The 57671-nt window shown below is 41.5% G+C and carries 56 protein-coding genes, 4 tRNA genes and 2 riboswitches (1 of these 62 running past the window's edge); of the genes, 10 read left to right on the forward strand and 50 right to left on the reverse strand.

All coding sequences use genetic code 11. The annotated features are described in order from the left end of the window. From Ga0466249_RS17050 to Ga0466249_RS17060, 3 genes are all read right to left on the reverse strand, one after another. Window positions 1–74 (reverse strand) — tRNA-Asp (locus tag Ga0466249_RS17050). Window positions 75–232: 158 nt separating this feature from the next. After that, window positions 233–592 (reverse strand): response regulator, encoded by a 360-nt coding sequence (locus Ga0466249_RS17055; protein WP_215830690.1) that lies wholly within the window; start codon window positions 590–592, stop codon window positions 233–235. A 30-nt stretch (window positions 593–622) separates the two neighbouring features. Next, window positions 623–1288 (reverse strand): hypothetical protein, encoded by a 666-nt coding sequence (locus Ga0466249_RS17060; protein WP_215830691.1) that lies wholly within the window; start codon window positions 1286–1288, stop codon window positions 623–625. 179 nt (window positions 1289–1467) lie between these two features. Between Ga0466249_RS17060 and Ga0466249_RS17065 the strand changes: the two genes are divergently transcribed. From Ga0466249_RS17065 to Ga0466249_RS17080, 4 genes are all read left to right on the forward strand, one after another. Further along, window positions 1468–2541 (forward strand): ABC transporter substrate-binding protein, encoded by a 1074-nt coding sequence (locus Ga0466249_RS17065; RefSeq protein ID WP_215830692.1) that lies wholly within the window; start codon window positions 1468–1470, stop codon window positions 2539–2541. Between the two features lie 17 nt (window positions 2542–2558). Next, window positions 2559–3332: an ABC transporter permease gene (locus Ga0466249_RS17070; protein ID WP_215830693.1), complete on the forward strand. Its 774-nt coding sequence runs from the start codon at window positions 2559–2561 to the stop codon at window positions 3330–3332. Window positions 3333–3350: 18 nt separating this feature from the next. Further along, window positions 3351–4136 (forward strand): ABC transporter ATP-binding protein, encoded by a 786-nt coding sequence (locus Ga0466249_RS17075; protein WP_215830694.1) that lies wholly within the window; start codon window positions 3351–3353, stop codon window positions 4134–4136. Window positions 4137–4435: 299 nt separating this feature from the next. Beyond that, window positions 4436–4753 carry a hypothetical protein gene (locus Ga0466249_RS17080; protein ID WP_215830695.1) on the forward strand — a complete coding sequence of 106 codons (318 nt, stop codon included), beginning with the start codon at window positions 4436–4438 and terminating at the stop codon, window positions 4751–4753. A 165-nt stretch (window positions 4754–4918) separates the two neighbouring features. On the opposite strand, the gene Ga0466249_RS17085 is transcribed toward Ga0466249_RS17080, so the two are convergent. The 10 genes from Ga0466249_RS17085 to Ga0466249_RS17130 all read right to left on the reverse strand — a co-directional run bounded on the left by Ga0466249_RS17085 (window position 4919) and on the right by Ga0466249_RS17130 (window position 19333). Further along, complete coding sequence (locus tag Ga0466249_RS17085) at window positions 4919–6976, reverse strand: methyl-accepting chemotaxis protein (protein WP_215830696.1); 2058 nt, start codon at window positions 6974–6976, stop codon at window positions 4919–4921. Window positions 6977–7020: 44 nt separating this feature from the next. Next, window positions 7021–8205, reverse strand: coding sequence for a CaiB/BaiF CoA transferase family protein (locus tag Ga0466249_RS17090; protein ID WP_215830697.1), 1185 nt, complete (start codon window positions 8203–8205; stop codon window positions 7021–7023). A 233-nt stretch (window positions 8206–8438) separates the two neighbouring features. Continuing rightward, a complete protein-coding gene (locus Ga0466249_RS17095) occupies window positions 8439–8816 on the reverse strand; it encodes a RidA family protein (protein ID WP_215830698.1) in 378 nt (125 codons plus the stop codon). 111 nt (window positions 8817–8927) lie between these two features. After that, on the reverse strand, window positions 8928–12437 hold the full coding sequence (gene nifJ, locus Ga0466249_RS17100; protein WP_215830782.1) for a pyruvate:ferredoxin (flavodoxin) oxidoreductase: 3510 nt from the start codon (window positions 12435–12437) through the stop codon (window positions 8928–8930). 176 nt (window positions 12438–12613) lie between these two features. Then, complete coding sequence (locus Ga0466249_RS17105; protein WP_215830699.1) at window positions 12614–13117, reverse strand: nucleoside recognition domain-containing protein; 504 nt, start codon at window positions 13115–13117, stop codon at window positions 12614–12616. Then, complete coding sequence (locus Ga0466249_RS17110) at window positions 13110–13769, reverse strand: nucleoside recognition domain-containing protein (protein ID WP_215830700.1); 660 nt, start codon at window positions 13767–13769, stop codon at window positions 13110–13112. Before Ga0466249_RS17110 ends, Ga0466249_RS17105 begins: the two co-directional genes overlap by 8 nt. 41 nt (window positions 13770–13810) lie before the next feature. Next, the gene (locus Ga0466249_RS17115) at window positions 13811–14971 is read right to left on the reverse strand and encodes a M20 family metallopeptidase (RefSeq protein ID WP_215830701.1); all 1161 of its coding nucleotides are present in this window, start codon (window positions 14969–14971) and stop codon (window positions 13811–13813) included. A 247-nt stretch (window positions 14972–15218) separates the two neighbouring features. Continuing rightward, a complete protein-coding gene (locus Ga0466249_RS17120) occupies window positions 15219–16124 on the reverse strand; it encodes a glycyl-radical enzyme activating protein (protein WP_215830702.1) in 906 nt (301 codons plus the stop codon). Continuing rightward, window positions 16111–18480 (reverse strand): glycyl radical protein, encoded by a 2370-nt coding sequence (locus tag Ga0466249_RS17125; protein ID WP_215830703.1) that lies wholly within the window; start codon window positions 18478–18480, stop codon window positions 16111–16113. The genes Ga0466249_RS17120 and Ga0466249_RS17125 overlap by 14 nt, the downstream gene beginning before the upstream one ends. A 124-nt stretch (window positions 18481–18604) precedes the next feature. Beyond that, window positions 18605–19333 (reverse strand): GntR family transcriptional regulator, encoded by a 729-nt coding sequence (locus Ga0466249_RS17130; protein ID WP_246588823.1) that lies wholly within the window; start codon window positions 19331–19333, stop codon window positions 18605–18607. A gap of 203 nt (window positions 19334–19536) precedes the next feature. Here Ga0466249_RS17130 and Ga0466249_RS17135 point away from each other — a divergent pair, with 203 nt between their 5' ends. The 3 genes from Ga0466249_RS17135 to Ga0466249_RS17145 are packed head-to-tail and all read left to right on the forward strand — an operon-like array spanning window position 19537 to window position 23461. Further along, on the forward strand, window positions 19537–21171 hold the full coding sequence (locus Ga0466249_RS17135; RefSeq protein WP_215830704.1) for a spore germination protein: 1635 nt from the start codon (window positions 19537–19539) through the stop codon (window positions 21169–21171). Then, entirely contained in the window at window positions 21165–22340 is a 1176-nt protein-coding gene (locus Ga0466249_RS17140; protein ID WP_215830705.1) for a Ger(x)C family spore germination protein, read from the forward strand. Before Ga0466249_RS17135 ends, Ga0466249_RS17140 begins: the two co-directional genes overlap by 7 nt. Before the next feature lie 20 nt (window positions 22341–22360). Further along, the gene (locus Ga0466249_RS17145) at window positions 22361–23461 is read left to right on the forward strand and encodes a GerAB/ArcD/ProY family transporter (RefSeq protein ID WP_215830706.1); all 1101 of its coding nucleotides are present in this window, start codon (window positions 22361–22363) and stop codon (window positions 23459–23461) included. Window positions 23462–23546: 85 nt separating this feature from the next. On the opposite strand, the gene Ga0466249_RS17150 is transcribed toward Ga0466249_RS17145, so the two are convergent. From Ga0466249_RS17150 to Ga0466249_RS17245, 19 genes are all read right to left on the reverse strand, one after another. Next, window positions 23547–24245 carry a TerC family protein gene (locus Ga0466249_RS17150; RefSeq protein ID WP_215830707.1) on the reverse strand — a complete coding sequence of 233 codons (699 nt, stop codon included), beginning with the start codon at window positions 24243–24245 and terminating at the stop codon, window positions 23547–23549. A 6-nt stretch (window positions 24246–24251) separates the two neighbouring features. Further along, window positions 24252–24408: riboswitch (yybP-ykoY riboswitch) on the reverse strand. 55 nt (window positions 24409–24463) lie between these two features. Then, window positions 24464–25540 (reverse strand): ABC transporter ATP-binding protein, encoded by a 1077-nt coding sequence (locus Ga0466249_RS17155; protein ID WP_215830708.1) that lies wholly within the window; start codon window positions 25538–25540, stop codon window positions 24464–24466. Next, window positions 25537–26241 (reverse strand): ABC transporter permease, encoded by a 705-nt coding sequence (locus Ga0466249_RS17160; protein WP_215830709.1) that lies wholly within the window; start codon window positions 26239–26241, stop codon window positions 25537–25539. The genes Ga0466249_RS17155 and Ga0466249_RS17160 overlap by 4 nt, the downstream gene beginning before the upstream one ends. Window positions 26242–26253: 12 nt before the next feature. Continuing rightward, window positions 26254–27135 carry an ABC transporter substrate-binding protein gene (locus tag Ga0466249_RS17165; protein ID WP_312889792.1) on the reverse strand — a complete coding sequence of 294 codons (882 nt, stop codon included), beginning with the start codon at window positions 27133–27135 and terminating at the stop codon, window positions 26254–26256. A gap of 47 nt (window positions 27136–27182) precedes the next feature. Then, window positions 27183–29114 (reverse strand): molybdopterin biosynthesis protein, encoded by a 1932-nt coding sequence (locus Ga0466249_RS17170; RefSeq protein WP_312889793.1) that lies wholly within the window; start codon window positions 29112–29114, stop codon window positions 27183–27185. 27 nt (window positions 29115–29141) lie between these two features. Then, a complete protein-coding gene (locus tag Ga0466249_RS17175; RefSeq protein ID WP_215830711.1) occupies window positions 29142–30377 on the reverse strand; it encodes a molybdopterin molybdotransferase MoeA in 1236 nt (411 codons plus the stop codon). Continuing rightward, a complete protein-coding gene (mobB, locus tag Ga0466249_RS26700) occupies window positions 30367–31125 on the reverse strand; it encodes a molybdopterin-guanine dinucleotide biosynthesis protein B (protein WP_246588824.1) in 759 nt (252 codons plus the stop codon). The genes Ga0466249_RS17175 and mobB overlap by 11 nt, the downstream gene beginning before the upstream one ends. A gap of 185 nt (window positions 31126–31310) precedes the next feature. Beyond that, window positions 31311–33050 carry an aldehyde ferredoxin oxidoreductase C-terminal domain-containing protein gene (locus tag Ga0466249_RS17190; protein ID WP_215830712.1) on the reverse strand — a complete coding sequence of 580 codons (1740 nt, stop codon included), beginning with the start codon at window positions 33048–33050 and terminating at the stop codon, window positions 31311–31313. A gap of 44 nt (window positions 33051–33094) precedes the next feature. Then, a riboswitch (molybdenum cofactor riboswitch) is annotated at window positions 33095–33202 on the reverse strand. A gap of 123 nt (window positions 33203–33325) precedes the next feature. Continuing rightward, the gene (locus Ga0466249_RS17195) at window positions 33326–34057 is read right to left on the reverse strand and encodes a HesA/MoeB/ThiF family protein (RefSeq protein ID WP_215830713.1); all 732 of its coding nucleotides are present in this window, start codon (window positions 34055–34057) and stop codon (window positions 33326–33328) included. After that, a complete protein-coding gene (locus Ga0466249_RS17200; RefSeq protein ID WP_215830714.1) occupies window positions 34058–34294 on the reverse strand; it encodes a MoaD/ThiS family protein in 237 nt (78 codons plus the stop codon). It lies immediately after the preceding gene. Window positions 34295–34481: 187 nt separating this feature from the next. After that, window positions 34482–34832, reverse strand: coding sequence for a hypothetical protein (locus tag Ga0466249_RS17205; protein ID WP_215830715.1), 351 nt, complete (start codon window positions 34830–34832; stop codon window positions 34482–34484). A 4-nt stretch (window positions 34833–34836) separates the two neighbouring features. Further along, window positions 34837–35832 carry a DMT family transporter gene (locus Ga0466249_RS17210; protein ID WP_281422665.1) on the reverse strand — a complete coding sequence of 332 codons (996 nt, stop codon included), beginning with the start codon at window positions 35830–35832 and terminating at the stop codon, window positions 34837–34839. A gap of 67 nt (window positions 35833–35899) precedes the next feature. Continuing rightward, entirely contained in the window at window positions 35900–36478 is a 579-nt protein-coding gene (locus Ga0466249_RS17215; RefSeq protein ID WP_215830717.1) for a sugar O-acetyltransferase, read from the reverse strand. Beyond that, on the reverse strand, window positions 36471–37085 hold the full coding sequence (locus Ga0466249_RS17220) for a recombinase family protein (RefSeq protein ID WP_215830718.1): 615 nt from the start codon (window positions 37083–37085) through the stop codon (window positions 36471–36473). The genes Ga0466249_RS17215 and Ga0466249_RS17220 overlap by 8 nt, the downstream gene beginning before the upstream one ends. 270 nt (window positions 37086–37355) lie before the next feature. After that, complete coding sequence (locus Ga0466249_RS17225) at window positions 37356–37769, reverse strand: HIT family protein (protein ID WP_246588826.1); 414 nt, start codon at window positions 37767–37769, stop codon at window positions 37356–37358. 84 nt (window positions 37770–37853) lie between these two features. Next, window positions 37854–38261, reverse strand: coding sequence for a prenylated flavin chaperone LpdD (gene lpdD / locus Ga0466249_RS17230; protein ID WP_215830720.1), 408 nt, complete (start codon window positions 38259–38261; stop codon window positions 37854–37856). Beyond that, a complete protein-coding gene (locus Ga0466249_RS17235; protein WP_215830721.1) occupies window positions 38243–38836 on the reverse strand; it encodes a UbiX family flavin prenyltransferase in 594 nt (197 codons plus the stop codon). The genes lpdD and Ga0466249_RS17235 overlap by 19 nt, the downstream gene beginning before the upstream one ends. 71 nt (window positions 38837–38907) lie before the next feature. Next, window positions 38908–40392, reverse strand: a complete 1485-nt coding sequence (locus Ga0466249_RS17240; RefSeq protein WP_215830722.1) for a UbiD family decarboxylase — start codon at window positions 40390–40392, stop codon at window positions 38908–38910. 141 nt (window positions 40393–40533) lie between these two features. Then, window positions 40534–41361 carry a MerR family transcriptional regulator gene (locus Ga0466249_RS17245; protein WP_215830723.1) on the reverse strand — a complete coding sequence of 276 codons (828 nt, stop codon included), beginning with the start codon at window positions 41359–41361 and terminating at the stop codon, window positions 40534–40536. A 181-nt stretch (window positions 41362–41542) separates the two neighbouring features. Between Ga0466249_RS17245 and Ga0466249_RS17250 the strand changes: the two genes are divergently transcribed. Continuing rightward, window positions 41543–42439, forward strand: a complete 897-nt coding sequence (locus Ga0466249_RS17250) for an alpha/beta hydrolase family protein (protein WP_215830724.1) — start codon at window positions 41543–41545, stop codon at window positions 42437–42439. A gap of 106 nt (window positions 42440–42545) precedes the next feature. Here the strand turns inward: Ga0466249_RS17250 and Ga0466249_RS17255 are convergent, their stop codons facing one another. The 7 genes from Ga0466249_RS17255 to Ga0466249_RS17285 all read right to left on the reverse strand — a co-directional run bounded on the left by Ga0466249_RS17255 (window position 42546) and on the right by Ga0466249_RS17285 (window position 47822). Then, window positions 42546–43340: an ABC transporter ATP-binding protein gene (locus tag Ga0466249_RS17255; RefSeq protein WP_215830725.1), complete on the reverse strand. Its 795-nt coding sequence runs from the start codon at window positions 43338–43340 to the stop codon at window positions 42546–42548. After that, complete coding sequence (locus Ga0466249_RS17260; RefSeq protein ID WP_215830726.1) at window positions 43340–44359, reverse strand: FecCD family ABC transporter permease; 1020 nt, start codon at window positions 44357–44359, stop codon at window positions 43340–43342. Before Ga0466249_RS17260 ends, Ga0466249_RS17255 begins: the two co-directional genes overlap by 1 nt. A gap of 30 nt (window positions 44360–44389) precedes the next feature. Beyond that, window positions 44390–45493 (reverse strand): ABC transporter substrate-binding protein, encoded by a 1104-nt coding sequence (locus tag Ga0466249_RS17265; RefSeq protein ID WP_215830727.1) that lies wholly within the window; start codon window positions 45491–45493, stop codon window positions 44390–44392. A 52-nt stretch (window positions 45494–45545) separates the two neighbouring features. After that, window positions 45546–46418, reverse strand: coding sequence for a substrate-binding domain-containing protein (locus Ga0466249_RS17270; RefSeq protein WP_215830728.1), 873 nt, complete (start codon window positions 46416–46418; stop codon window positions 45546–45548). A 222-nt stretch (window positions 46419–46640) separates the two neighbouring features. Further along, window positions 46641–46994 carry a HepT-like ribonuclease domain-containing protein gene (locus Ga0466249_RS17275; protein ID WP_215830729.1) on the reverse strand — a complete coding sequence of 118 codons (354 nt, stop codon included), beginning with the start codon at window positions 46992–46994 and terminating at the stop codon, window positions 46641–46643. Further along, entirely contained in the window at window positions 46991–47299 is a 309-nt protein-coding gene (locus tag Ga0466249_RS17280) for a nucleotidyltransferase family protein (RefSeq protein WP_215830730.1), read from the reverse strand. The genes Ga0466249_RS17275 and Ga0466249_RS17280 overlap by 4 nt, the downstream gene beginning before the upstream one ends. Window positions 47300–47516: 217 nt before the next feature. Next, on the reverse strand, window positions 47517–47822 hold the full coding sequence (locus Ga0466249_RS17285; protein WP_215830731.1) for a hypothetical protein: 306 nt from the start codon (window positions 47820–47822) through the stop codon (window positions 47517–47519). A 671-nt stretch (window positions 47823–48493) separates the two neighbouring features. Here Ga0466249_RS17285 and Ga0466249_RS17290 point away from each other — a divergent pair. Next, window positions 48494–48862, forward strand: a complete 369-nt coding sequence (locus tag Ga0466249_RS17290) for an AbrB/MazE/SpoVT family DNA-binding domain-containing protein (RefSeq protein WP_215830732.1) — start codon at window positions 48494–48496, stop codon at window positions 48860–48862. A 3-nt stretch (window positions 48863–48865) separates the two neighbouring features. After that, on the forward strand, window positions 48866–49162 hold the full coding sequence (locus Ga0466249_RS17295) for a type II toxin-antitoxin system RelE/ParE family toxin (RefSeq protein WP_215830733.1): 297 nt from the start codon (window positions 48866–48868) through the stop codon (window positions 49160–49162). Window positions 49163–49606: 444 nt separating this feature from the next. On the opposite strand, the gene Ga0466249_RS17300 is transcribed toward Ga0466249_RS17295, so the two are convergent. The 11 genes from Ga0466249_RS17300 to carA all read right to left on the reverse strand — a co-directional run. After that, entirely contained in the window at window positions 49607–49969 is a 363-nt protein-coding gene (locus Ga0466249_RS17300) for a toxin-antitoxin system HicB family antitoxin (RefSeq protein WP_215830734.1), read from the reverse strand. Between the two features lie 29 nt (window positions 49970–49998). Next, window positions 49999–50244 carry a toxin HicA gene (locus Ga0466249_RS17305; RefSeq protein ID WP_215830735.1) on the reverse strand — a complete coding sequence of 82 codons (246 nt, stop codon included), beginning with the start codon at window positions 50242–50244 and terminating at the stop codon, window positions 49999–50001. 162 nt (window positions 50245–50406) lie between these two features. Further along, a tRNA-Trp gene (locus tag Ga0466249_RS17310) sits at window positions 50407–50482 on the reverse strand. 1 nt (window position 50483) lies between these two features. Then, window positions 50484–50558 (reverse strand) — tRNA-Gly (locus Ga0466249_RS17315). A 3-nt stretch (window positions 50559–50561) separates the two neighbouring features. Beyond that, window positions 50562–50638: transfer RNA gene (locus Ga0466249_RS17320), tRNA-Asp, on the reverse strand. Between the two features lie 56 nt (window positions 50639–50694). Then, window positions 50695–51267 carry an orotate phosphoribosyltransferase gene (gene pyrE / locus Ga0466249_RS17325; protein ID WP_215830736.1) on the reverse strand — a complete coding sequence of 191 codons (573 nt, stop codon included), beginning with the start codon at window positions 51265–51267 and terminating at the stop codon, window positions 50695–50697. After that, complete coding sequence (gene pyrF / locus Ga0466249_RS17330; RefSeq protein WP_215830737.1) at window positions 51264–51983, reverse strand: orotidine-5'-phosphate decarboxylase; 720 nt, start codon at window positions 51981–51983, stop codon at window positions 51264–51266. The genes pyrE and pyrF overlap by 4 nt, the downstream gene beginning before the upstream one ends. Before the next feature lie 38 nt (window positions 51984–52021). Next, a complete protein-coding gene (locus tag Ga0466249_RS17335; protein ID WP_215830738.1) occupies window positions 52022–52933 on the reverse strand; it encodes a dihydroorotate dehydrogenase in 912 nt (303 codons plus the stop codon). Then, a complete protein-coding gene (locus tag Ga0466249_RS17340; RefSeq protein ID WP_246588827.1) occupies window positions 52933–53697 on the reverse strand; it encodes a dihydroorotate dehydrogenase electron transfer subunit in 765 nt (254 codons plus the stop codon). Before Ga0466249_RS17340 ends, Ga0466249_RS17335 begins: the two co-directional genes overlap by 1 nt. Beyond that, entirely contained in the window at window positions 53690–56911 is a 3222-nt protein-coding gene (carB, locus tag Ga0466249_RS17345; protein WP_215830739.1) for a carbamoyl-phosphate synthase large subunit, read from the reverse strand. The genes Ga0466249_RS17340 and carB overlap by 8 nt, the downstream gene beginning before the upstream one ends. A gap of 2 nt (window positions 56912–56913) precedes the next feature. Beyond that, on the reverse strand, window positions 56914–57671 hold the 3' portion of the coding sequence (carA, locus tag Ga0466249_RS17350; protein ID WP_215830740.1) for a glutamine-hydrolyzing carbamoyl-phosphate synthase small subunit. It continues 307 nt past the right edge of the window; the window shows 758 of its 1065 coding nt (coding positions 308–1065); its start codon lies beyond the right edge, outside the window — the gene reads right to left on this strand; the stop codon is at window positions 56914–56916.

Consider the following 57671-nt stretch of genomic DNA (forward strand, 5'->3'; position numbering starts at 1 on the left):
CGACCCGGATCGGACTTGAACCGACGACCTCCGCCGTGACAGGGCGGCATTCTAACCAACTAAACTACCGGGCCACTCAATAAGTTACTTTAATAGTATATTACTTTTAGCTTACTATGTCAACAGTTTTCTTCTTTGTACCTAAAAGCCTATCAAGAAATCTGTTAAATAATGACTTAGAACAGCAAATATTATTATAACAAATTTTCATAATAAGTCAAGTAAAATCGTATTATTTTATTAGCTTTTCAATTGTACTTAAGACAGCGGTATTCTCAAAAGGTTTCAACAAAAAATCTGATGCACCTGCTTCCAAGGCATCATTTATGATGGCCTGCTGCCCAATGGCAGTTACCATAACAATCCGCGCAATAGAATCTTCCTTATGAATCAATTTAACAGCTTCTACGCCATTTAATTTAGGCATGGTAATATCCATTGTTGTAATATCCGGTTTCAATTGGCGGAATAATTGTACAGCCTGCATACCGTCTCCGGCTTCGCCAACAATTTCATGACCGCCATCTACCAATACCTTTTTTAACATCATGCGCATAAAAGCCGAATCATCACAGACAAGAATTTTAGCCAATCCCGGCACCTGCCTTCTCAAAAAACTATTTTAATGTTCAAGCAATCGTGATTCCAATTGTATAATTGTAGATTCTAAGTAATTTTTCAGATTTTCTTCAAGCTCTTTTAGTGTCTTAGCATCGAAATCAAAAGTCATTTCCGGAGTACGCCGAAGCCTAATTTCGCCAAAATATTCATCACGATAAATATTATAATAAATAAGCAAATTACTTTCTTCTTCAAAACAGCTATAATCTAATACAATATAAGAACCATTAATCATTTTGATTGGTTCACTAGGACGAATAAAAAGTTCAAACTGCCTAATTTTTTGTGGCAAGTCCAAACCATACTGCCAAGTAGTAATACCTGTATTCAATAAAATACTTTCCATATGATGTGATTCATAAACAGATAGCTTATGAAGTGTTTCTGTCATTCGTTCCTTGATCAACTTCTCAAACACTTCTACGTCAGTCACAATGTAGCCGACATCATTATACTCAGTCAATCCAATAATAATACGCACCATAAAATCTCTTGTTGCTTCATCATAAAAAGCAATGAACTGACAACGTTTTTCCTGCAAAGTATAGGTAAACAATACTGTCTTAGTACCTTCTTCTTTAACAGATAAATCTAATTCAAATCCCAGCACATTCTTTGACAACTGCTTCAAAAATGGCCAAGCAATCAATTCTTCTTTACTAGGCATATTAATTTCCTCTTTTATTTCGCATGGTAAGCAATTATTTTTAGGTATTAAGTCTTTAGGTATTAAGTCGCAATTTTATAAGTTCGCCACTGATTATGAAAAACCTCCTAAGTCGGGAACCAATTCAATTCTTTCCGAATACTTATAAAGTAGCTAAAAAACAGCCAGGAGGAATAGTTATGAGTCAAAAAAAAGCTTATAGTTTAATTAGTGTCATTCTCATGCTTATATTTATTTTAGCAGCCTGTACATCTACACCAGCTGTTCGTAATCAAATATCTGAGGGACCTGCATGGGCACCGACCTTAAGTCCTCTTGCGAGTCCAGTCGTTGTAAAAGTTGGCATGAAACAAGTCATTTCCGATGCAGGTATCCTAATTGGTATGGCTAAGGGATATTATCAGGATTTGGGTATACAAATCGAACCTGTCCAGTTTAATTCAGGTCAAGAAATGATTAATCAGTTAGCAGCCAGTCAGCTTGACGTAGGAGCAACAGTCACTGCATCGGGACTGTTTAATGCCATGTCACGCAACATCCCGATTAAAATCGTCGCGGACAAGGGTATCAATATCCCTGGTAGCGGTTATTACCGCTTGGTCATTCGGCAGGATCTTGTGAATACCATTAAGGATTATACTGATTTAAAAGGAAAGAAAATCGCCATTGTCGGCACAGCTTCACTTGATGAAATTTCCGCAGACCGTGTACTAGCCAAAGCTGGACTGTCCACAAATGATGTGGATATACAAGTGATTCGCTCGTTTAGTGATATGCTTGTGTCTTTGTCAAACAAAAGCATTGATGCCGCCATGGTTATTGAACCATTTATTGCACAAGGAATAGCGAAGAATATACTCGCCCCCTGGAAAGATCCAGCTGATTATGATCCCGACGCCCAAACAGCCTTACTTGTCTTTGGTACTAGTCTCGTTCAGCAAAATGACGTCGCCAACCGTTTTATGACTGCCTACGTTAAATCATTGCGGGACTACAACGATGCCTTTTTTAAAGATATTCACAAACAAGAAACAATCGACATACTCTGCAAATATTCCGTTATTAAAGATCCGAATTTATATGAAAAGATGTTTCCAACAGGTCTAAACCCCAATGGCTATGTACGGATGAAAGGCATTCAAATGGATTTAGACTGGTACGAACAACACAATCTCGTTAAAAATATTTCCATCAACGATGCTGTAGATAATCGATATGTTGATTTTGCCTTGCAAATTTTAGGTAACTATTAAGCAAGGGAGGACCAAAAATGACTGCAAAATCTCCCTACCATCGTTTACTTACGTTGTTATCCATTCTGTCTCCACTGAGCCTATTAATCATCTGGGAGGCTTTAGCCCGCCTGCACTTCATTGACATTCGCTTATTCTCCAGCCCCACGCTCATTCTCAAGGCTTTCATTCCACTGTTATTATCAGGTGACTTGCTTTACAATACCTATATCAGCGTACAGCGCGTCCTCATCGGCTTCATTGCCGGTACAGTTCCTGGCATTCTGTTAGGCATTAGTATGGGACTGTCACCTTTTGTGCGTTCTGCCATTGAGCCCATGATTGCGGCAACTTACCCCATTCCCAAACTCGCCATTATGCCGCTTATCTTACTTGTTTTCGGTATTGGTGAAACCTCAAAAATATTTACTATTGCTATCGGTGTGTTCTATCTCGTCGTCATTAACACAATGGCCGGTGTACTCAATATTGATAAAATTTATCTTGATGTAGCCAAAAACTTTGGTGCCAGCCGCAAAAATTTTTACTTAACCGTGGCCTTACCTGGTGCCCTTCCCATGATTTTTGCCGGTCTAAAACTCGGGATGGGAATGGCGCTCATCTTGATTGTAGCAGCAGAAATGTCAGCATCCAAAGCCGGAGTAGGCTGGATGATCTGGCGCTCCTATGACATGTTCGACATTGAACCTATGTTTGTGGCACTTATCATGTTATCTGTACTCGGCTATATTTTTACTCTGTTACTAGACCGAATCGAAGCATGGGTCTTACCTTGGAAACAACAGCCGTAACAAAAGGAGGTGCTGTTCTTGGAACAAACAAAACAAAGTATTGTGTTAACAAACCTTGAAAAAACATTTACTGTTGCAGACGGCGCAATTACGGCCTTAGATAAAATCAGTCTTACAATTGACTGCGGCGAGTTTTGTGTCATTGTCGGACCAAGTGGCTGTGGAAAAACAACACTCCTACGCATTTTAGCAGGTCTTGATACGGCTACAGGCGGTAGAATGGAGATCGTCCCTTCCTCCTCTTGTCGGCCAATCAATTCTATGGTTTTCCAGGAACAATCTATTTTTCCCTGGCTGACTGTAACGGAGAATGTGGAATATGGCCTAAAAATGCGCAATATCCCCAAACAACAGCGAAAAGAGCTTGCGAACTATTATATTCAGAAGATTGGACTTGAACAGTTTGCCAACGCCTATCCCCATCAATTATCAGGCGGTATGAAACAACGGGTCAGTGTAGCCCGGGCTTTTGCTAACGACCCGGAAATTTTACTTATGGATGAACCTTTTGGTTCTCTTGATGAACAAAATCGCATGATTCTTCAACAGGAAGTGCTGAAAATTTGGGAGCAAACTAAAAAAACGACGGTTTTTATCACCCATAGTATTGATGAGGCCCTCTGCCTCGGTGACCGTATTGTCATCATGACTGCACATCCTGGAAAAATCAAAGCGACGATTGCCGTAGACTTACCTCGGCCCCGCGAAATTGCCAATATCCGTACGACTATCCATTATAATGAACTATATCAACAAATTTGGTATAACTTAAAAGATGAAGTCACGAAAAAGTCACGCCACTAACTTCTGTTTTTCCTGTACGTTTTCTTATCAAATATATATCCTTTGGCATTTAGTAAATTGCCAAGTTACCATTGAAATGGAAATAATGTCAGCGGATTTTGAACCGTTGACATTATTTTTTGTTATAAATTTGACACAATTAACGTCGCCAATGACACGTCAACTAAAGCAGCATCCTTCACTACAAAAATACTCTCCCTCGCTGCTTTCTGAAACGCTTCGTCACCTCACCTCCTCTTCACATAACTTGTTTATAGTACATATAATAGTATACCAACACTAACGAAAGAAGGGTGGCTATGAAAGAAGCGCAAAAAATTACGTGCGTTAATAATAGTGGTTTTGCTGTGAAATTTCAAATTTGTTACTTGGATAATAGCAGTCAAACGAGGGTTTCCAAATGGAACTCCGGCAATTTTCCTACTGGGCAAAATAGAACCTGCGACTTAAAGAAAGATATTCCAGAAATTCAGGAAGGTACGATTGTTTGGCCGCATATTCTTGCCATAATTGGTAAATCAACCAATGGAGATAAAGTTAAATTTAAATATAACTTACAGGCGGCGGTTTATATAATTGAAGACACAGATAATAATTTCCATATTGATTTAAGCTAAAAAAAAAAATAAACCTCAACTCTTTATGCTGAAAAGGGTTGAGGTATCTTTTTAGCCCCTATCTAAACCTGGACAGCCCTCACTTAATCCTTACTGTTACATTTATTTAAAAACTATTGCCCAAACTCATAAACTGACCTCATCGGTGTCATTTGCGCTGTGTTATTATACTTTAAAGTTCGTCACGGCTGACTGAAGAGCGGCTGCTGTATCTGCCAATACTTTACTTGAAGCAGCAATTTCCTGCATAGAAGCAGACTGCTCTTCAGTCGCCGCCGAAACGCTTTGTGTCTCGGTGGCATTTTCTTTGGCAACCTTATCAACGTTTTGTACAGAAGAAACTAGCCCTTGGCTTCCTGCCGCAATCAGATCAATCGCTTCCATGATGCCATGAATTTGCGTTGATAGGCTTTCTACGGCATCAGCAATAGATTTAAAAGTATTCCCAGCTGATTCAACCACTTCAATCCCTGTCTTAACACCGTTAGTGCTATCTTGGGTAACAACAATAGCTTGATCCATGTCCACCTCATTTTTCTGAATCAATCCCGCGATTTTTTGGGCTGCTTGATTGGACTCTTCCGCCAATTTTCGCACTTCCTCAGCTACTACGGCAAACCCCCGACCTGCTTCTCCTGCTCTGGCAGCCTCAATTGCAGCGTTAAGAGCCAACAGATTGGTCTGTCCAGCAATAGCGGAAATCAAAGTGACAATTTCCCTAATTTCACGCGACCCTTGCGCCAGATTGCCAATCGTATTTTGAACCGTTTCGGAACCCGCGCCAATAGCCCCCATCTGTTCTCTGGCTTGTTCAATAGTCTGGCGTCCCTCTGCCGTAGACTTAGCCGTATTCTCAGCGATAACCGCTATCTCCCTGCCTGTGATGACAATGCGCTCGATACCTGCCGACATTTGCTGCACAATACCTGCCATACTATCCACTGCGTTTGCCTGCAAATCCGAGCCTTCGGCAATACGGCAAACAGCTCCGGCAACTTGATTGGTTACGTCAGCACACTGTTGTGCACTTGCAGTCATCTCTTCGCTAGAGGCTGCAACGGTTTCCGCTTTAGCTTGAACTTGCATAACTAATTTGCGCAGTCTATCCGCCATTTGACCAAAGGATTCAGCCAATTGTCCGACTTCATCCTGGGAATGAACATTAATTTTTCTCAGCCTTAAATCGCCTTCAGCTAAGAGAATTGATTCATCCCGAATTTTAGTTATCGGCTGAGTAAATTTAGCGCTGAATATCACAACCGCAATTGCTCCTAATAATATACACACTATCGAAGCTGCAAACAGGATAAGACTCAAGATCCCCGTTTCACGAGTAGCTTCCGTTACGGGAGCTGTAATCATCATAATCCAACGCTGATTGCCAGGAAGGTCAATCGGTGTAAATACGCTAACCATAGGAATATCTTTGTTTATAAACGTATGTATGCCCTTTACCTGTTTTCCGCTTTCAACAGCCGCTTTAAAAAGTGATATTAAATTGTCGTCAAATTCATTAACACCAAGTTTTAGTTCTGGTTCAATCTTCTTTTCCGTCAGGTTCAGTTTCCCATTTAATTCAGGATACTGGGTATTAGCAATAATCATACCTGATTTAGCAGCGATGACTCCATAGCCACTGTCTTTGAATTTGATATCCTTTACCATATCATTTAAACTATCAAGCGGTACAGTAGCCTGCAGTACACCCGTCAAGTTCCCATTTACTACTACGGGCACCGCAATTGCCAACGATATTTTTCCCGTGCCTTTTGCAACAAGCGGATCTGATATGGCGATTTTCCTTGTCTGAACGGCTTTTTTGTAGTACTCGCGATCACCGATATATACAGTATCACCTTGCGACCGTAGCACGTTCCCGCTTAAATCTCCATAATTAAGGCCTGTAAATTTGTTATTGCGCTTAATTCCGTCTGCCAAAGTATTGACAATCTGCTGCCGATCATTGCCGTTTCGAATATAAGGATTATTGGCCAATTCTTGTACAAATATTATAATTTCATCAGTAGAAGCTTGCACGCGATTAGCATAGTCTGTACCTATTGCCGCGGCAACCTCATCAACGCTTTTAGAAAGCGCCTGTTTTGAAAAATAATAGCTTACCCCAGTCAATACGCTCAATGAAATCAACATAATAGACAGCATAACAAGCAATAAACGCATGCGGATACTTGCTATGTTGAAGCCAAAACTATTTTTGGACATGAATTCACCTCCGATAATTTAAACACAACGGTTTAATAATTTATTTAAATTACTTTTTTAGCTCGAAGGTCAGCTAATTGTTGAGTGCTCATTCCCAGGAATTCTTGTAAGATCTCTTCTGTATGCTGCCCTAATAACGGTGCTGGAGTTTCAACTGCACCAGGAGTAGCGGAAAGTTTAATCGGCAATCCAGGCATTTTTAAGCGTCCAGCTACAGGATGATCTATTTCTACGATCATATTCCTTGCTTGAACCTGCGGATCTGCTATCACCTGATCAACTGTGTTGATGGGACCGCAAGGAATACCTGCGCCATCCAAGACCTCAATCCATTCGGCTACAGTTTTGGCTGGAAATTCTCCGTCAAGTATCGATTTCAGTTGTTTTTGATTTTTAGTTCTATCGGCATTGGCTACAAAATGCTCATCAGTAACAAGGTCTTCGCGCTTAATTAACTGGCAAAATTTCGCCCAGAGTCTATCATTGCCAATGGCAATGATGATATACCCGTCTTGGGCGCGAAAAGCTTCGAAGGGGGTAATTGATGGATGACGATTACCAATAGGGCTAGGCACTGTTCCTGAGACTAAGTACCTTGATATAGCATTTTCTAATATCGCTACTTGGCAATCTAGCATGGCTACATCCACTTTTTGCCCTTTACCTGTTATTGCTCGACTGTATAATGCCGTTAATATGCCAGTGGCAGTAAACAATCCCGCGGTGATATCGCCGACTGAAGCACCGACCCGCGTTGGCTCACCACCCTCTTGACCAGTAATACTCATGATTCCGCCCAAACCTTGCACGATGACGTCATAAGCCGGTTTTTTCATATAAGGCCCGCTATGTCCAAAACCGGAACAAGCGGCATATATGATCCTCGGATTGATCTCTTGTAGCACTTCATAACCGAGACCGAATTTTTCCATTACTCCTGGCCGATAGTTTTCAAGTACAACATCAGCCTTTTTTACCATTTCTTTAAAAATTTCCTGTCCTTCAGATAATTTTAGATTTAAAGTCATAGACCGCTTTCCTCGGTTTAAGCTCATAAAATAAGCACTTTCTTTATTCACAAAGGGACCAAAAGCCCTGGAATCATCCCCTACTTCCGGCGTTTCAATTTTGATAACATCTGCTCCAAAGTCGGCAAGCATCATGGAAGTGTATGGCCCAGCTAAAACCCGACTTAAATCTAATACGCAAATTCCTTCAAGTGGTTTCAATACAAAATCCCCTTCGATTCAATTTTATTATAGAATATATTATCATATCGTATTGCCATTTAGCCTTTACCAAGGATAGAAATTTTTTTGCCAACCTGATTTAAGGTTATTCCATCTTGGTAATAGATTGAGTTGCAATACCCCCTGTACTTTTCGACTTACACGCGAGTATACCCAACCTGTAAAGATAAGAATGATTGCTCATATATGCATATGAGCAATCATTCTCAGAATTATAGATAAGCAATAGCTTCAATTTCAACAGAAACGTCTTTAGGCAACCTAGCTATCTGGACACAGCACCTAGCCGGAGCATCTTGTGAAAAATATTCTCCATAAACTTGGTTAACTGTTTGGAAATCATTCAGGTCTATAAGAAATACTGTTGTTTTTACAACATTCTCCAACCCTAGATTTTCGCTTCTCAGAATAGCTGTAAGATTATCTAAAGCCTGTTTTGTCTGTTCCGCAACACCGCCGGACACTACGGTTCCGGTGGTGGGATCAACGGGTATTTGACCGGAAATAAACATGAAGCTACCCGCTTTTATTGCTTGAGAATAAGGACCTATCGCCGCAGGCGCTTTATCCGTATTAACAACGCTTTTCATAAATAATTTCCTCCTATAAATATCCTTTTATTTTCCAACTAATCTTACCACAAGCTTCTGGCACATCTGTAAACCACTATTCTTTTGCTGACACCACTTGTTTACTGTACTTTATTGCTCAGCCAAGAGCTTGTATTTTTCTAACCGTTCCTTGGCATCCTGTTCGGTTTTTTCAAATAAAGCATCAGCCATGGTGGGAAATTGCTTCTTCAACGACGAGTAACGTACTTCACCCATAAGGAATTCCTTAAAATCCATAGTGGGTTCTTTCGAATCCATCGTAAAAGGATTCTGGCCCACATCTTTGCTTTGAGGATTGTACCGATAAAGTCCCCAATATCCACTATCCACAGCGTGTTTGGCCTCCAATTGACTGCAACCCATCCCCGTTTTCAGACCATGATTAATACAAGGCGCGTATGCAATAATCAAGGAGGGTCCTGGATAGGCCTCGGCTTCTGCAATGGCTTTGAGCGTTTGATTCTTGTCAGCCCCCATGGCAATTTGTGCTACGTAGATATAGCCATAGCTCATGGCTATCATTCCAAGGTCCTTTTTCTTGGTGCGTTTTCCGCTAGCTGCAAATTTGGCAATCGCTGCTGCCGGAGTAGCCTTCGAAGACTGCCCGCCTGTATTGGAGTATACTTCCGTATCAAGCACTAAAACATTTACGTTCTCTCCGGAAGCCAGTACATGGTCTAATCCGCCGAATCCGATGTCGTAAGCCCATCCGTCGCCACCGAATATCCATTGTGATCTCTTCACCAAAAAGTCTTTATTTTTATAGATTTCATTCAAAAGCGGCTCATTACCTTTAACCTCTTCCAGAACCTCTATCAGCTTGTCCGCCCTATCCCGTGTACCCTCACCTAAATCTTTATTAACTAACCATTCTTCACTGGCTATTTTAAATTTTTCCCCAAAATTCAATTGAGTCGCTTTCTCAATATCCATGGCCACTTTGTTTCTTACTTGCTTTACACCTAAGAACATGCCTAGACCAAATTCAGCGTTATCTTCAAATAAAGAATTTCCCCAAGCCGGACCATGACCCCGATGATTTTTGGTATAAGGTACAGACGGCGCACTGCCTGCCCAAACGGAAGAACAACCCGTAGCGTTGGCCACCATCATTCGATCGCCAAACAATTGCGTCACCAGTTTAGCATACGGAGTTTCTCCGCAACCTGCACAAGCGCCTGAGAACTCTAGCAACGGTTGCTCAAACTGGCTGCCTTTTACTGTTTTTTTGTTCATTGGATTTTCTTTGTGAGATAAGTTCATCGCATAATCCCAAAGCTCAACTTGGTTGATTTGCGTAGCAAGTGGTTTCATCACTAAGGCTTTCTCCTTAGCTGGACAAACTTGGGCGCAATTTCCACAACCCGTACAATCAAGCGGAGAAAGTGCCATTCTGAAGTTTACATTTTTAGCACCAACAGCCGCTTTAGCAGTAAATCCTTCAGGAGCATTTCTCAGTTCTTCTTCATTGACAAGCACAGGTCTGATGGTAGCATGCGGGCAAACATAGGCGCATTGGTTACACTGAATGCATTTAGCACTTTGCCATTCAGGCACGTTGATGGCAATACCGCGTTTTTCATAAGCTGCAGTACCCACGGGGAAAGTGCCATCTTCCACACAAGTGAAGGCGCTTACAGGCAGCTTATCCCCTTCTTGACGGTTCACTGGATTGAGAATATTTTTAATGAATTCCGGAACTTTCTTAGCCGGTTCTTCTTGCTGTTGGGCATTTTTCCATGAATCAGGAATAAGGATTTTCACGCTGGAATTTACGCCTGTGTCAATGGCGGCGTTGTTCATGGCAACAACTTTTTCACCTTTTTTGCCGTATGATTTGACGACGGCTTCTTTTAGATAGTTAGTGGCTTCTTCCACGGGAATAATCTGGGCAATTTTAAAGAAAGCGGATTGCATAATCATATTGATCCTGCCGCCAAGACCTATTTTCTGAGCAATACCTACGGCGTCTATTGTGTAAAAGTTGATATGATTTTCGAAGATGTAACGTTTCATAGTTGCAGGCAAGTTATCCTCTAGTTCCTGCTCACTCCATGTACAATTGAGCAGAAAACTACCGCCCGGCTTTAAGCCTTCTAATACATTGTATTTATCTACATAAGACTGGTTGTGACAGGCGATAAAATCGGCCTTATTGATAAGATAGGGCGATCGAATGGGCTGTTTACCAAACCGCAGGTGGGAGATCGTCACGCCACCGGATTTTTTGGAATCATAGGAAAAATATGCCTGAGCATACATGTCGGTATGATCGCCGATAATTTTGATGGCGCTCTTATTGGCTCCCACTGTTCCATCTGAACCGAGGCCCCAGAATTTGCAGGCTTTCGTTTCGACTGGCGTTGTATCAATATCTTGGCCAAAAGGCAGCGAGGTATTATTTACATCATCGATGATTCCTACGGTAAAATGATCTTTGGGCTGCTGCTGTTTAAGGTTTTCATACACGGCTTGAATATGTCCGGGAACAATATCTTTCCCACCGACACCGCAGCGGCCACCCACAATGACGGGATGCCACTCGCTATTATTATAAAAGGCTGTTTTTACATCCAAATATAAAGGCTCAGCTAAGGATCCCATCTCTTTGGTTCTATCTAACACGGCAATCTTTTTTACTGTTTTAGGAATATATTTAAAGAAGTGTTCAATGGAGAAGGGTCTGTACAGATGAACATTGAGCAGTCCGACTTTTTCCCCTTTAGCATTTAAGTGATCGACCATTTCTTCAATGGCCTCACACATGGAACCCATGGCAATGATCATTCTATCGGCATCTTTCGCCCCGTAATAATTGAAGAGATGATATTCCCGGCCGGTAAGCTTGGTAATTTCACGCATATAGTTTTCTACGATGTCGGGAAGAGCTTGATAATACCGATTGGTTACTTCTCTTTGCTGGAAGTGAATATCGGAATTTTGGACGGTTCCCCGTAATACGGGATGATCCGGGTTTAAACCTCTCCTGCGGAATTCGTCGAGTGCATCTTGGTCAACTAATTGCGCTAATTCATCGTACTCGAGTGTCTCAATTTTTTGTATCTCATGGGAAGTCCGGAAGCCGTCAAAGAAGTTAAGAAACGGAACTCTTCCTTTGATTGCGGACAAATGAGCCACAGCGGATAAATCCATGACTTGCTGAACACTGCTTTCAGCCAACAGGGCAAATCCTGTTTGCCTTGTGGCCATAACATCTGAATGATCGCCAAAAATGCTGATGGCATTGGCACCCACGACTCTGGCACTGACATGAAATACGCCTGGCAAAAGTTCTCCGGCAATTTTATACATATTGGGAATCATTAATAGCAGCCCTTGTGAGGCTGTATAGGTCGTTGTCAAGGCTCCGGCCTGCAGTGAACCGTGTACCGCACCGGCTGCACCGCCTTCTGACTGCATTTCTACAACCTGCACGGTTTGCCCAAAGATATTTTTTCTGCCTTGAGCTGCCCATTCATCCGTGCTTTCTGCCATATTGGATGACGGCGTAATCGGGAAAATAGCGGCTACATCTGTAAAAGCATAAGCGATATGAGCTGCTGCTGTGTTTCCGTCCATCGTCTTCATTTTTCTTTTCATCATTTTTTAAAAGCCTCCTGGTTAAATCGAATCTAATGTTGATTAATTACCCGAAATATCACATACATCTTTCGTCAGCCGATATACAATAGACTTAACACCAAAAGCCACTGACCATGGCAGTCATATTTTTCTCGCATATATCTGCAGACACTTATTGTAATTTACTTTCTAAATTAACTGACTCCCATGATAAATAAGGCAAATCGAGTCAGCCACATAACAACTGCCGCATCAACAAGAGCACTGCATAATAGCAGCGGCTGCCACTTTATATTGGTTTGCGACACCATGACCACACGCACGAAATTGCCAACAAGCGTTCCCATCGTGATACAGGCTGGAAATAAAATAGTTGCCTGAGTGGCAGTAATTACGCCTTGTGAATAAAGTGTTGCCGCTGTCGCACACCCTGCCGCTTTAGCAAAAAAAGCAGCAGTCAAAACGACCATGGCTTCGCCAGGCAAACCAAACACAGCCATGATTGGTCCTAGCAATTTAGCCAAAATAGGCATAACGCCAATAATATTTAAAAACAAGATCAGAGCATAAGCTAATACCATAGCCGGAGTAATATTTTCTACAGCAACATAAAACCCCTTTTTTGCTCCCTTAACAAACTCATCGATCATACTCGGTTTTACCTGCAAGGTTAACGTTCCGTTACTTTGCTCAGCCATTCTTGCTACCTCCAACTACCGCATTTTTAGCCAAATACCATTTTAAATACAGTCGAACCATATTTGCGCCAATAATTTTAGCAATAACAATCAACAAAATAATAATACCCACAGGCAAGACAGTAATGGGAAGTAATGGCCCCCCTGTCCCGAAAGTGTTGACGATAACGGCCGATCCGGCAAACTGGTAAGCTGCAAAAATCGTCCGCTCATTGTCGGTCATCAATTTCTCGTCAACCAATTCCTTCGTCATAACCGCCCCAACATCCGTACTCGTAAAAGAACTGACAAAGGCTAATCCACTTACGCCAGGAATACCCAACAAGGGCCGTAACAAAGGATGAAATATTTTTTCAGCTGCTCGCAATGCGCCCAGTGATTCAGCAACTTGAATACACCCCAATGCAAACATGACTGTCGGAAACAATGTTAGGGCAAACATAAATCCATCCTTCGCTCCTATACCTCCTTTACCCGTAAAAATAATTCCTTTTGCCACTTCACCAAAATTACCTGTGAGAACCATAAAATCCAGGGCTTTCCACGGAGCATTGGCATTGGTAAAAATTCCAGATAAAGAGATTACCAGAATAGTTAGCGATAACCAGCCTTTCCAAGTTACTTTATATTCCTTTTGATTTGTCTCTGCCATTGATTTTCCCCCCATTAACTCATAGTTTTTTTCTCACCAAGCTAGTCCAACTTTAGCACAGAGGCGACCAATAATTTAGCTCTTTCAAATAGACTTTCTACAACCGCATATTCTTCCGGACTATGATTTCTCCCCCCTTTTACTCCCATCGCACATACCGTTGGCACGCCTGCTAATACGGTATAAGCTGAATCAGAGCCACCGCCCACCAACTTTTCATAAGGCGTTCCAAAACCGTTTTCTTCAGAAGCTTTTTTTACTATCTCAAACAATTGTTTGACGCCGTCCGTTGTTTTCATTGGCTTTATACCATCCATAAAAGCAACATGAGTGGTCGTGCCTTCAATATAGATTTTGTCTGCAACTTTTTCGACTTGCTTAATAATTTCCGGTAAGTCATCTGGATTTTTATAGCGCACATCAATAAAAATTTTTGCATAATCAGGAACAGACGTTGATGTCGTACCCCCTTGCATTACCCCTACATTAAAAGTAATGCCTTTTTCCAAATCAGTTAAGTTTTGAACGGCGATAATCTTGTGTGCAATTTCCAGAATTGCACTCCTGCCGTTTTCCGGATCGTTACCTGCATGCGCGGAAATTCCTTTTACTTCCAGCATGATCCGTGCTACTCCCTTACGCCCGACAACAATTCCATCGTCTACAAAGCCTGTCTCCATATTAAATGCCGCCGCATAGCCTCTTGCCTCGTCAATAAATATTTCAGGTGCATTAGAATTGGCGTGTAAGACCTCCTCATCCCCAGCCAAAAGAACTTTAATAGAACGCGAGTCATAGCCAACAAAATTCAATGCTTTCATCGCATAAAGAGCAGCCACAATACCACCCTTCATGTCGAGAACGCCTGGCCCGTAAGCGATGCCATCCTTAATAGTAAAAGGATGCTCGGCGATTGCACCCGCAGGACGAGCAGTATCCATGTGCCCCATAAAAATTACGCCGGGCTTAGGACGATTTTTACCGATCTCTGCAATCAACATACTGCCAGCTTTTTCGAACTCAACTAGATGGGAATTGGCACCTTCATCATCAAGTATCTTTTTAAAGCGAGCGGCAACTACATCAATTCCTTGCTTTTCGTGCGGGCCACCCTCCATCGAAACAACCTCCTTCCACAGTGATACCATTTCCTCACAATGGTCGTCTACAAACTGAAACGCTTGCTGTTTTTTGTTATTCATCGTTATCCTCCTCTTATTTATTGAATACATAATTGGAACTCTAAGTTATTTTTGAGCACCAATATGGGAATCCATAGATTATTGGCAGTATTAAAAAGGTTGTATTTATTCTGTTAATTTTGCAGAGTAATAAAAGGCGCTTCAAACGAAGATGTTTCCCTATATTCTTCATTTAAAGCGCCTTTTCTTTATCAACTAAATAACCAGAAATCCTACTTTTCGAAAACTAGTAATCGATATCATCAAGCTACTTAAAATCTACATTACGTAAACCATAGGCTAATATTATTTTTTTTATATCTTCAATTTTTTCAGTTTGAGGAGTTGTGAAAGTCTGACTACAAGCCCCAATAGCACTGTATTTTGACTCACCAAAATCATGATAAGGAAGCAATTCGACATCTTTCACTTGTGTACTGCCTTTAAGAAACTCACACATCTTTTGAATATTTTCTTTATTGGCATTCACTTCGTCAATCAGTGGAACGCGGACGATCACCTTCGGATGCATACGGGATATCAGTGTAATATTCTCTAAAATTCTGAGGTTACTAACTCCCGTCATTTTTTTATGCACAGCATCGTCCATATGCTTGATATCAATAAAAACGCAATCTAAAAGCTCAAAAATGTCTTTTACTTGCATCCAGTCAAAATAACCACTCGTTTCAACGGCAGTATTTAAGCCCAGTTGGCTACAGGCAAACACCAGTTGTCGTAAAAACTCTGGCTGAGCAAATGGTTCACCACCGGAAAATGTCACCCCGCCACCAGACTCCCGATAAAAAACAGCGTCTCTTTTGATTACTTTTAGAACCTCTTCAACAGTCACTGTGGAACCTATCAGCTTTCGAGCACCTGTTGGGCATACTTGACAGCACTTAGCACATCCAGAACATTTTTCACGATCAAAACGATTGATAGTTTTATCCATAATAATTGCGTTGTTACTACAAACTGAACAGCAACGATGACAATCCGTACACTTTTCATGAAAAAACAATACTTCAGGCCTTTTATTCCAAGACTCCGGATTGGCACACCATTTGCATCGTAGTGGACAACCTTTTAGAAAAACAGTACTTCTAACTCCTTCGCCGTCATTAATCGACCAGCGCTGTATTTGAAATATATTTCCTTTACATTGTTTCATAGGTAGTTCTTTCAATGATCGCATTCTGAGCTTCACGGGACAGATTGACAAATTGTGTGCTATAACCGGCTACTCTGACAAGCAAATCTTTGTAGTCCTCCGGGTGTTCCTGGGCTTTTCTCAATAATTCAGTGGAAATCACGTTAAATTGAACATGAAAGGCACCCAGTGCAAAATAGGCTCTAATAAGAGCTGCCAAGTTTTTCAGATTCCTATCGGATTTCAATAAATCAGGAGCAAACTTCATATTCATCAATGTACCGCCAGAATGCACATCATGATTGATCTTAGCAACAGAACGCATAGCGGCAGTCGGACTTGTCAAATCAGTACCTGCATGTGGTGAAACGCCTTCAGTCAACGGAGTCTTGGCTTTTCTACCATCCGGAGTTGCACCAATCACACTTCCGCACGGAATATAATTGGAAATTCCCATAAATGCCGAAGTAAAAGGTGTTCCGAAATAATCTTTATAGGAATGTACTTCTTTGTAGTAAAAGTCAGTTATTTCTACAGCAATAGAGTCAACGTAATCATCATCATTGCCATACTTCGGACAAGCAAGCACTGCCTGTCTCATTTCCTCGTAACCGTTCCAGTCAGCAGCTAACGCTTTGTCAATTTCTCCCAAAGTATACTTTTTGTCCTCAAATACTAGTTTCTTAATTGCTGCCAAAGAGTTGGCCGAATCAGCTACCCCAATTCCGGTAAAGACTGGTGAAAGATTGTATTTAGCACCGCCTTTACTAAGATCTTTTCCCTTCTCCATGCATCCATCTACAAGCATAGAAATATAAGGTCGAGGCACCATTTCGGCATGAACTTGCTGAAGAGTAACTGAGCCAATAGCAGAGTGTTTTATCAGGTAAGCAAGTTGTTTATAAAAAGCCGTTTTTACTTCATCATAGCTCTTAAACTCAGAACCAGGAACTTCAGGAAGCCCCATATTTTTTCCCGTAATGCGGCTTTTACCACCATTCAATGCATATTCGATCGCGGCGGCCAAATTAATATTAACAGCTGATGTCCACTGGCCTATTTTTCTAAAATGCGGCACTACACAGCCACAATTGCTCCAGTCACGTGCGTCTTCGGGAGACAGTCCTTCCGCCAGCAGCATTGCCGAACCAACCTTGTCATTGTGCACTGCAGGAAAACCGGTTCCGACCCGAATCAATTTACATACTGCTAATAGAAATTCATCTGAACTGTCGGGATGAATCCGCACACTCAAACCTGGCTGATGAGTTTTTACATTTTCCGTTGCTTTCAGACACATGTAAGAAAGATCATTTGTTGCATCCCGACCCTCTCTTGTTCTGCCACCTACGGTCAGATTTTGGAATGCATTATAACCAGCAAAAAATTTAGCCGTGTTACTAGAAATCGCCCATACCCATTCAGAAAGCTTGATCCAAAGTGCCTCAATCAACTCTTGGGCATCGTCTTTAGTAATCGTACCTGACTTTATATCATTAGCGTAGCATGGATACATATATTGATCGAACCTGCCCAGATTTAATGCCAGGGAATTTTCGGACAGTATTGAACCAATTTGGGTAAACCATACCGTCTGAATAGCCTCGTAAAAAGTCTCCGGCGGATGTTCTGGCACTTTCCGGCAAATTCTTGAAATTTCAAGTAATTCTTCTTTTCGACGAGCATCCGTTTCCGTTTGTGCCATTTTCATTGCTTTATCCGAATAACGCTGGGCCAGAGTGACAATTGCATCACAAACTAAAATGGAAGCGTTGTAAAAATCAATTTTTTCCAGTGCTTCAGCAGTAATCGGTTCCAAACCTTGTAAATGCTTGAGTGCCTCTGCTTTGAGTCCCCCAAAACCTTTTTTGAAAACAATATCTTGATAATCGGCAGTAATTTCGCCAACTGCGTTTCTCCACTTGGAATCATTATCAATAATTCCGGTATCAACCAGAATTTTCGCTGTTTCTTTATTAAGGCGAGATAGAAAAGTTTCTTCCAGCGACTTGCCTTTCCAGTAAGGGAAAATTTCTTCACGCAAGGTATCTTTTGCCTCCGCATCAATGCGATAGGGGTCCTGATCCCGACTTTCAAACGAGTCCATTTCCTCTTCAACCCATTTCCAGGAATATTCAGGACAAACAACACCCGACTTCAGAAATTCACCGACGGCTCCAACAATAATTTCATCATCAAAAATCGTTACTGGAATACGCTTACATACGGCCTGAAATGCTTTTGCTCGCCGTATAATGATTGATTCACCTTCAGTTTCCTTGTAAGATGCCGTAAAAGCCACCGCACGATGAACACTGATAGATGGCTTGGCATCAATGTACGACTTCTTAAAACCTTCAATTCGTTTACTAGACATATTTGTACCTCCTCGCATTTTGATATATACTCTAGAAAAGATATAGTGGACTTAGTAATCATATTTTCGATTTTCGAAAATATGCAATAAATAAACACTGTTGCAATACCAACACTAATCAAAGTTAACGACTTAAGTACCCTGTCACCTTACTACTCGCATCAGCCATATGTTTACGTAATAATTTCTGAGCAACCTTAATATTTCCTTGCGCGCAAGCCTTTAATAACGCCCGATGCTCTTCTTGCGATTTTGTCTGAAAATGCAGAGTGGACAAATACAAACGCATATAACGTTCAACATTATTGTGCATGTTTTGAATTAATGTAAGTAACTTGGGCCTATTTGCAGATTGATACAGAGTTTCATGAAACTGCCAATTCAATTCGCCACAGCGTCCAATATGGCTTTCTTCATCTGCCTCTTTTAAAATCTCATCTGCCTCTGCCAAATCCAGGTCAGTTAAATTAGGAATAGCCAGTTCCAGCGCCCCTAATTCCAAAAATAGTCGTATATCAAATATCTCCTGTGCTTCATCCGCAGATAACTCACTAACCATCGCCCCGCGGTTAGGATAGAATCTTACCAATCCCTCCGCTTCCAGACTTTTTAACGCTTCGCGCAAAGCACTCATACTTACGCTAAACTTCGATGCTAATTCCTCTTGCTTGAGTTGAGTTCCCCCACTAAGTTCTCCAGAAAGAATTGCCTCGCGAAGAATATCTGTAATCATACCAGGTAGCGTACGATAGGAAGCTTTTATCTGACTTTTTAAATTATAATTTTCCATGCCTTTATTATATAATTTTCTGCCGCGCCCGTAAATACTTTTTCGAATGTATACATTATACATTCGAAAAAGTATTTAACCTGCCTGTCATTAAAATGAACGATATAGACTACGCTGAAAGAATTGATACATGGCGGGATGAACAATATCACTTTTAGCCGCAACGTATCTACTGACTTCCAACAAAATATTAGCCACTAAACAGGGGTAAAAACCAAAGTATAGTGTAATACTTACTGTAGGTAGTTTATAGGTGGTGCAGATTGATGAAAAGACGAAAGTGCCTAAATATAAATAAGATATCGACTGCTATATCGGGTGCTTCGCTTTTCAAGGTCAAAAAGAACCTTTATGCTCTTAAACAACTCATTATGGAGAGTGAAGAAATCGCAGCCAAAATATCGCAGCTAATAGCAATACTTAGACATGAGAAAGCTAAAAGCGTTTTTACTACCGTAACAGCCAATAAAACTTTTTTTGAGGAGACATTCAAACAAAGTAGCGACCTTATCTTTTATGAATTTGCTACTTTTTCCGGCGTAAAAGTCTTGATAGTATATATTGACGGATTAGTTAACAAGGAAATTTTGGGTCGGGACGTTATAAATTCATTTATTATTAAATCGAAAGAACTACAAACAAATACACTTTTGGATTCGAAAGTTTTGAAAGATTTAATTGCAGTAGCAAACGTAACAGAAACCAAGACAATGTCTACAGTTATTGATAATGTATTAAATGGTAATACGGTTATGTTTGTCGATAAAGTAGCTACTGCCCTGCTCATTGATTCCAAAGGATGGGAAAGACGAGCAGTAGCTGAGCCTGATACTGAGACTGTAATTAGGGGACCCCGTGAAGGTTTTATTGAGAATATCAGAACAAATACTAGTTTATTGCGGCGGAAGATAAAGAGCCCCAACTTAGTATTTGAAAATATCACCCTTGGCAAACAGACAAAAACCAATGTTGCTATTGCCTATATTGATGGCATTGTAAACCAGTCAGTATTAGGTGAAGTGAGAAGACGATTAAATAAGATTGATACAGATTCGATCCTAGAAACAGGCTATATTGAGCAATTTATTGAAGATAGCCCATTTTCAGTTCTGGCAACTGTTGGCAATACCCAAAAACCCGATATTGCTGCGGCCAAAATCCTTGAAGGTCGGGTAGCTATATTTTGCGATGGCACCCCGCATGTACTTACTATACCCCATTTATTTATTGAAACGCTGCAAACCAGTGAGGATTACTACATGCGACCATTACTCGCAACGGCATGGAGAATCCTCCGAATTTCAGCTTTTCTTATTAGTATATTTGTACCTAGCTTTTATGTTGCTCTGCAGACTTTTCATCAAGAAATGATTCCAACGATACTTCTATTACGTATGGCTGGCACAAACTCGGATATACCCTTTCCGGCTGGAGCGGAAATGTTTATAATGCTAGGCTTTTATGAGTTACTCCGCGAATCAGGCATCAGACTCCCGCGGGCTGTAGGATCAGCAATTAGTATCGTGGGCGCGCTCATTGTTGGCGAAAGCGCGGTAAACGCCGGCCTCGTAAGTGCTCCCGTGGTTATCATTACGGCCATTGCTGGAGTTACTGGTTTTATTGTACCAGCCTTATCGGAAGCTGTCATGATTTATCGGATTCTTTTCTTAATTGCAGGCAGCGTAATGGGACTATACGGCATCGTATGTGGGATCTTCGTCGCTGTGATGCACGCTGTTTCACTGCGTTCCTGTGGCGTTCCCTACACTTCCACGCTGGCACCTTCTGATGAAAGCGTATTTAAGGATTTTATTTTTCGCTTCCCCCTATGGACGATGAAGAGAAGGCCAGAAGCTATTGAAAAAAACAATCAGCAAAGGCAAGGGAAAAACCAATGGTGATACTTAAAAGAATAGTAGCAATCACTTTAATGCTAGTATTAGCTTTACCTCTTACAGGGTGCTGGAATCGTCGTGAATTAAATACCCTGGGAATTGTCGGCTTAGTAGGCGTAGACACTGGTAATAATGGCATTAAAACTACGTTTGAGGTCATTAAGCCTGAAAAGTCCGGAAAGAGTGGTGGTGAAAAAAATGAAATACCCGTCAAGTACGTACAATCCGACGGTCAGACTCTTATAGAAACCTTTCGCAGCTCTATGTTACGGTTTGACCGCAAGCTGTTCGTAGCGCACACCAAAGCATTTTTGTTCAGTGAAGCTGTTGCCAGAAATGGGTTGGCAGAGCATCTTGATGCGATTCTACGCGGCCCGGAGATGAGATTGTCCATGCATTTAGTCATTATAAAAGACGATTCCGCTGCCGATATTATGACCATTGCCAGTGGAATCAATACTATTCCTTCAAGCTATATCGAAGACTTACTGAAGCAACATACATCCTTGTCGAAAAGCGTGGATTCCAAAGTTTTAGATTTTTTAAAGACCTATACTGGCAAAGGGATAAACCCCGTTGTTACGGTCCTAAGAAAAGTAAAAAAGGCCAAAATCGGAGCAGGACAGAATGATGAATACGAATTAAGTCCTGAAGGAGCAGCCGTGTTTCTCAAGGATAGATTAGTCGGATTTCTTGACGGCGATGAAACGAGAGGTTACAACTGGGTAACCGGCAAAGTAACCAGTGGCATCGTTGTATCCCCTACTCCTAATAGTAAGGGGACTGCCTCTGTAGAGATATTAAAAGCTGGGAAAAAAACTGAGGTAGAGATTAATGGTAATGATATAAAGATCAAAGTAAAAATTAATATGATCGGCATGCTGGATGAAGAAACTGCTAACTTCCAACTAACAGATCCGGCTACAATAGAAATGTTGGAACAGGAAAATTCTCAGGTCATTAAACAGGAAGCAGAACAAACCCTGCTAAAAGTGCAAACCGAATATAAGTCTGATATTTTTGGCTTTGGCCAGCTTGTCCACCGCAAATACCCTCAGGAATGGAAGAATCTGCAGAATAATTGGGATGAATTGTTTTCACAAGCAACCATTGAAGTGGAAGTTCAAACAAAGATAGTAAAGACAGGAAAATCATCGCTTCCTGTGAAAGAATAAAAAGGGGTCAACAACAATTGATGACAAATTCAGAAAAAATATCACCACTGCAAGTCATATTTTTACTAAGCATGAGTCGCATATCTATAGTACTCTTATGGTTTCATTTCTCCAACCAGGATGTATGGATTACAGAAATTCTTTCGCTGTTTTATATTGCAATATTCATTGCTCCTTTATTATTTTTGAGTAAGCAGTTTGCTAATCTGACGCTCATAGAGTATTTACCAATAATAACGGGTAAACGGATCGGTAAAATACTAGGGGCTTTATATGTCGTTTTCTTTCTATTTATTGCTACCCTTGATTTATCATTGTTTGATAACATTCTTAAGCCAATAAATTTTACCGAAACTCCGGATTTTGCCATCATATTCCTCGCATTAACCGCTTGTGCTTATGGCGTATATAAGGGCTTGGAATGTATTGCACGATCGGCAGAAATTTTTACCCCGCAAATTTTAGCCGTTATTATTTTTTATGCAATACTACAAATACCCGAAATGGATTTCAAAGTATTTCTACCAATATTAGCTGATTCCACTTTTTGGGAGATCAACTCCCTAGCCTTTATTACCGCTGCCAAAATGAACGAGATGATAGTTCTTGCTATGCTGGTTCCGTCTATTAATAAAACAAAGACTACCAATACAATTATCATCTGGACAATAATTATTATTACCGTATTTTCCCTTATAATCATCGTTCCAACGCTAGCAGGATTAGGACTTACGCTCTCAAAAAAAACATTCGACCCTTATTACCTCTTTATAAAACAAATTAACATATATGATTTTATCACACGCATTGAATTTTTCATGGTTGGCGCATGGAATATTGGTATGTTTATGAAAATTTCACTGTTCTTACATTTGGCAACAATGAGCTTGGTACAACTTCTGGGAATTAAAAATCGCAAAGTCCTCATTATTCCTATGGCTATAGTAATATTCATGATCACTTTAAAAACAGACATTCTTAAGTCTGTTGTAGTATTCAATATTATTGAATACTACATACTGTATATCGACTTGATTTTTATGTTTGGCATTCCTGTAGTTGTATTGGGGATGTTTTTCCTGAAAAGAAATGTGACCGCAAAAAGTGACTGCAATAATTAAAAGTCCATGAACTGTATCAACAAATCTGGTATAGCTTAAAAGACGAAATCTCAACAAAGACAATGCATCAAAACGACTGTCCGGCTTATTTCTCAAGGATAAGCTTCAGTTTTTCATGCTTCTTGAAATATCCCAGCAAGATGACAGAAAGCGCCAAACCTACTTTTATTAACAGTTCATAACGTATAGCGGCGAGTCCTAGCGCTTTGTCACTAATAATCATTTCAGCTGCCGCATACCCTAAAACACCCGTACCAATATAGATAATAACTGGATAACGATCCATAAGTTTCATTAACACTTGCGACCCGAAAACAATCATGGGAATACTCACCATAACGCCCAAAATAATCAAAGCATATTGACCGGCAGAAGCAGTTTGCGATAGAGCAGCTAAGGCCAAAACATTATCTAAACTCATAATGACATCAGCAACTAAAATGGCTTTCACTGCCTGAGCCACACCTTGCGCTTTCAGCGACGTCATGTCTTTGTTATCCTGTCCCGCCAAATTCACAGCAATCCAAACCAAAGCAATTCCGCCTAAAAATTGAAGATAGGGAATTTTGAGCAGGAATGAAGCAATAAAAATGAGGACAATTCTTGCAACAATGGCACCGATACTGCCAATTAAAACTACTTTTTTTCGTTGCTTAGGCGTAAGATTTTTACTTGCCAAAGCAATTAGAACAGCATTATCACCCCCAAGGAGCAAATCAATTAGAATAATCCCACCAAGTGCCAAAAGCCATTCACTATTTGCATACATCATAAAATCCACCATAATTCCAATTCCCCCTCATTAAAAAAACAAAAAATAGCCAGACCATCGCCATAAGGCAAAGGTCTGGCTAAACACTATTATGTCAGTAAAGCCGGCGGCAAAAGCCACGGAATGACGACTTTACTTCAAGTTTCCTTGAAAGCTACTCCCCTTTGGAGCGGTAAACTATTTTTTTGTATAATTTATTATATAGCAACGACAAAAGGAAGTCAACCTTCTCATACTAACTGAACTTCTTCTAGTTGAAAAGCTATCTGTACATTAAGTCCCGGCTGCATCCCCTTTGTAGCTTGTTCCCTCGGCACTCTGACAATAAACAAAATTTCCCGCACTTTTGCAGTAACTTGATATACGCCAATACCAGGCACAACCTGACAAACGACTCCCGAAAAGGTCGTCCAACCAACAGGTACGGACAGAACAGAATCGAAAATACAAAGTGAATCCCCAGGTAAACAGCAAGCTGTAACACCGGTTGGAACAGGCCCTGGATAATCAAACTGTACTCCTTGTGCTAGAGTAACCCGCGAACCGACAATGCCACCTACTTTTTCCACACTACAAGACAAAATATTATCCATAACCGTTAATTCCGCCACAGCTTGATTTGCGGGCCGACGCATAACCATTTCCGGACACCCCTCTTGAATGATCTGCCCCTTGGACAAAACAAGTACGCGTTCAGAAAAATAAAGAACATCGTTATAATTGTGACTAATAAGTAGCACCGTAATACCCAAAGAACGTGCTAATTTTTTTAAGTCCGCTAACAACAATACTCTTGTCGACGCATCAAGGGCAACAAAAGACTCATCAAGCAGTAGTAACTCCGGACTATAAACAAGTGATCGAGCTAAACTAACACGTTGTGCTTCTCCGCCCGACAGACATTGAGCTTCCCGCTGGGCTAAGTGCAAACAATGAAAGGCCTCCAGCGTAGTTTGAACCTTTTCCTTTATTTTCTGCTTGTCCATCCCACGCAATCTCAATGGTAATGATACATTATCAAACACCGTCTCATCAAGCAACAAAGAATCCTGAAAAACCATCGAACAGCGGCGACGCAAAGGAAGTAAACCATGCTGCCGCACATCATTGCCAAACAACTTAAGACTTCCTTGATCATAAGGAATGAGTAGGTTAAGCACCTTGAGCAGCGTGCTCTTTCCTGCACCATTGGGACCCACGACAGCTATAAGTTCCCCTTTGTTCACAGATAGCTGTTCAATATTGAGCACAAATCGGTTACCACGATGTACTTTTATCTTTTCCATTTCAACAAAAGTCTGTTTCATATACCTTCACGCTTGTCCTTCTGCTGGCAATAAGTCAGGGTAGCAACAACTCCATACGTTACAATAAGCAGGATAAAACTGAGCGCAATGGCTGTGTCAAAGTTCCCCTTACTGACTTCCATCACAGTAGCCGTAGTCAACACACGCGTCTGATCTTTAATATTCCCTCCGACCATCATCGAAGCGCCCACTTCCGATACAACACCACCAAACCCAGCCATAATGGCCGCAAGCAGGCCCAGACGTGCCTCTTTGATAAGCAGCCAACTTGCTTGCCAGTTTGTAGCCCCTAGTGATAGAAGCTGTAGTCTTAAATTGGGATTGAGTCCGCCAATAGCCGCGAAAGTCAGGCCTGTCACAATGGGAGTCGCAATCACTGCCTGAGCCATCATCATGGCAAACGGTGTATACATCAGTCCAAACAACCCCAACGGCCCATATCGCCACAACAATAGGCTCACAAACAACCCAACAACAACAGGTGGCAGACCCATGCCAAAATTTATGAAACTGAGTAAAATTCGTTTGCCAGGAAATTTTTTAAGTGCCAGCCACAATCCTACAGGCACGCCTAAAAATACACTAACAACGGTAGCCACACCGGATATTTTGATAGTCAACCACGTAATTTCATATACTTCGGCATCACTATTTACAAGTAAATGAATTCCCTGAAGTAATCCCTGCCAAATACTCTCCATAAATCATCCTTCTTACAAACCGAAATCTCGATCTGATTTTCCCCCGTCAGCAAAAAACAGGGACTGACCAAATTTATCCCTGCCATAAGCAGCAATTAATTTTTGTGTTTCAGGTGTCATTAAAAAATCACTGAATGCTTTGGCGCCAACCTTATTGACTTTAGTAAATTTATCGGGATTCACTTCCATAACATGATAAATATTGAGAAGCTTCACATCACCTTCAACCAAAATTTCAAGAGAACTATTCTTTTTCTGAGCTAAAAAAGTTGCCCGATCCGTCAGAATATAGCCGTTTTTATCATTTGCAATACTAAGTGTCTGTCCCATACCTGTTCCCGATTCCTGATACCACGTACCTTGTGGCTTGATATCCACTTGTTTCCACAACTTTTTTTCCATCTGATCGGTACCGGAATTATCGCCGCGCGAAATAAAAACAGCTTGCTTTGCAGCAATGGCTTTCAGCGCCTCGGACGCACCAAGTCCTTTAATATGAGCCGGATCACCTGCTGGGCCAACAAGAATAAAGTCATTGTGCATCACTAGCCTGCGATTAACAACGAAGCCACTGTCTAGCGTTTTTTTCTCAGCATCAGGCGCATGAGCCAAAAGTACATCTGCTTCGCCTTTTTCACCCATCGCAATGGCCTGTCCAGAACCAACGGCGATGGTCTTCACTTTATAGCCTGTTTGCTTTTCAAAAACAGGGATAAGCACATCAAGTAATCCACTATCTTGAGTACTCGTCGTTGTAGCTAAAATGATATCTTTGTTTTCCGGCACCTTGGGAGTATCAAACTGATTGGTACACCCCGCTGTGATCACACCACTAAGAAAAACAATTCCCAGTACAAACGCTGTAAATCCAGAGGAAATCTGTTTAAAATTCACGTCATTAATAACTCCCTTCCTAATATAGCTGTGCTCTACTCCCCTGATTACTGTGAGACAAGCACCTTGCCAGCCTCTGCTAAATCATAGCCACCTAGTGCTTCAACGTCACGACGAAATGCTGCTGATTTTAAAATATCAATAATTTCTTCAGCGCGTTCATCGCCCTCAGCAAAATTTAATATAATGTCATATTGCTCTTGAGCGATCGGAATAAACCCTAACTCCAAAGCCCTGGCTGCTGCACGAATTCCCATTCCCACATCAGCCACCCCTCCGTCAATCGAAGCGGCCACGGCCATATGAGTTGCAACTTCCTGCCCGTAACCTATAATTTGCTCACCTTTCAATCCCAGCTTTGGCAGTTGATAATCAAGCAACATACGCGTTCCTGAACCCCGCTGGCGATTAACAAAACGCACATCCTCGCGGATAAGATCGGCTAAGCCGATAATATTTTTAGGATTCCCCTGCGCAACAATCAGGCCCTGTTCCCGCTGCGCCAAATGTACCAATTTCCAATCCTTTTTTCCTGACAAATATTTTGACAAATAAGGCAGATTATACTGACCTGTTCTTTCATCAAGCAAATGAACACCTGCAATATGGGCTTCATTGTTGCGTATGGCCATCACTCCCCCCATACTGCCCACATTCGCGCAAGAAATTTTCACAGAAGACTGGCGATTTAGAAACACGCCCAAAATTTCCAGAGCCAAGTCATGGCTACCAATACTAAGCAGCGTATTTTCAGCCTGCCGACACTTAATTAGCGACACATCCACTTTAGTTCCCGCGGAAAATCCACTACTATATTTCGGCACGCTTACAATTCCCTGCGCCTTAGTCAATGTAGAAATAATCCCTGCACCCCGTCCTAAGGGAGCAGCAACCATCCGTCCTTGTACCTCTCCAAGGGACACTCGCAAATATTCTTCCACTCCAAGGGGTGAAAAAACCTGCCTTGACAACACAGCTTGCACCTGTTGTGTTTTTTGTTCTGAAAGTTTTTGCCTCGCTAACAAAATATCCCGCACAAACAGTTCGGCTGTGAGCATCGTCGAGACAGGATAACCAGGCAGAGCAATCACGGGTTTACCCTGGCAAACAGCCAACGCCACGGGTTTGCCAGGCTTTATTTCCACTCCATGCAACAATACCTCACCTAACTGGGCCAATACAGTCGTTGTAAAATCAGCCGTTCCAGCCGAAGTCCCCGCATTGGTTATGACCATATCACACGTTTCCAGACACTGATTGATGGCCTCTTTTAAACAAATTTCATCATCACGCACAATTTCGTGCCTGTAAGGTTCTCCCCCCCAATCAACTACTGCAGCACTTAACATGTGGGAATTGACATCTAAAATAGCACCAGGCTTTAATTCTTGCCACGTTGCTACAAGTTCCGATCCAGTGGGAATAACGGCCACGCGAGGTCTCATCACAACAGATACCGTATCAAGTCCGGCAGCAAGTACCGCCGCTATATCAGGCGGTGTAATGACATGATATTCCGACAAAACCATCTCGTTCGCAACAATATCTTCGCCAATAATCCGAACATGTTGCCAGGGGGCAGCAGCAGCCATAATTTCCGCCTGACCACCACCTAGCAAAACGTCTTCTATCATAATCACTGCATCTGTTCCCTGTGGCAATACTTCGCCCGTATTGACGATATAACAGCCAAGTGGCGCAAAATCTTCTTCCTTTTGCCTAATGCTCAGCCGCTTAGGCTCCGTCTCTGACGCACCAAAAGTATCCTGGGCCCGTACCGCAATTCCATCCATCGCTGAACCATTGTAATGAGGCACAGACTGCCTGGCATAAACACTGGTGGCAGTCACTCTACCAAGGGCCTGAGATACGGGAACTTCTTCCGTCGGCAAATGACAAAAGTAGCCACAGGAATCCAGCTTTCCCCACCAGGCCTGCTGCGCTTCCTGCCTGGAAACACAATTCAAATAAGCATTCACCTTAAGCAACAGACTTCCCTCCAATCGCTATTTTACCAATTCCACCTCTACCCAATCTTCACCATACAAGCCGCTCTTCATGTCACCAATATGGACAATCCCGTCGGCCTCAAGATAAGTGCTAATCAATCCGGACTTGCCAAAAATAGGTTCAGCCCAATAGCCATCGTCCCGCCGTAACAACTTCACTCGAATAAAATCATCTCGCCCCGGTGCCGAAGCAACGTTACGCGTAATCCGTGCTATAATCCGATGTTCTGGCTCCAACTGTTCGTGCCCTAATAACCCGGCAATAGCTGGTTTAACCAAGGCTTGGCAAATGGTCATGGCTGATACAGGATGTCCAGGCAACCCAAATACAGGTACACCTCCTACTATCCCGAAAATAGTTGGCTTCCCTGGTTTAACAGCAATACCATGTAAAAACACACTTGCTTGTTCAAATGATTGAATCACGCGTACCGTATGATCCCGCGTTCCAACGGAACTTCCTCCTGATATCAGTACCATCTGACTTCCAGTCAAAGCTTCGGTCATTGCTGTCTTAAGTGCCTCATAGCTGTCAGGCACAATGCCACAGCGCCGCACAGTGCAGCCTGCCTGCTCAAGCATAGCTGCCAAAACATAGGAATTAATATCGCGAATCTGACTGTCCACAATCACTTCGCTCACATCGACAACTTCATCACCTGTCGAAATAATCGCGACTTCCGGTTTTTTTCTAACAGAAACAGAACTATAACCGCAAGCCGCAAGTGCACCCATGACTTGTGGTGAAATCATTTGACCGCGCCGCAAAATAACACCATTTATCTTAAAATCTTCGCCTTTAACAATAACATTTTCACCAGGCGCTACAGCTTTTAACACAAGCAAAGAATGATTATCGGGATTTTCAGTATATTCGACCATGACAACGGCATCGGCCCCTTGAGGCAGCTTCCCACCTGTAGGCATCGCAACTGCCTGCCCCGACTGCACGCTTAAGTCGGTCTGTTGCCCCATCAAGACTTCGCCGATCAAATTTAATAATACAGGGACCCCTTCAGCCGCCCCAAAAGTATCGGCGCTTCTTACAGCAAAACCGTCAACAGTCGAACGGCTAAAGGGCGGTAAATCGTCTTTCGATACAATGTCAACAGCGACGGTTCTGCCTAAACACTCAGGCAGAGGTAATGTTTCCGTCCTAACTACCGTCTCAGGTAGATGACTTAAAACAAGCTGAAGTGCTCCCGAAAGAGAGATGCAATGACTAAATTCCATGCTTTTCCTCCTTTGACGTACCAAAACACCCCAGCTGACATCCCGTAATCTTTATGCCTTTGTCATCAGCAGCTTGTCCAACTACGCTCCCTTTCACACCAAATTTTTCAGCCAAAGCCAATGCCTGCGGACAAGGCACCTTTCCATCTTGTGCCATATCCAACAAGCGTTTTTTAATCATTTCGTAAAATTCCACTGTATTTGAGCCCTCGTTCTTATTTACAGCAGCTTCTTTGCTCTTCATTGCATCCTCCGTTCCTACTTTGCCAATAACACGTTCCACTAAAAAATCAGCCATCAAAGCAGAATCCTCTAAACTAAAATGCGGCACATCTTTATAACAAATCTTATCAGACACAAGTGCCAATAGTTCTTCTTTAGCGCACAGCGGCTCAATGCAAACAGCCCGTCGAAATACTTCAATTTTCCGTTTATTTTCCCGTTTGTACCCTTCGGTAAAAATAATATCCACATCCGTAATATAAGCTGCAACGGCGTCAAGCGATAATTCTTGTTCCACCCGTTTAATCATGGCCACTTTCTGAGGTGAAGAAATACAGACAACATCAGCACCTGCCTGTGCATGCCGCCAAGTATCCTTGCCTGGTTTGTCTATTTCAAATCCATGCACATCATGTTTGATTACCGCAACCTTATAACCTCGCCGTTTCATCTCAACAATCAACTTTTCAAGATAAGTCGTCTTGCCACAATTAGACCGTCCCACAACTGAAATTACTGGTATCATATCATCACTCCAAGAAATGACTTCGATTTGAGAGGATATTCACTAAACAATATGAAAGTTCCTGCTTTCATAAGCAGGAAACTTCGCTAATCTAATTTGCGCCAAAATCTCTAGAATCTTACACTGATAAGTAAAAAAAGCGGGAAGCAAAAGCCTCCACGCCTCCATACAGTAAAACATAGCAATCAAAAATTGAAAACTTCATCGATTTCTTCGGGGGTAAAGTCCCAAACTACGTTATGTGGCGGACAAGGTTCATATTCGAAGAATTCGGGCAAACGGTCATGAGCATTCGTAAAGCCCGCTGCCGCGTTAAATGCACGTTCAACCTTAAGGACCGACTTACCTAGAGCCGTTACATCATCACCAGTTAAGGATAGACCGTAGCGGGCATTGATCATATCGATGAGCGCGTTGAATCCTTCTGGAATATCAAGAATAGCAAGGGCAATGAAAAGGCACATTCCAGTACTATCCACAGCCGCCGTGGCGATTTGCAAATTTCTCGACAGCTCCACTTGACCTTCCTTCTTAAGTGGATCAACGTAGCCGCCAATTTTCAATATATTCGTAGCAATGCAGTAACCAGAAGTATGATCAGCCCCCATTGGAGTCGTAGCATAGGTCAGACCAATCCCTTTAACCGAACGGGGATCGTACGCGGGAATAGCCTGATCCTTAACAACCGGAGTCCGAAAAAGGCCACACACTTTGCCAACAATAGCGGTACCTCCACCGATTATCCGGCCCAGCGGAGTGGGAACAGCAATTTGCTTGACAGCATCCAAAGCAGCCTTGCCGTCATTCCAAGGAAGCAGTCCTCCTTCAACAGCCGTCGCGATAGCAACAGAAACATCGATAGCATCTACACCGAGATCATCCATAGCACGGTCAATGTAAGCAATATCATCCAAGTCTTGAATACCCGCGCCAGCGCCCAAAGCCCAGACAGTTTCATACTCAAAACCACTAGTAATATATTTTCCCTTCTTATCAGGATACCACTGAGAGCAGCGGATGATACACCCTGCATGACAACCGTGAGATACTTTGCCCTCGCCCCCTCGCTCAGTGATTGTGGCATTGAGCGTTTCACCAGAAAATTTGTCATTCCAGTCAATACGTCCCCCGGTAAAATTTCGGGCAGGCAATCCACCCGCTTCATTCAAGAGGTTGACAAGCACATCTGTACCATAGGCAGGTAAAGCTTTACCTGTAACAGGATGAGTAAGAAGCGCCTTGGCAAATACTTTTGCCGCTGCTTGAAATTCTGCCGGATTCGCGATCGTCACGCCAGGTGCACCCGTATCGTCAATAACGAGAGCTTTTACCTTTTTGGAACCCATGACTGCCCCCAGACCGCCCCGCCCCGCACTGCGAATGTGCCCTTCGGGATCTTTAAATGAGATGTTGGCAGTAGGCAAGCGATATTCACCAGCCGGACCAGCCAGAGCGATACCCACTTTCGCACCATATTTTTCACTTAAAACTTCAATTGCCTGATAGTTACCACAGCCGCCAATAATTTCAGCAGGAGCCTCATCAATCGTTACGCCATTTATATCAATTTTAATTACGTAGAACTTGTCTTCAGCAGGCATTCCTTCAATAACAAGAGCTTTGATACCGAGTTTAGCCATCTTTTGAGAAAAAGTTCCACCCGTGTTACTTTCCTTAATGGTGCCTGTCAAGGGGCTCTTGGCGCCTACAGAGAGTCGACCAGACTGAGAAGCCGTCGTGCCGCCAAGTAATCCAGGGGCAAATATCAGCTTATTGTTTTTTCCTAGTGCATGGCAAGTCGGCTTCACTTCATCGTTAACAAAGTTAGACGTAAGACAACGGCCTCCCATGCTTACGTACTTCTCTGGAACCTCATTCATTGCAACTGCTTTTTCCGTCATGTTCACGCGGATAAACTTTTTCATAATAGCCCTCCTCAATTATTTAATTTGGATTATAACAAAAGGAAGCCCGTATAAACGGACTTCCTTTGCGCAATGGCAGGTGCGAAAATTCCTTTTCGCACCCTGTTTACTATTACCGAGCTGGCAATAGTAAATCGGAACTCTTATTAAAATACGTTCGTTTCAAATTGCTAAACTCCTGCAAAGAAAAACTGTTATTAACAGTTTTTTCGTACTTTTTCGCCATTCTTTATTATTCCATTGCTGGGAATCTTTCCTGGTTTTCCTCAATAATATTATTTCATATTCAAAATATCAAAAATGTTCAGTTCCGTATCAAAATACAACATTTTATTACGAAGGGGCTCCCCGATTCCAGTAATAATTTTCACCACTTCCTGTACTTGAAGCGAAGCCGCTAAAGCTGGAGTGGCCGACGGGTTTCCCAACACCACTTCCACACCCCGATTTGTTTCAGGCACAACCTTATATAGATTTCCAAGACTCCGATCCCCCGGCATGATGGTCATGACTTGACCTGTAAATCCGGCAATAGCCGCATATACAAGTGGTATACCTAACTGATTGGCGACACTCGCCAATAACAGCCGAGAATGAAAATTATCCAGAGCATCCACGATGACATCCAAACCACCAAGCAAGTCTTCAGCATTTTTTTCATCCAGCATAGCATGAACGGCTTCTACTTGGACATCACTATTAATCGCAGCGATGCGCTCAGCAGCAACACTCGCTTTATTAACACCTAGATTTTGCTCGTTAGAAAGAATTTGGCGGTTGAAGTTATGGCGAGCAAACGTATCGCCATCAATAATCTTTAGGTAACCTATTCCCATCCTCGCCAACAATTCAATGACTGTACCCCCGAGACCACCCGCACCAACGACTGCCACTCTCGCTTGCAGCAAACGTGTCTGTCCCTGAATTCCAACGGTACCTTGATTACGCAAATAACGTTCTGGCATTTCATCTTTAGCTAAGAGCTTTAAAGATTCTTCGTTCGACATTTAGCCACCTCCTACGGGCGGAAACAGACCAACCCGATCACCATCAGTTAATCGCTCATCAAACTCACGACCTAAACCATTTATCATAATCAAGTGAATCTCTGCCGGGTCCATTTTCAATTGTTTTACTAAATCAAGCACAGTAATACGCTCAGGTACCGTGAGCGATATGATTCCGTTCAAACTATTAGGCGCATAACGCCGCAGAGTCGCATATAAACGCACTTCCAATACCATATACAAGTCACCTCCAAGAATTATTGAACTGAGAACTCTACCCCATCATTCGCCAAAAAAACCTATTTTCCTTCGAATCACTGCTGCAATATTAACTTCTCCCAACGTCAATGCTTTGTATACTTTTCTGTCTAGTTTAGTGTTTGCGATTTTGCACACTTTTACATAATAAATTTCAACTTCACTTTTAGCTATTATGATTGACTAAAACACCCACTTGCCCTTTGAAAGGTAGCCATTCTTTATAGCTTTCAGCAGTATTTGGTATCAGCTTCATTTTGTTAATGCCTGCCCTTGTTGATTTATATTCTGATATTAATTGATTTTCCTTTTGACAAACATGAATTTCTGCAATTAATCCTACTGACTTTAGTGCTAGAATATGTGTTTTTATCGTTTTCGTACAACATTGTCTTTCATTACCATATTCTAACTTAATGAGCTTGATAATCTCATCTGTATTAATTATTTTAAGTTGAATACTTCTTTCGCAAATTAATTGAAGCATTCTAAACTTCATGGGTAATTTCATTTTCATACGATTACTCCTTATATTCTCTTAATGTTAGCATTCCTTTTGGGTTTCCCGAAACCAAAATAGCTCCAAATACAATGACCAAACAGCCAATAATTAAATTGGGTGAAGCATGCACGCCATTGATCAACCAGTCTAATATAATCACCCAAATAGGATAAGTAATATTAAGAGCCATTGCTCTGCCTACGCCAGTCATACTTAAGCCAAGGTACCAACTGATATACGATACACTACACACTATCCCTGCTGCTATTAAAACCAGCACATTAGAGGCTGTAAAGGAATGAACTAATAATTCAAATCCGTTTATAAACGGAATAACAAAAAATATATACATCAAAAAGGACACGGTCTGTCGAACTGAAATCGCTATCTCAGGATCAACGACGTCCATGGCATAAGCACCAAAAACACCTTCTAAACCCCAGCCCAGGGCAGCTATAAAAGCAAATACGACGCCTAAATAAAACGTAGAATGGACGGTATTCGTTGGTGACACATATCCTGTAATAATGGCTCCCGCAACACATAACAAAATTCCGATTAAAGTTCTTTTATTTAATTTTTCTTTAAGAAACATTACAGCTAAAATTGTTCCAATAGCAGGATATGAAGAAGTGATAACTGCTGTATAAGAAGCGCCTGCCATATTAATTCCAAGCAAATATCCAGACATGGCTACAGGTCCACTAAGCACTGCAGAAATAATAATAAGTACACCCATTTTACTAAATAAGCATCTACCAAATTCTTTCGTTTTACCTGTATAAAAATTATAAAGTAAAATAAAAAAAGACGAAAATCCGGTATGTATGCAGGCTGCTATCAGAGAAGCTTGCATAGCAGTATTAGGATCATTAAATGGATACTTCGTTAATAAATAACCAAGCAATACAGCATCCATTCCCCAGGTTATACCTGAAATCAAACAATTCCCTATCCCCCTTTTAGCATAATGCAAATCTCTTTTTAATGTTAAGCTAGCTACAGTTTCCAACATTCATGGTTCCTTTCATACAACAGAGGCCAATTTAAAAGACTTTCACCTGTTTTTATCAGCGAAAGTCTTAAATAAGTACACTTTTATTCTTTTGAGCAATATATTTGATGATTTTACAAGGATTCCCGGCAGCAACAACATTAGCTGGAACATTCTTTGTAACTACGCTACCAGAACCTATTACGCTGTTATCTCCAATCGTTACACCAGGATTGATAATCGATCCCCCGCCAATCCAAACATTATTTCCGATAGTTACAGCTTTAGTATAATCGGCATTTTTAGGTCTTAACGTAGGATCAATGAGATGCGTTGCTGTAAATATACTGACATTCGGAGCAATTAATACATCATCGCCAATTTTTACAAGTCCATCATCTAAAACTAAGAAATTGAAATTTGCATAGAAATTCTCTCCAATTTCGATATTCGTGCCGTAATCACAATAAAAGGGAGGTTCTAATTCAAAATTCTCGCCTATTTTCCCAAATAATTTTTTTAAAATATTTATTCTTTTTTCTGTTTCCTCAGGATCTGTATGATTATATAATTTCGTAAGATGTCTCGCTTTATTTCTTAAAAGTATTAATTCTTCATCATAGGCATTATATATTTCACCATTAAGCATTTTTTGTTTTTCACTCATTTAATACACACCTTTCGTACTCTTTGACTCTCGCATAAAATGTTACCTTCTTCATGCCTGATAACTCCATCGCTTTAACTGCTGTGATCTCCCCGGCTCGCCATTGTTTATAGGCTAATACAAAACTGTCGTCGATCTCAACTTTACGACGACCATAAGCCCGACCTTCAGCTTTAGCCAGTGCAATGCCTTCTTGTTGACGTTGACGAATTTTTTTACGTTCCCGTTCTGCTACATAAGACAACAGGCTGGAGAACTGCTCTTCCATAAGCCTCCCTACGTCACCCCGAGCTTTAAATTTACGACTATCAAATAAAGCTTCATTCTCTAATATAACAATATCAGCATTCCGTTCTCTTGTGATATGCTTCCATTCACGAATGATTCCATCGTAGTCTCTGCCGAGTCGGTCAAGAGCATCTATGTACACGATGTCGTTCTCACCAAGTACTTGCTTCATTGCTTGATACTGTGGTCTGTCGAAGTTCTTACCAGATTGCTTGTCAACGAATATGAACTGTTCCTCTATACCAAGCTCCCGCATTTTCAGAAATGATCTACCTTCTTTCTGGTCTTTAGAACTTACTCTAATATATCCAAGTCGCATATCCGCTGACCTCCTCTTGCTTACCTTCTTGTCCTTAGTGTAGCACTAGTGTTCAAAAAATCAAGTAATACAATTTTGAACGTTCACTTTTTCGAAGCTTTTTTGAACATTCCATATAGCGATTAATATCTAAAATCCATAACGAAAAAGGAATTCCTCATTATGAGAAATTCCTCAGAGTGTAGACAAAAGCAAAATTCCTATCAAGATAGGTATAATAAAGCTATAAACTTTAGCTTCATTTATGAAGAAGTAAAAGGTTGCTAGTTACTATTTTAATCGCTTTCTTATAAACGCGATTGTCTGGTCCAAACTAGATAGGTCTTGCAAATTATCCACCTTATTTTCTCGCCTATAGTAACTAAAAAGTTTAGCACCATCCAATTTTCCATCTGAAAATAACTCCGCATTTAATGTATCAATCATCCAAGAATATCGAGGAAAAACATGAAAATGAAAGTGTGATGTCTCTTCTGCCAGATTTAAAATATATACTTTTTCAACCTCCGATATTTGCTGAAGGATGCCCACAACCTTTTGTAAGATTATAGCAATAGTCATGATTTCCGTCTGTGTTAAATCTTGATACGCCGTAACATGCCGTATTGGCGAAAGGATTAAATACCCAGGTACGTTGACATCAATACAATGATGGATAACAACTTCATGATCTTTATAAATCAAACCTCCCGGAGGTATTGTATTGCCTTCGACTATACAACATGTAAGACACATTATTTTCTTTCTCCTTCCTCTTGCCAAATAAAATTAAATATATTTTTGGATTAGCGTATCCGTCAATCTCTTTACAAGCTCGATTGTCAACTTTATTTCCTCAGCTGTTATATGATCAACATGAATACCACAGGTCACAACTACATTTCTATTTAATTTAGAAGAAAGTACGTGTGATACATATCTTGCTGCTTCATCATCCTTATGTCCGAGCAAATTTAGCACAGATGTGGTAGCACTGCTGACATTTACGTCTGCCAAGCTTGGTCTAGGAACACTTAAGGTTACGCAGCCGATATGAGGACTATTTCCTCCTGTAACGATTACACATAAGTCTTGGCCGATAGAAATAGCCTTCATATTTATTTTTATCCGGCCACTTTCTACCGTTAAATCCTGCACCTTATCACCTTCTATTTTAGCTAAACATTTTCTCCCCATCTATTAAACCCTGCTACTTCAATTCCAAATCCGTCAAGAATCTTGCCAATAATCTGTCTGTTCATATCCTCCAGACTCAGCGGCTTATGATAGTAAGTAACCATTGGCGGAATAATCATGGCACCTATTTCCGCCAATGAAAGTAAGTTTCTTAAGTGAATCATACTTAACGGGCTTTCTCTGGGTACTACGACTAAATTTCTTCTTTCTTTAATTGTAACGTCCGCTGCTCTGAGCAGCAGGTTATCAGAATAGCCACAAACAATGCCAGCAACAGTTTTCATGCTGCAAGGAATGATGATCATGCCTGCTGTTTTAAACGTACCACTTGCGATGCTCGCACCGATATTATTTATATCATAGACTTTATCCGCTAAATGGAATACTTCATCTAACGGATATTCTGTTTCTTCAGCAATAGTTCGTTCAGCACTACTGGAAATAACCAAATGAGTCTCCCATTCAGGGTTTTCTCTGAGCGTTTTTAATATATCGATACCTAATATTGCTCCACTTGCTCCACTCATTCCAATGACTAATCGTTTTTTATGGCTGGCCTTTAAGTGATTTTCCATAAGGTCGCAATACCCTTTCTAAGGTAGAATTTTATCAAAAAAACAACCTATCCAAATCTTTCTTCATGAATTTATTTGTTAAATAATTCTGGAACAAATCGACTTGGATCTACATCCTTAAACTTTGCTCTTTGGAATTTATCTTTTAAATGATAGGGTACGGTGCAGTCAAAAATTACTTTGCAGGAAATACCTTTATCCTTTAGTGCCGGATTATAAACAGGATTTTGAGAAGGATCTAAAGGATGGCACCGGACACCAGGAATAAATACAGTGTCCACATCCCCTTGGTAACGTGTATTAAGCGCCCACATGACATCGTTACTATCAAACGGATCAACATCTTCATCAACTAAGATGACATGTTTCAGTTCCGAAAAAGCGGAAAAGGCTAATAGAGCCGCCTGTCTTTGCCGTCCTTCATCACTTGGCTGACTCTTTTTAAACTGTAAAACAGCCATGTATTTTCCGCCACCTGATGAATGGGCATAAACATTGAGCAATCGACCTGGCATGGCTTTATCCACCATTTGCAATATACTTGCTTCTGTGGGTATACCCGCCATACTAACATGCTCTTCGCTGGGTCCGATACAGGTTTGCATAATAGGATGCATGCGATGGGTAACAGCCTTGACTTTAATTACTGGCAATTCAGCACAAGCTGGACCGGTATAACCGGGAAACTCCGGCATGGCTTTGCCTGTATGGGTATTTTGATCTTCTCTTACCCGCACGCCAGGAAGCAAGTCACCTTCTATAACATATTCCGCATTGGCAATTGCTTTTTCACGAATGGTCAAACAGGGAATGAGTTCAACAGCTTCCTGTCTAATCGCGCCTGCAATGCTTAATTCGTTAAACCCAATAGGCGTTGTTGGCGGCTCGAAGCAAGCCGCAATTTCCATAGCAGGATCCACTCCGATACTAATGGAAATGGGTAAGGACTTTCCAGCTTTCTCTGCCTTTTCACGAAATACTCCTAAATGTCGAGCGCCTGGAACAAAGTACATAGATATTTCATCTTTACTTTGTAAACAGAGACGATGAATTGTAACATCGGATTCTCCCGTTTCCGGATCAGAGGCATAACACATCCCCATAGTAATATAGGGCCCTGCATCTTCTTCTGTATTCGTTGGTGCAGGAACTAATTTTCTAATATCAAACCCTTGTTCATCGGCATAATGGACAACTTCCTGACATTTCGCCTTAGCTTTGGAAACGGTTATGGGGGCAATTGGGTTTTTGACCGCTTCATTTAAAAGAAAGCCAAGACGGCCCGGTTTGGTGTCTAGCATAAGTCCTACTCTTTCGCGACTAGCTAAAAGTCCAATAATAACTCTAGCATCTTCATGACCCTTTACATTTTTAAAGATCATGGCAGGTCCAATTCTTGTTGGACGCATAACGGTTCCGCCAGCACCAACATGACGGTAAACTCCAGATAGTTCAGCATGTGGATCTACTTGTTCGTTCGTTTCAATTAATTGACCCGGCACCGACTTTAACAGTTCGATAGCCGAACGTAAATCGATTACTTTTCCTTTTGACATTCTAAGTTCCTCCTTATATTCCCATCTACGAGATGCTTAGCTGTTGTTCAGCGGCAAAGCAGCTTATTCGATTAATAAATGGATTGATATAAGTATCTTAGAGTATATACTAACTATACAGTCAATATTTACGCTTAGAATTCAATTCATTTTTTCTATGGGAACTTGTAATTGACAAAGATCCACATCCGTATTTTCATTATAAAAAGTAGTATCTAGCACACAAGCATCCACAATGTTCCCGATCACCTTATAATGATTATCATTTATCCATTCCAACAACCTGTGTAAAAATTGACTATCATAAGGCATTCCATATTTATACATACATATATACTTTCCCGCTGGTAAAGTAATAACATTTTGAATAGCAGGGTCTTCTGAAGATAAAAATACAAATGCTCCCGCACCCTCAAAGATATTATTTTCTTTCACACTCTCCTTCATAATCATTGTGCCAAACCCTTTTGAGGGAAGCATTCCCTGTTTAACAAGCGTATTCCATGCTCGCATCGAAGTTAAATGCAATTCTTGTCTAGATATTTCATGTTTAAATGGAAAAAAGACTATCTTTCTTTCAGAAAATTCTTCTATGACAGGTTGATATAGTTCTTCTTTATAAGAATAAATGTTTGCATAAGTATTTAATCTGCTCTCAATGGACTCACGCGTTTGTAAAAGCTTTCGTATTTCCTTATTGATAAACCCCCTATGATATTCTAACAGGGAAATAGCTGTAGTAAGATTTCTATTTTTTATATGCTTTTTGATGTCCGCAAGTTTAATACCCGCTGCCTTCAAAAAACAGATTTCCCTTAAAAATGGAATTTGAGAGGAACTATAATATCGATACCCATGTTCATCAACTCGTTCAGGTTTAAATAACCCTATTTTGTCATAATAAATCAAGGTTTGTCTTGAAACACTATGTATTTCAGCCATCTCACTAATTGATAAATATTTTTTCACCGTTTTTGCTCCATCTCTAAGTTTCGACCGGAATTGATTTAGTCTTTTTCTCAACAAGCAGGAAATTTTTACATTTTCAAAGAATATAATCGCGATATAACAAATGAAAAGCTACATTAATTTACAATAAATTTTCATAAAGTAATGTACTGCAGATTCTAGATTATCAAGGGAGACTACTATGCTCACTGTAAAATCACAGAAAATCTTTCAATTAATTTCTCTTTGTGCTGTTTTTATTTGTACACTCTTAGTATACTCACCCATCACTTATGCAACAAGCATTACGCAAGAATACGTAAAGATACCAGCTAAATTTGATGATGGTGTTTATCATTTGGAAGCCATGATTTATAGACCGAATGGTGCAGGTGTTTATCCACTAATCGTAATCAATCATGGTCGATCAACAAAACCAGCGGAACGCAAAATACCTACTTTAGTAAATTATTATAAAACGCAGGCAGAAACTTTGGCACAAAAAGGATTTGCTGTCGTTGTCGCCGTCCGGCGCGGCTATGGGAATTCGGAAGGCTCTGATGTAGAATATTCTACCGCCTCAACCATTTATCAAGCTGGATTACAAGGAGCCAAAGATGTTACCGAAATTGTAAGGTTTATGCAAAGTCAACCCTATATCGATAAAAACCGTGTCATTCTCATTGGGCAATCGTGCGGCGGACTGGTATCCGTAGCTTCTGGAACAAAGGATATTCCAGGACTCATTGGAGTCGTTAATTTTGCAGGCGGATTACGTCATCCTTCTACGGCCAACCCATCCATTTGGACTACGGCAGATGAAACCTATCTGGTCAAAACCTATCATTCTTACGGTCAAAACGCAAAAGTTCCCATGCTGTGGATCTATACTGAAAATGATCATTTTTTCCCATCTGATCTCTCTCCTAAAATGTATGATGCCTTTATCAAAGGAGGTGGCACAGGGAAATTCTACTTACTTCCTCCATTCGGAAAAGATGGACATACCTTCTTTCCAAACAAATCAACAATTCCAACCTGGATGCCTCTCTTCGACGAATTCTTAAAAACATTAAATGTCCCCACTTCAAATCTATAAGCTCAATGACCAGAAAATCCATTATGAAATAAAAGAAAAACTCTGTGCTTCGAGAATATGCTTTAACAACAAACGGAATTCCTCCTATGTGAGAAATTCCGTTTGTTTATGCGACAGGGGAAGAAATAATGCGAGGCACACACGTAATGAGGCCTTCGTTTCCTTCCACTGAACCAATCGCTACTTCGATGCCATAGGTGTCATAAATAGTCTTCTCTGTGATCACTGTTTCTGGTGGTCCCGCATAAGATATCCGTCCATTCTTCATAATAGCCACATTACTAGCAGTTAGCAAGGCATGATCAGGAAAATGAGTGGACATGATGACGGTCCTGCCTTGGCGAGCAAGACCGTCGATCATGTGCAACAGACGAATTTGATTACCAAAATCCAAGTGTGATGTAGGTTCGTCAAGAATCAAAATTTTTGCATCTTGAGCTAAAGCCGCCGCCAGCAATACAAGTTGCCGTTCTCCACCACTGATTTCAGTGTAACACTTATCCCGTAAATAAAAAATACCCAGAGAATCCATGGCTTGCTCGGCAATCAAAATATCATTTTTACCAGGAGCAGATAAAAAATCTAAGTGAGGCGTCCGCCCCATTAATACTACTTGCAAAACAGAAAAAGGAAAAGCAGGTACATGAGTTTGAGGAACATACGCTATTTTCCGGGCAATTTCTTGTCGACTCAGCAAATCGATATTTTTACCATCAATACGAATAATCCCTTGACTAAGCGGCAGCAGGCGATTGAGGCATTGAATCAATGTAGATTTTCCCGTACCATTCGGGCCCAGCAAACAAAAAACCTGATAGGAGTCAACAGCAAAATGAATACCAGAAAAAATCGCGGTTATTCCATCGTAGGAAAAAGTTGCATTTTCAATCTCTAAATGCATTACCAGCCCACCTTCTTTTTCATAATCAAATAGGCAAAAAAAGGGGCTCCAATCATAGCTGTCAAAATTCCCAATGGGATTTCCAGTTCCGTGACGGATCGAGCCAGCGTGTCAACTAACAATAGATAACAAGCACCTAGAGAAATACAGGCCGGAATCAGTTTTCGGTTATCTGGCCCCACGAGAAGACGTCCGATGTGAGGAATCACCAATCCGACCCAACCGATAATGCCAACTAAACAGGTGGCCCCCGCTGTAATCAGCGTACACAGAAAAATAATCACGCCACGTTCGCGTGTTGTATCAATGCCGAAAGCCTGCGCCTCAACTTCCCCCATGGACAAAATATTGATCCGCCAACTCAAGGCAGTCAAAATACCTAACGCCACGACAATCACCATTCCCGCTGATGACAAAATAGCAACATTCACGTTAGCAAGCGAGCCCATAAGCCAAAAAACTATTGCCGGAAGTTTTTCATAAGGATCGGCCACAAATTTGACCAAGGATATAAGCGAAGAAAAGAAAGAGCCCACTATGACTCCGCCTAGAATGATCACCAAGGTAGGCGCTGTTTTGTACACCTTGCTAATGGCATAAGTACAGAACACAGCAAAGAGTCCGAAAAAAAGCGCCGATAGCTGTACAACAAGAGTACTATCAGATAGCAAAATAGCAATAGAAGCACCAAAACCTGCGCCAGCGGCAACACCGAGTATATACGGTGAAACCAACGGATTACGAAACACTCCCTGAAAGGCGGCACCGGCTGCTGATAATCCCGCACCAACAATTACTGCTGCTAGAATGCGAGGCAGCCGAACCTGAAAAACCACATTCTCCGCCATAGGCGCCCAAGAATGATCCAAGGGTAGAAATGAAGAAAAAAGAATTTGAATAACCGTCGTTAGAGAAAGGGGATAACGACCGCTGACAAAAGAAATAAAGAAAAGAATAATGGGAACAAGCCAGAGCAAAACAGAAATGCTGAATTGACGCTTGCTAGATAGAAAATTCATGTGGCCCCCCCGTTCGATTAAAAGTATTCGTTACAACTGGCCAGTGTAGGGAACACCATAAAATTCAGTATAAAATTCATTAACCTTTTGCTTCATATCGATATCAGCAAACAGCTGTGGATAAAAGGTTTTGGCCAGCCATAATTCACCAAGTGCCATAGATTCCGGACATGGATGCCCCCAAGGTTTGGTATATTCAGGTGCAACCAATACCTTTCCATTTTTCACAGCCGCAATGTTCTGCCAAGCAGGACTAGTACGAATTTCATTCGCTAGTTTCGCATAGCGACTCTGGACAAAAATGATTTCGGGATTCCATTGCATAACCTGCTCCAGCGTGACTTGCGAGTAGCCATTGATTGTTTCTGCCACATTGTGTGTACCCGCCCGTTCCATCATGACACCCATATACTTTCCTGTTCCATACGTATACATATCCGGGTTGGCCATGTAGGCAGTGACCCGCTTGGCATCTTTACTCCTACCCGCAAGACGGGTAGATACAAGTTCACGATTTTTCAATGTATAATCAATCAATTCCGCCGCCTTCGCTTCTTTGCCGACGATATTCCCAATTAAAGTAACTCCCGTTACGAACCCTTCCGTATAGGCCTTATCAGGATCTTTTAATTGCGGATTCAATTTGGAAGCCTCTTCATATTCTGCTTGATAAAGTGAAATAGCTACAACAGGAATTCCCATTTTTTCAATTTTGTCAATGACGCTCTTGTCCATATAGTGAGTGACCAAAACGACATCTGGATTAAGCTTGGAAAGAGCTTCTATATTGACGGTCGTCAAATCACCCGGCATCGGCAATTCTTTTAATTTGGGATAAATGTCTCCCAATTCAGGTGAAACTAGGTTGGGCCATTTATCAATAACACCGACCAGTTTGTCCCCCGCCTGTAGTTCGAGGATAATATCCAACGTATGGTGCTCCAGACAAACAATCCGTTTCGGTTCTTTCGGAATGGTCACGGTCCGCCCAAGTTGATCGACAATGGTTCTGGTATCTGATAGCGCACTAGCAGCAGGAGTCGTCTGATGTTTGTTAACAAAAAATAAGCCTACAATCACAAGAATGATGATGATACTACTGAATCCTACATAGCTTTTCTTCAATGAAATCATTCCTTTCTCTTTCTATAGCGATGGATACTCTTATCAATAAATCCACTTATTCCTATAAAAGTTGACGTATCGTAGACGGTAAATAAACAGCGTCGGCATCATTACTAAGCCGCAGTGGTAAAGGAACCAGTCCGGATTCTTGGATGAATCTACGTCCATGAGTTAATACATATTCCAAAAATTGAATGGCTTCTCCCCGCTGAGGCGCTTGTTCTACCAGCGTAATGCTATATTGGATGGCATGCCCGGTAATGTTCATCAAGGTTCCCGGCTGTTTTCCGACAAGTTGTAATTTGGCCTGAGCATAATTGGCTGCATAATCTACTGTAGAAAAATCAATAGCAGCCGGAAGATTTATGTAGTAATGGCCTCGTCGACAGGCTGTAGCTTCATAACCAAAGAAATAATCCAGTTCGCCTGTCTGCATACGAGCATGAATGATCTGACTGTCAGTGAGAATATTGAGAGGCGACAAATTTCCAACCAGTTTTTGGTACAATCCGGGCTGGTTATAATAGGTTTCAGCCAATTTCCAGCATAAGCGAGCCCGATAGCCGGCAGGATCAAGTTCAGGGTCCGTATGCCCATAAGTCACGCTGGGTCTCAGCAGAATTTCATACCAATTGTCTTCATTGATTTCTTCCCCATAACGGCTTTGCTTTGTAAAAGATAGGACAAGCTTGGTTTTAGCAAATATCAAATTAAATTTTGCATATTCCGGTTTTAGCAAATCCTCAATGATGCGATAATCAGCAGAAGCCATCAAATCACAAGGTTGTCCTTCCATCACCTTACGGGCAGCCAAACGTGCTCCACTTCCTGCCAAAATCACTTCCATTCCAGGGTTGTCCACTTCAAAAGGTCGGGCTATTTGCTGCAAAGGCCAGGTCAGACTTCCCGCATGAAAAATCCGAATTTGTTTCATACATGATCACCTCTTCCATTCATTTAGGAATCCAGGTAATTTATAACTTTTTAGTTATTATATCGTCAAAAATTATTCATTACAAGATAAATCGCTAACTAAACGCAATATAAACTAAAATAAACAAACAAGACAAAACTCATCTCCAATAACACCTTACTCTTTGCACTGTAATGCAAAATACGCACGATCAGCGTGTCGATCGTGCGTATCCTATAAGCATTACAAATCATCCACTAATACCTGTGAAAGTTTTTCCTTTAGCGATGGTAAATCTCTCACAAGTAATGCCCAAATCATATCATAACTAATTCCATCATAATCATGTGTTACAACATCGCGCAAACCAGCCATTTTCCGAAAAGGAATCTGTGGAAACTTTTTACGAATAAATTCAGGAATTCGCTTACTAGCCTCACCCATATTTTCTAATGCCTTGCACACAGCATACTGTGTTTTTGAATCATTGATAAATTCAGCACTAGACATTCCTTCTGTAAATTCTAATACGAGACATAAATCATTATAAATATCTTCTATATAATCACGATACTCCCGATTTTTTTTTCGACTCATATATATTCGACCTCTGCAAGAATATGTTTCCCGATTCGCGGTTTTAAAGCTTTTTTAGAAACTAAATCTACCTTAACTCCCAACTTATCACTTAGTTCACATTTTAAATCAATAAATTGAAAAGCACTAATTGTTTTGTTGAAATCAACAAGTATATCAACATCAGAACGTGTATGTTGCTCTCCACGAACAAACGATCCAAAAATCCCCAATTCCGATATGTGATACTTGCCAACTAAAGCAACTTTTTCTTGTGCTAAAATTTCTTTGATCCGATTAGCATTCAAATCAACAACCTTAGACATATTCTGGCCGCCTTTCAATGATATGATCACTAGCACCGAAATGAAAATAAAAGATATGAATTACAATAATTATTATATCTAAAAAGTAACATCTAAACAACAAAGATGGGATTTTCCATTTATGAAAAATTTCTTCTAAACTTCAACCAATGCTACAAATTACATTTATACCATGACAACGCGTAGGTAGCTCCAAATCAGTGCTTGTTATAAGCCTCTAGCTGCGAACGGCCTCCCACATCAAGGACTGCATCATCAAACTGATACCATCGGCAAAGCCTTGATTATAGTAGATATCACCGGAGGAACTTTCCAGATATGAAAAATAATCCTGCAGCTCACGAAGTTTTACGACTTGCTCTTTCGTCAGTTCAGCGGTTAATTCCTGCTGCAAGACTTCAATCTTGCGACTGGTACAATAGTAATCACCTGATGCCGTTCTTAAATCCGCCAGATTCTCTTCATTATGCATGACTTGTAAATCTCTTGTTACCCTTTCAAAAAGATGCATACCATTACTCATTTCCTTCATCCTCCCCAAGATTCAGGTTATAACGGCGGCTAACCGCCGCACAACCCGTCTAAGGAAGAAATCGAAAAACGCATGCCAGGTCTCTTTCCAACCTACACATGCGCTTGGTGCTCTATTTTTGGGCATAGGACATCGCTGCCTTGCCTATGCAAATATTGCATACAGCCGCTACATCCAGTCCGAACTTACACTTACTTTATCTACCGAACATACCGTCGCTTGAATCCACAGCGGCCGCACGGTATAATAGTAAGTATCGTCGTGGACAGGTAACTGTTACGTGTAGGTGAGCATACCACCTGCTCGTGCCTCAAAGTGCTCGAACACTTTGAGGACACGGCGACTTTTCAATTTCCACCTAACTTTATTATAGTACTTCAACCAGAATTTGCAAGCAACAAATCCATGAGTTGGCTAAAAAGTGAGTATTTTCTTAACATTTATATTCTTACTTTCAAATTTAAACCTTTAGCTAAAAGATAGATGCCATTTGATTTAAAGCTAACATTTGATCACAGAAACTACGCCTAAACACGTAGTTTTTGCGATCAACTAAAGCCCAATATGATTACCATTTATCGACTTTTCTTTGTTTCTTTGTTATACTAATTTCAAGGATAATTTAGTGAGTGCTTACATATATTATAAAGGAGATGTTTACTATGCTCGCAAAAAAATTGGAGCGTGACCCTATGAATCGAAAAATTATTAGCGTTTCTAAAAAACGCCAAATTACGATTCCTCTTAAATTTTTTGAACAACTAGGCCTAGAAAATGAAGTCGAATGCTTTGTCAAAGATAATTCTTTAGTCATTCGCCCATTTCGCAACACTCATGATGAGTTTTCGGTAGAAATTTTAAAAGAACTTGTAGATCAGGGATTATCCGGCCATGAACTAATAGAGCAATTTGCAGTCAATACTAAAAATATCAAAACTGCCATTGGCAAAATGACAGCAGAAGCGGAACGTATTGCTGCCGATGAAGTACCTGCTGCTACCTTCGACGATATTTTTGGTGAGAAAAACTAAGTTATGTACAAAATATTATTTAGTTCCGCTGCTGAACGTTATTTTAAAAAACTGAAAGATAAACAATTACGCTTAAAATTCAAAGATGCCTTCATACTAATCCAATCAGATCCATATATTGGACAAGCTAAACACGGCGATCTCTCTGGCATTTATGGCTATGACGTGTATTACAATAAGACTAATTATGAAATAGCTTATTCTATTTTCGAGGCTGACAATAAAAAAGTAGTTGTCTTACTAGCCGGTACACGCGAAAACTTTTACCAAGAATTAAAACGTTATGCGAATAAAGGATAACGTACCGCTTCTCAGCGGCCAGGTACCGTACGGCCAACCTAGTGAAGCCTTTGTCTGATGCCAAAAAGTCCAGTTTCTTACCATGTTGATAATACTAACGCCCCAACTTGAATCTGTGGTGTTATTGAATTTGTATGAAATCCATAGTTAGTATTCCTTATTTTTTAGCAACAATGATTGTTGTATTTCCTTCTCTCCAATTCATTTTCACTGATCTAAAACCAGCGTTGGATAACATCTTCGTTTGATTATCTATTGTACAAGGTGTATCGTGTAATGATAAAACTCGCCATCATAAATCCCTTGTTCCTTTCGTATTCGTTGATTTTTCACGATAATAAAAATCTCGCACTCAATATATTGAATAATTTTGCCATTTGAATATAACCGTCTTTACATCCTTCAACACGGTTCAGCATAAAAGTTTTCTAACTCATTTAGAAATTATATTTTTACTTTAGAGTTTAAGCCCTTTGCTAAAAGATATGTGGTCATTTGATTTAAACTAACTTTTTCATCTTTTGCCTTCAAAACTAAATCTTTGTGCAATGATTTAGGAATCCTTACATTGAATTTTCCGCTATATTCTTCAATATCATCAGGTTCAGGAATTTTTTTACCGTCTTGCAAGGCTAAATCAATCCAACCTGCTTTTGCATCTTCAATCATTTCAGCTAACTCATGTAAGGTGTCCGCTTGTGTTATGCACCCTTTTAATTCAGGTATATAAGCAACATAGCCGCCTTCAACAGAAGGCTTTATTACAATCCTATAAGGCAACTTCATATAATAATCAAAGTTTTTCATTTTATTACCTCCAATTGAATGTATAGGTATTATTCATTATCGAAACACTCACTTAAAAACTCGATTGCTTGTTCAACATATACTTTTAAAATATATGGCTTTTTATAAGGAACTGATAATGTTTTATCGCCCTTAGTATAATAAAAGTGGCTCGTTCCCTTATTTGATTGCCTTCTGGTAAATCCTGCCCTAAGTAGTAGTTTATCCAATTCTTCGAATCTAACAGTTTTAGGATTGTTTCGTATTCGTTCCAATAATTTTTCTAGCTTACTCACACTACCAACCCCTTACGTTCATAGTACCATATTCAGTACCATTATACAAGAGATGGTCTTATAATATATGACCTATATCAAACCTCCAAGTAAATACCGTTTTTTCTGTTTAAAAACACAAAAAGAGATGATACGAAATACGTATCATCTCTGTACTTTTTCTGGCAGGGGCAGTAGGACTTGAACCCACAACCAATGGTTTTGGAGACCACTACTCTACCAATTGAGCTATGCCCCTATGGAGCGGAAGACGAGATTCGAACTCGCGACCCTCGCCTTGGCAAGGCGATGCTCTACCACTGAGCTACTTCCGCAATTGGCGACCCGGATCGGACTTGAACCGACGACCTCCGCCGTGACAGGGCGGCATTCTAACCAACTAAACTACCGGGCCACTTGAATCAGCTTTTACATAATATCATATATTGCAAAACTTTGCAAGAGGTAGTTCTAGATTTTACGACTGCCTCTTTTTGTTATTGCTTGTCCTGCCTTACAAGCCGGACATTCTGATTCAGGGAAAGACGGCACATCAAGATGCAAAAGCGCTTCTGTCGGCGCATGGAAATCGGCTTTTCCGCCACTGCGATCAACAAGTAAGCCCACGCCCGCAACAATACCGCCATGCTCTTTTACTACATTGATGACCTCTTGCACCGATCCGCCTGTGGTGACAATATCCTCTACAACAAGAACGCGTTCACCAGGGTTGATGAAAAATCCCCGTCTAAGAGCCATCAGGTCGCTGTCACGTTCCGTAAAGATGGCACGCGTTCCCAATGCCTTGCCCACTTCATGAGCCAATAAAATTCCACCTGTTACAGGTCCCACAACAACATCAATCTGCGCATCTTTAAATCGCTCAGCCAAAGCCTTGCACAACTTCTCTGTATATTTGGGATGCTGAAGAACCTGAAATTTTTCTACATACATCAAACTATGACGACCGGAAGTCAGCAGAAAATGTCCTTCCAAAATGGCACCTGTTTTGATAAATAATTCTTTTACTTCAGCTTCTGTCATTTTCCATTCCTCATTTCTTCCCGAATTTGTTGTGCAGCCAACCGTCTATCTGCCGCGGCTAAAATAGGCCTGCCAATAACCAAATGGCTGGCACCGGCGGCAATAGCCTGCGCGGGTGTAGCAATACGTTTCTGATCATTGAGTGCCGCACCCGCCGGACGAATGCCTGGCGTAACAATCAAGAAATCAGGGCCGCATAGTTTACGAATCGCACCCGCTTCCTGAGGCGACGCCACGATGCCGTCCACGCCTGCTTCTTGAGCCATGCTTGCTAATTTTAACACTTCTTGTTCAACAGATAAGTCACAGCCGATACGGGCTAACTCCTGTTGATTCATGCTCGTCAAAATCGTTACAGCCAAAAGTTTCGGTGGAATTATTCCAAGTTCGCTCGCTGTCTCTCGTACGGACTGACACGTTGCCTTGAGCATAGACGGACCGCCTAACGCATGAAGTGTTAAGAGAGTCACACCCAGGCGTGCTAACACCGCGGCACTCTTGGCCACGGTGTTAGGAATGTCATGCAATTTTAAATCTAAAAAAATATTTTTATGCTGCTGTTTCAAATAAGTCAATACATCATTGCCCTGACTGTAATACAGCTGCATACCTACTTTATAATATTGAACAAGTTCACCTAGTTCAGCCGTCACGGCTTTCACTTCAGCAAGTGTATCCACATCAAGCGCCGCAATTAAGCGCGAATCTTCCTGCACAATTTTTCACATTCCTTTCACTTTTACATACTTTCATCTTACAGCTTTACTTGGCCAACTAACTGACTCACATGGTCGAGGCCTTTCATTGATAAATAATCTTCCAGACCCTGCGTAATATCCAAAATAGCCCGCGGATTAGCAAAATTGGCTGTACCTACTGCAACCGCACTGGCTCCAGCCAGAAAAAATTCTACCGCATCATCGGCTGTCGTAATTCCGCCCATCCCAATAATCGGCACAGACACAGCCTGAGCCACTTGATAGACCATACGAACAGCGACGGGTTTGACAGCCGGACCTGACAAACCTCCCATGACATTGCCAAGCACAGGACGCCAGGAATGAATATCAATGACCATGCCTTGCAGCGTATTAATCAAGGAAATAGCATCTGTTCCCGCTTGCTCTACCGCTCGCGCCATACTCGCAATATCGGTAACATTCGGTGAAAGTTTGGTAATGATCGGTTTATCTGTATTTTGCTTGACTGAGGCAACAACAGCTGCCGCACTTTCCTCTTCCACTCCAAAAACCATACCGCCTTGCTTTACATTAGGACAGGAAATATTAATTTCCAAAGCCGCAATAGGAGCACGAGAAAGTTTATTGGCGAGTAACCCGTATTCTTCGACAGTACTTGCCGAAATATTAACAATCACAGGCGTCTCATAAGGAACAAGCTGAGGCAAAATATGCTTTATCACTTCATCTACACCCGGATTTTCAAGTCCAACGGAATTGAGCATACCTGAAGGTGTTTCAGCAATGCGATGACCCGTATTGCCTGCCCGTGGTGCAAGCGTCGTTCCCTTAACAACAACAGCGCCAAGCGCTTGAAGCGGCACAAAATCGCTGTATTCAAGACCGAAGCCAAATGTTCCTGATGCACTCATGACTGGCGACTTCATGGAAATACCCGCAAATACTGTGCTTAATTTACTGCTCATCAGTCAAAAACCTCCGTACTCCAAAATACTGGACCCTCAGTACAAATTTTGGCCCTGCCGCCATTTGTTTTTGCACAGGTGCAAGATAAGCAGGCACCGATGCCACAAGCCATATATTCTTCCAATGAAACTTGGCAGGGAATGTGGAACTCTTTGGCCAGTTGGGCAACAGCTGCCATCATAGGCTTCGGGCCGCAAGTATAAATCATGTCAAATTTTCCCTTACTTAACAAATCGGGTAATAATTCAACATTGACACCCTTGACACCTGCCGTACCATCATCTGTTGTCACATGAAGTTTTTCACATATCGATTCAAATAAAGCTGGCCAAATCATATCTTCTGCGCTCCGTCCGCCCATCAAGACTTCACTCGGCCTAGGGCAAAGCGATTTAGCAAGCAGAAGCAAGGGAGCAATACCAATCCCGCCGCCAACAAGTAAGGGATGCTCTCCCTGAAGGGTGAAGGCTTGGCCGAGAGGGCCCATACAGTCAATAGATTCTCCCTTTTGCCTCGTCGCCAGCTGCTTCGTTCCCTTCCCGGCAATCTTATAAATAATGGTTAGTGTCTTGCGAGAACTATCGGCATCGGCAATACTCAGGGGACGGCGCAAAAGATGACTGTCATCGCCTACGGCAAGATGAATAAACTGCCCCGCTGTCGCTGTCGTAGCCATCTGTGGCGCATAGAGCACCAGCTTCCGTAAAGCGGGCGCAATCATTTCATGGGAAAGAATCAAGGCGCCTTCCTGGTATTTAGCCAAAATAATCACTACCTTCTGCATAATCTTGTAATGCCAGAACGTAAGTGGAACGTCTTGTACTCATCGCCTTCAATACACGCAGTACGGCTGATGCCGTATCAAGAGAAGTTAAGCAAGGTACCGCATATTCGACTGTAGCCATTCGAATTTTATAACCATCCCGTTCTTCTTCTTTTCCACGCGTCGTGGTATTGACTACCATATTAATTTTTCCCTCTTTAATGAGATCCAAAATATGAGGTGGCTGTTCCGTAATTTTCGGTACTTTTGTAACCTGAAGGCCCCGCTCCGTAAGATATTTGGCTGTACCTTCTGTTGCGATAATCTGATAACCCATTTCTTGCAGCCCCTTGGCAATGGCGAATGCTTCAGGTTTATCTTTATCATTAATAGTAAAGAGCACGCTTCCTTCATGAGGAATGTTCATGCCTGCACCGGCAATGGCTTTATATAAGGCCCGTTCATAGAAGTAGTCAATCCCCATGACTTCCCCCGTAGATTTCATCTCAGGTCCGAGCGAAATATCGACTTGCTGCATTTTAGCAAAGGAAAATACCGGAGCTTTGACAGCCACAAAAGGTTTCTTAGGCAACAATCCGGTAGGATAGCCCAGCGATTTCAGCGTAGCACCCAAGGCAATCCGTGTCGCCACGTTGACCATGGGAACATTCGTCACTTTGCTTAAGAAGGGAATGGTCCGGCTTGATCTTGGATTGACTTCAATGACATACACTTTTTCATCGACAACAACATACTGAATATTAATCAAGCCTTTTACAGCCAGGCCGATCGCCAGTTTCTTCGTATAATCGGCTATCGTCGCAATCACCTTATCAGACAAGGTCTGAGCCGGATAAACAGCAATACTATCACCGGAATGAACACCGGCACGCTCAATATGTTCCATGATACCCGGAATTAAGATATCTGTGCCATCAGAAATGGCATCGACTTCCACTTCCTTGCCCTGCATATAGCGGTCAACAAGTACTAAGTGTTCAGGTGAGGCCTTGACGGCATTTTGCATATAATCTTCGAGTTCATTTTTGCTATAAACAATTTCCATGGCCCGCCCGCCAAGCACATAAGACGGACGAACAACAACAGGATAGCCGATTTCTTCAGCCGCAGCCAAGGCATCGGCGTCATTTGCCACACTTTTACCACGCGGTCTGGGAATATGAAGCTGTTCTAGCAGTTCGTCAAACCGTTCACGGTCTTCAGCCTTGTCAATATTATCGACACTCGTGCCAATAATTTTAATTCCTGCCTCTGCTAGCGGGCCCGCTAAATTAATGGCTGTTTGTCCGCCGAATTGAACAATGACCCCTTCAGGCTGTTCTTTATCTAAAATATTCAGCACATCTTCCACAGTAAGAGGCTCAAAATACAATCTGTCTGCTGTATCAAAATCCGTACTGACTGTTTCGGGATTATTATTAATAATAATGGATTCAATATCTAAATCACGCAATGCCCAGACAGAATGAACAGAGCAGTAATCAAATTCTACTCCCTGACCAATGCGAATCGGGCCGGACCCTAAAACAACGACCTTGCGCCGCGCTGTGGGTACAGCCTCATTTTCCATGGCATAAGTTGAATAATAGTAGGGAGTGGCAGCTTCAAACTCGGCAGCACACGTATCCACGACTTTATAGCAAGGAACGACATCCTGTTCTTTGCGGTAGTCCCGCAAAGTTTTGGCATCAAGACCGGTAAATTCGCAAATCGTCGGATCATCAATCCCCCGCTTTTTAGCCTGAAGCAGCAAGGAAGGGGTTAATTCTTCGTTAGCCAAACGCTGTTCCATCGTAATAATATTATTGATCTTAGCCAAAAAGAAAGTGTCAATCTTGGTAATTTGATGTATGGCGTCGATGGAGATGCCTCGTCTGAGGGCCTCAGCAATAACAAAAATCCGCTCATCATCAGCAAGGGAAATCAGTTCTTTAATCTCTTTTGTCGAAAGTGCATCAAGCTCAGGCAGGTGCAGCCGGTGCAATCCAATTTCCAGTGAACGAACGGCCTTCATCAAAGCACCTTCAATGGTTCTGTCAATCGACATAACCTCGCCTGTAGCCTTCATTTGTGTCCCAAGGTTACGATTAGCTAACACAAATTTATCAAAAGGCCAGCGGGGGAATTTCACGACAACATAGTCCAAAGCCGGTTCAAAACAAGCCATCGTCTTTTGTGTGACAGCATTGACGATTTCATCGAGATGATAGCCAATGGCGATTTTACTGGCGACCTTGGCTATGGGATATCCTGTTGCTTTCGAAGCCAAAGCACTGGAACGGCTTACACGGGGATTGACTTCAATCACATAATACTGACTGCTTTTACTGTCGAGAGCATATTGTACATTACAACCGCCTTCAATACCGAGGGTGCGAATAATCTTGAGAGAAGCGGTACGAAGCATTTGATATTCCAAATCCGTGAGAGTCTGAGAGGGAGCCACAACAATACTGTCGCCTGTATGAATGCCCACAGGATCAAAATTTTCCATATTACAAACAGTAATGCAATTATTAGCTGCATCACGCAGTACTTCATATTCGATTTCCTTCCAGCCCGCCACACTGCGCTCCAGAAGAACCTGATGAATCATGCTGGCCTTTAAGCCCCGCGTCACTGTATCGACAAGTTCTTCATCATTACAAACAATGCCGCCGCCTGTGCCTCCCATGGTATAAGCAGGCCTTACAATTAGAGGAAAACCGATCTCGCGCACAAAAGCCTGCGCTTCTTCCAGCGACTCGACAATAGTACTTTCAGGTACAGGCTGGCCAATTTCCTGCATCGTCATTTTAAATAATTCCCTGTCTTCCGCCTTTTTTATGGATTCCAGCGGGGTGCCGAGCAGACGTACCTGGTATTTTTCCAGCACACCGGCATCAGCCAATTCCACGGCAAGATTAAGTCCCGCCTGACCACCAAGCGTAGGCAACAGCCCGTCAGGCCGTTCTTTCTCAATCACTGCTGTAACAAAATCAAGTGTTAAAGGTTCAATATAGACACGATCAGCAATATGCGTATCCGTCATAATTGTTGCCGGATTGCTGTTAATCAGTACAACTTCCATGCCTTCTTCTTTCAGCGAACGGCAGGCTTGCGTACCTGCATAGTCAAATTCTGCGGCTTGACCAATAATAATAGGGCCGGAACCAATGACAAGAACTTTCGCAATATCCGTATATTTCGGCATAATTAGTTCCTCCCTGCTAAGAGCTGCATAAATTCACCAAATAGATAGGTATTCTCATCCGGGCCTGGTGCAGCTTCAGGATGGTATTGAACGGAAAAGACTGGCAAAGTTTTATGTTTTAACCCTTCCACTGTCTTATCATTGACAGCGCGGTGCGTAATCACAAGATCTGTTCCAGCGAGTGAATCCGGATCAACGGCATAACCATGATTTTGTGACGTAATATAAACCCGGCCGCTTACAAGATCTTTAACAGGATGATTACAGCCACGATGACCAAACTTCAGCTTATAGGTGTCTGCGCCAAGAGCCAGAGCCAACAGTTGATGACCTAAGCAAATGCCGAAAACCGGCTTCACTTTGACAAGCTTCTGCACCTCGGCAATCGCTTCAGGCAGACTTTGGGGATCGCCCGGTCCGTTTGATAAAAAAATACCTTGCGGCTCATAAGAAAGAATTTCTTCTGCCGAAGTATTAGCAGGCACAACAGTCAAACTGCAACCTGCTTTTTGCAGCGAACGCAAAATATTGCGTTTAATACCATAGTCAACAACAACCACTTTCGGTCCTTCCCCTGGGAGAGTATAAACCGTCTCTGTCGTGACTTGGGCTACTTCATTGCAAGGAAGCTGAGTCAACAGCAATTCCTTACACTTTGCATCAGAAATATTACCTGAAACAATGATTCCTTTCATGGTACCTGCCGCGCGGATCTTTCTTGTCACAGCCCGCGTATCTATGCCATAAATGACGGGGATAT

The organism is Pelorhabdus rhamnosifermentans (assembly GCF_018835585.1).
In the GTDB taxonomy this organism is placed as follows: domain Bacteria; phylum Bacillota; class Negativicutes; order UMGS1260; family UMGS1260; genus Pelorhabdus; species Pelorhabdus rhamnosifermentans.

Coding starts and splice junctions, on each gene's coding strand:
- Ga0466249_RS17060 (WP_215830691.1), bottom strand. CDS start 1,288: ATGCCTAGTAAAGAAGAATTGATTGCTTGGCCATTTTTGAAGCAGTTG.
- Ga0466249_RS17065 (WP_215830692.1), top strand. CDS start 1,468: ATGAGTCAAAAAAAAGCTTATAGTTTAATTAGTGTCATTCTCATGCTT.
- Ga0466249_RS17070 (WP_215830693.1), top strand. CDS start 2,559: ATGACTGCAAAATCTCCCTACCATCGTTTACTTACGTTGTTATCCATT.
- Ga0466249_RS17080 (WP_215830695.1), top strand. CDS start 4,436: ATGAAAGAAGCGCAAAAAATTACGTGCGTTAATAATAGTGGTTTTGCT.
- Ga0466249_RS17085 (WP_215830696.1), bottom strand. CDS start 6,976: ATGTCCAAAAATAGTTTTGGCTTCAACATAGCAAGTATCCGCATGCGT.
- Ga0466249_RS17095 (WP_215830698.1), bottom strand. CDS start 8,816: ATGAAAAGCGTTGTTAATACGGATAAAGCGCCTGCGGCGATAGGTCCT.
- nifJ (WP_215830782.1), bottom strand. CDS start 12,437: ATGAAAAGAAAAATGAAGACGATGGACGGAAACACAGCAGCAGCTCAT.
- Ga0466249_RS17105 (WP_215830699.1), bottom strand. CDS start 13,117: ATGGCTGAGCAAAGTAACGGAACGTTAACCTTGCAGGTAAAACCGAGT.
- Ga0466249_RS17110 (WP_215830700.1), bottom strand. CDS start 13,769: ATGGCAGAGACAAATCAAAAGGAATATAAAGTAACTTGGAAAGGCTGG.
- Ga0466249_RS17115 (WP_215830701.1), bottom strand. CDS start 14,971: ATGAATAACAAAAAACAGCAAGCGTTTCAGTTTGTAGACGACCATTGT.
- Ga0466249_RS17120 (WP_215830702.1), bottom strand. CDS start 16,124: ATGAAACAATGTAAAGGAAATATATTTCAAATACAGCGCTGGTCGATT.
- Ga0466249_RS17125 (WP_215830703.1), bottom strand. CDS start 18,480: ATGTCTAGTAAACGAATTGAAGGTTTTAAGAAGTCGTACATTGATGCC.
- Ga0466249_RS17130 (WP_246588823.1), bottom strand. CDS start 19,333: ATGTATAATGTATACATTCGAAAAAGTATTTACGGGCGCGGCAGAAAA.
- Ga0466249_RS17135 (WP_215830704.1), top strand. CDS start 19,537: ATGAAAAGACGAAAGTGCCTAAATATAAATAAGATATCGACTGCTATA.
- Ga0466249_RS17140 (WP_215830705.1), top strand. CDS start 21,165: ATGGTGATACTTAAAAGAATAGTAGCAATCACTTTAATGCTAGTATTA.
- Ga0466249_RS17145 (WP_215830706.1), top strand. CDS start 22,361: ATGACAAATTCAGAAAAAATATCACCACTGCAAGTCATATTTTTACTA.
- Ga0466249_RS17150 (WP_215830707.1), bottom strand. CDS start 24,245: ATGGTGGATTTTATGATGTATGCAAATAGTGAATGGCTTTTGGCACTT.
- Ga0466249_RS17155 (WP_215830708.1), bottom strand. CDS start 25,540: ATGAAACAGACTTTTGTTGAAATGGAAAAGATAAAAGTACATCGTGGT.
- Ga0466249_RS17160 (WP_215830709.1), bottom strand. CDS start 26,241: ATGGAGAGTATTTGGCAGGGATTACTTCAGGGAATTCATTTACTTGTA.
- Ga0466249_RS17175 (WP_215830711.1), bottom strand. CDS start 30,377: ATGGAATTTAGTCATTGCATCTCTCTTTCGGGAGCACTTCAGCTTGTT.
- mobB (WP_246588824.1), bottom strand. CDS start 31,125: ATGATACCAGTAATTTCAGTTGTGGGACGGTCTAATTGTGGCAAGACG.
- Ga0466249_RS17190 (WP_215830712.1), bottom strand. CDS start 33,050: ATGAAAAAGTTTATCCGCGTGAACATGACGGAAAAAGCAGTTGCAATG.
- Ga0466249_RS17195 (WP_215830713.1), bottom strand. CDS start 34,057: ATGTCGAACGAAGAATCTTTAAAGCTCTTAGCTAAAGATGAAATGCCA.
- Ga0466249_RS17200 (WP_215830714.1), bottom strand. CDS start 34,294: ATGGTATTGGAAGTGCGTTTATATGCGACTCTGCGGCGTTATGCGCCT.
- Ga0466249_RS17205 (WP_215830715.1), bottom strand. CDS start 34,832: ATGAAAATGAAATTACCCATGAAGTTTAGAATGCTTCAATTAATTTGC.
- Ga0466249_RS17210 (WP_281422665.1), bottom strand. CDS start 35,832: ATGTTGGAAACTGTAGCTAGCTTAACATTAAAAAGAGATTTGCATTAT.
- Ga0466249_RS17215 (WP_215830717.1), bottom strand. CDS start 36,478: ATGAGTGAAAAACAAAAAATGCTTAATGGTGAAATATATAATGCCTAT.
- Ga0466249_RS17220 (WP_215830718.1), bottom strand. CDS start 37,085: ATGCGACTTGGATATATTAGAGTAAGTTCTAAAGACCAGAAAGAAGGT.
- lpdD (WP_215830720.1), bottom strand. CDS start 38,261: ATGGGGAGAAAATGTTTAGCTAAAATAGAAGGTGATAAGGTGCAGGAT.
- Ga0466249_RS17235 (WP_215830721.1), bottom strand. CDS start 38,836: ATGGAAAATCACTTAAAGGCCAGCCATAAAAAACGATTAGTCATTGGA.
- Ga0466249_RS17240 (WP_215830722.1), bottom strand. CDS start 40,392: ATGTCAAAAGGAAAAGTAATCGATTTACGTTCGGCTATCGAACTGTTA.
- Ga0466249_RS17250 (WP_215830724.1), top strand. CDS start 41,543: ATGCTCACTGTAAAATCACAGAAAATCTTTCAATTAATTTCTCTTTGT.
- Ga0466249_RS17255 (WP_215830725.1), bottom strand. CDS start 43,340: ATGCATTTAGAGATTGAAAATGCAACTTTTTCCTACGATGGAATAACC.
- Ga0466249_RS17260 (WP_215830726.1), bottom strand. CDS start 44,359: ATGAATTTTCTATCTAGCAAGCGTCAATTCAGCATTTCTGTTTTGCTC.
- Ga0466249_RS17265 (WP_215830727.1), bottom strand. CDS start 45,493: ATGATTTCATTGAAGAAAAGCTATGTAGGATTCAGTAGTATCATCATC.
- Ga0466249_RS17270 (WP_215830728.1), bottom strand. CDS start 46,418: ATGAAACAAATTCGGATTTTTCATGCGGGAAGTCTGACCTGGCCTTTG.
- Ga0466249_RS17275 (WP_215830729.1), bottom strand. CDS start 46,994: ATGAGTCGAAAAAAAAATCGGGAGTATCGTGATTATATAGAAGATATT.
- Ga0466249_RS17280 (WP_215830730.1), bottom strand. CDS start 47,299: ATGTCTAAGGTTGTTGATTTGAATGCTAATCGGATCAAAGAAATTTTA.
- Ga0466249_RS17285 (WP_215830731.1), bottom strand. CDS start 47,822: ATGAGTAATGGTATGCATCTTTTTGAAAGGGTAACAAGAGATTTACAA.
- Ga0466249_RS17290 (WP_215830732.1), top strand. CDS start 48,494: ATGCTCGCAAAAAAATTGGAGCGTGACCCTATGAATCGAAAAATTATT.
- Ga0466249_RS17295 (WP_215830733.1), top strand. CDS start 48,866: ATGTACAAAATATTATTTAGTTCCGCTGCTGAACGTTATTTTAAAAAA.
- Ga0466249_RS17300 (WP_215830734.1), bottom strand. CDS start 49,969: ATGAAAAACTTTGATTATTATATGAAGTTGCCTTATAGGATTGTAATA.
- pyrE (WP_215830736.1), bottom strand. CDS start 51,267: ATGACAGAAGCTGAAGTAAAAGAATTATTTATCAAAACAGGTGCCATT.
- Ga0466249_RS17335 (WP_215830738.1), bottom strand. CDS start 52,933: ATGAGCAGTAAATTAAGCACAGTATTTGCGGGTATTTCCATGAAGTCG.
- carB (WP_215830739.1), bottom strand. CDS start 56,911: ATGCCGAAATATACGGATATTGCGAAAGTTCTTGTCATTGGTTCCGGC.